Genomic DNA, 48,592 nt, shown 5'->3' with positions numbered 1-48,592 from the left:
GAGCGGGCCCGAGGTGAGGCGGCGCAGGCCGACTCCGAGCGGGAACGTCTTGAGGACGACGCGGAAGAGGCCGCCGGCCGTCTCGACGCCGGCCGCGAGGAGGTCGTCAAGGAAAGCGGCGCCTATGCCCGTCGGGTCACCGAGTGGGTTTCGCGCACCCGGACCGCCATCGGGGCCGGCTGCCCGCCGCTGGACGCCGTGCCCACCATGCTCTCCTGTGAGAGCTCCGCCGAAGCTCCGTTCGCGGACCGTACGCTGCCGCCCGACATCGACGGTCAGGCGTGGCAGGCTGCCCGGGCCGTACTGGAGCCGTACGGCGAGGAACTCAACGAGCGTCGCGACGCCTTCGCACTCACCGTCGGCCGGCTCGACGAGGAGCGCGACGGCCTGGCGAGCCGGAAGCGTGACTGGGAAGGGCGTACCGATCCGGAGCCGCCGGTCCCCTACCACCGCAGTGCCGCAAGGACGCCGGGCACCGGAGCACCGTTCTACCGGCTGGTGGACTTCCCGGAGGGTCTGAGCCCTGCGCACCGGGCCGGCCTGGAAGCAGCGCTCCAGGCCAGCGGCATCCTGGACGCATGGGTCGGGGTGGACGGCGCCCTTGTCGATCCCGGAACGCGTGACACCCTGCTGCGTCCCGGCCCTGCCGTACCGGACGGGCCGACCCTCGCCTCGGCGCTGCGCCCAGCACCGCAACCGGGGTGCGGGGTCACGTCCGAGCAGGTGGAGCTCCTGCTGGCGGCCATCGCGCTCGTACCGGCCGAGGAAGCGACCACGCATGACGCCGTGTACTACGACGGAACCTGGCGTCTGGGCGTCCTCAGCGGCCGGTACCACAAGAGCGACGCGGAGTACGTGGGGGCCGCCGTGCGCGCCGAGACCCGGCGGCGCCTCCTCGCCGAGTTGGAGGAGCAGCTCACCCAGACGGAGCAGCGGTTGACCGATGCCCGTCACGAACTCACCGAGGCCGACGCCCCGCGCCGGGCCCTCAAGCTGGCGGAGCAGGACTTTCCTCGGGCGCGGGGTCTTGCCGACGCCTGGAGCAGGACCGAGTCGGATGAGAGGAGACTGCGTGACGTGACGGCCAAGGCCACCCTCGCGGCGCGGCGCGCCGAGGAAGCCCGCGCCCTCGCCGTAGCCGCACGCGCCGAGACAGAAGCCACCGCCACCGCCCACGACCTGCCCAGCGGCCCTGCCGAACTGGAACGCGTGCGCACCGCGCTGGCCGCCCTACGCACCGGCATCGGGCACCTGCGCAGGGCGGTCGGCAGCACGGGTGCGCGGCTCGACACCCATCGCGCCGATGCCGAGCGGTACGAACGTGCCCGAAGGGACCGCGTGGCCGCGGAGGAGAGTCACCTGCTCCGCCTCACCGGGCTGCGTAAGGCGCAACAGGACCTGCGGACCCGTGAGGAGGCGGTCGGGGCGACCGAGGAGGAGATCCTCACCCGTGAGCGGGAGACCAGAGCGCGCATCGCGCACGCCGCCGAGGCCGTTCCGGCCGCGCAGCGGGCCCGCGACGACCTCCACGAACGACGCGTGCGCGCGGAAGAGGCGGAGAAGCGCCTGCGCGAGGAGCTGGCCGACCAGGAGAGGGCGGTCATCGGCACCGGCGCCGCCCTGCGCGGTGCACTCGGCCGGCCGGAGGTGGTGCGCGGCGCCGGGCTGGATCGGTCATCGTTGCCCGAAGGTGTGACGGACGATCCCGGCTCGGACGTCCGCAGCCGTCTGCGCGCGCTGCGAACACTGGCCGACGGCGTGGAACAGGCCCTCGGCCGCCAAAAGGGCGAGGTGTCGGACGGTGCCCTGCTCAACCGACACACCGAGCTCCGCGACCAACTGGCCGGCGGCTACGACGCGCAACTGGACGAACGCGACGGCATCAAGGTGTGCCGCTTGATCGACGACCACGGCTCCCACGACGTCTCGGCCGTGGGCGAGCGGATCGCCGCCTGGGCCGCGGAGGCCCGGGGGCGGCTCACCGAGCGCGAGCGTGAGGTCTTCCAGCGGTTCCTGACCGGGGAGCTGGGCGACCACCTCTCGACCCAGGTCATCACCGCGGCGAACCTGGTCGCAGCCCTCAACGACACCTTGCGCACCGTACGCACCTCTCACGGTCTGGGCGTGGAACTGCTGTGGAAGCTGGACGAGGACGCGGACGCGGACGTGCGGGCGGCCGTGGAGCTCCTGCGCAGTCCGTCGAGCCTGCGCACGCGTGAGCAGACCGAGCAGCTCCGCGGGGTGCTGCAACGGCGGATCGAGGATGCTCGAAGAACTGATCCCGCCGCCGGCTACGCCGCCCATCTACGGACCGCCCTGGACTACCGCGACTGGTTCCGCTTCCATACCTTCGTGGTCGAGGACGCCGCCCCGGGACGCAGGCGGAAGCTGACCAGCCGCACCGGACTCAGCCAGGGTGAGCAGCGGGTTCTCTCCTACCTCGTGCTCTTCGCCGCGGCTGCCGCCCAATTCACCAGCCTTGCCGAGTCGGCACCGCACGCGCCGCGGCTGATCCTGCTCGACGATGCCTTCGCCAAGGTCGACGAGCCCACCCACGGGCGGTTGGGAGGGATTCTCGTCGACCTCGATCTCGACTTCGTCCTCACCAGCGAACGACTCATGGGCAACTGGCCGGAAGTCCCGTCCCTGCACATCTACGAGTGCCTTCGCGATCCGCACGCGCGCGGGGTGGCCACCTTGCACTACACCTGGAACGGCCGGCATCGGCGCCTGGTGTCCGTATGAGCAAGTTGCCATCGGCGACCCGGGACTGGCTGGCCGGCCCCGGGCTCGTCCGGCTCTGGGAGGCGGCACGCAAGCGCCTGGAAGGCAACGGTGTGCAGGCCACCGGGTCCCTCCGGCTCACCTCGGTGGACTCCGAGGAACGCAGGGACCTGTCCCTCGTGTTGGGCAGACTCCTCACCGGCGCCACCGTCACCGTGCACCTCGATGTGCTCGACGAGCGGCTGCGTGCCTCGGCGGCCGGACTCGGGCTCAGAGAGGTCCTGGAGGAGCTCGGTCAGCCGATCACCGACCGCCGTGCCGTCCGGGCTGGCATCGCGGCACAGCGCGAGCGCGTCTGGTCGTCACTCGCCTCGGCGCTGGCCTCCTCGCCACACGCCGGCCAGGAGTGGGCCGACCGGTGGTACGACCAGCTCCGTCGCCACGGTGTGCCAAGGGGAGTGGCGCCGGACACGGCGATACGAACGCTCCAACAGGCGGTCCACGTCCTCACCGTCCTCCTCGGCCCGGAGGGCGGTGGCACCCGAGGCCGAGGAGAACTCGCCGCCACGGCGACCGGGTCCGCACACGGTCTGGACGACGGCACCTGGCTCGCCCGCCTCGTCCAACGCGGCATCGCCCTCGCGCACCGCACCGAATTCCCCGACAACGCAGCAGGCCGGCGCGCACTGTGGCGTCTGGTGTCGGTCACACCGGACGAGGTCTCCAGCACCGTGCTCACCTACGGGCTACGGCCCGTAGGCGGAGGCTGGCGTGAACAGGCGTTGCGGCAGCGAGCCGACCATCACGCCGAAGCCCACCTCACCTCGCGGGACCTGCACGACCTGGCGCTGCGACTACCCGCTGAAACGGTGATCCACATCTGTGAGAACCCGCGCGTGGTGGAGGCCGCGGCGGATGCTGCCTGCGTCCGCGCCCTGGTGTGCACCTCGGGCAGCGCCGCCACGGTGGTCCTCACGCTCCTGGACGCCCTCGCCGCCGCCGGCTGCCGATTCGCGTACCACGGCGACTTCGACTGGCCGGGCATCGCCCTGGCGAACCGGATCATCCACCGGTACGGAGCACGGCCATGGCGCATGGGCGCCGAGGACTACGAGCACCTGGCCGCCAGCACCCAGGCCGCGGGAACCCCCCAGCTACCACTTGACGGCCAGCCCATCGACGCGACCTGGGACCCGGGCCTCGCCCCTGCGATGGCTGCTCTGGGGGTCGCACTCCACGAGGAACTCACCCTCGATCTCCTCGTGGCCGAGCTGTCGGGCCGTACGTAGCCGCGGCGCGGGCCATCCGACGGCCGAACCGGCCACCACCGGGCCTCCGCCCGCCCCCTGCCCCCGCATACCGACCAACCAACCCCGCCCGCTCGCCCCCACCGGGCGGGCGCGCGGGGCGGTCTCCCCATCCCGCCGGCTACATCGTGTTGACGATGAGCCCGATGTGCGTGAAGTAGTTGAGCGCGCCGAAGCCGAGGAACGCGAGGCCGCTGAGGGCCCAGCAGACGCCCACGATCCAGGTGGTGGCCTTGGTGCGGCGGCGCAGCAGGGCGGGGAAGACGAGGGCGCCGACGCCGACGAGTACGTACAGGCTCGACATGAAGCTCGCCTCCAGCATCGGATGGTCGGCGAACTCCCCCGAGATCGGTTCCTCCGGAGGGGCCGCGAAGAGGGTGTACTTCCATCCGGCGGCGGCGATTCCGAGGCAGGCCAGGCCCAGGCCGAAGACGAACACGGAGATGGGCCCGGTGAGGACGGCGGCGGTGCGCTCGCGGTCGGGCTCGGTGTCGAACTGGGTTCCGCGCTTCCAGAGGTAGAAGGAGGCGGCCAGCAGCAGGACGCCGAAGGCGAGGGAGGGTTCCCCGAAGATGATGTTGTCGAAGGGGAAGCCCTGCCCGGCGAGCGGCCAGGTCAGGGTCATGTGGAGACCGGTGGCGAACAGGATGATGCCCAGCACCCCGAAGGCCAGGGCCCAGCTCTCGGAGACGACGGGGTGCCCGTTGACGAGCCGGAACCCGAGGGCGACGATCAGCAGCAGGCCGGCCCCGGCGGCGAGGGACATGATGGTGTTGTAGGTGGGCATGCGCGTCCAGTCGATCTTCAGACCGGTGTCGGCGGCTGCCAGGAGTGTGCTCATGGCCCGAGGAAACCGGTTCAGCAGCCACGCGGACGGCCTGTGGCACGTGTTCGGGCGCGAAGTACCCCGAAGACCCTCGTGGTGTACTCCGATTGGCAGGGTGGGCCGGGGGCGATGGGCGGGTGGCAGGGTGGCTCAGGCAGCGCATCGCGTCGTAGGGCATCGCGTCGGGGCGGGTCATTCACCCCGGGCATTGCTCGAACGCAGGACAACCCGCGCAACGACCATGCCGCATAAGAACGTATTAACCCTTACGCGGCCTGGCCGTTGAGCGGAGCGGCAACCCGGAACCGTACGACCAGACCCGTACGGCCGGACCCGCACGGCCGGACCCGCACGGCCGGACCCGCACGGCTGGACCCGTACGGCCGGACCCGCACGGCCAAGGCAACGCGCGGATATGGCGATCGATACGTGGCAGCCGGCGGGCGGCTGCCCGCCCTTACGCCCCCAGTGGCGGCACCGCCGGGAACCGTCGCCAGGCCGGACATCGCTGCCGATGTCACCGGCCTGGCGCCGTTCGCGACGGTGCGGCGCGCTGGCGAGTCGGGGTTGGTTCCCGCAGTCGGCTTCGCAGGCGTCGCCGACACAGGCTCGATCGTCAGTCGTCGAGACCTTCGACGATGCGGAAGTCGCGCTCGACGCCGTCAGCGAGTGCGGCCAGCGCCTTCTGGTAGGCATCACTCGCATGTGCGGCGACCGCCTGCTCGAAGCTGTCGAACTCGATCAGGATGGTGCGCTCGGCGATGCCGGCGTCGTGGGCGACGACCCGGCTGTCGATGGCGAGCAGCCGCCCGCCCCCGGCCGCGACGGCCGGAGCAGCCAGCTCGTTGTAGGCAGCCAGCTTCTCGGGGTGCACGATGGTGCGGTAGGCGCTGACCCAGTAGCCCTTGGCCACGGTACCTCCTGTGTTGGGGAATTGATGATCAGTATGCGCAGGTCCCTGGTCAGCACGGGGTGGGGACCGGCGGGCCGGCGGAGACTGGGTTGGAGCCGGACGGCTTCGCCCTTCAGTTTCCGGTTCGACTCGACCGGGCCTGGCCCGGCACACCGGTGGAGGCTGTGATCGGACCGGTCTCGGGTGGGCGCCTGGTGGCGAGGGCGAGGCCGGCCACGGCCGTGACCGCCATCGCGACGACACCGACCAGCGCCGCGTTCGTGTACGCGCCGTCGTTCGGGAAGAGGCGGCCCGCGGGAGTGCCGGCGGCCAGCACCAGGCCGCCGCCGGCGCTGCCCAGGGAGTATCCGACGCTGCGTACGACGTAGTTGAAGCTCATCGCGCTGGACGTCTCGCTCTTGGGTGTGACGGCCAGGATGACGCCGGGCATGGCGGCCGAGAAGCTGCCGACACCGAAGCCCAGCACGCCCATGGCCGCGAGCAGTTCGGCCAGGTGGGACCGGGCGGTGGCGAACAGGACGAACCCGCCGCCGACGATGGCGGCGCTACCCGCCAGCAGCAGCGGGCCGTCGATCCGCCTGCGGACCCGCGGCGTGAGCTTGCCGGCGACGAACCCCAGCACGGAGAACGGGATGAGGACGAGCCCCGCCACGAAGGTGGTCAGTCCGAAGCCGTAGCCGGCGCCGTGCGGCGTCTGCGCGTACCGGGTGATGAGCGTGAGCAGGAGGTACATGCCGCTCCCGCCGACGAACATGGCGATGTTCGCCCCGGCGACCGCCGGGTGCCGCACCGCCCGGACGTCGACCAAGGGCGTCTTGGTGCGCAGTTCGGACACGGCCCAGCCGCAGAGCAGGAGTACGGCGGTGACGGCGAGGGCCACCGCCCCCGCGAGGTGCCGGCTCCACAGGCTCCTCTCGCCGGCCAGGAACAGGACGAGGAGCAACCCACCCGCCAGGCCCAGCGCACCGGCCACGTTCACGTGAGCGGAGCGGCCTTCGGGGGCTGTGGGCATGGAGCGCCAGGCTGTCACGAAGGCGACGGCGGTGACGAGCAGGCCGAGCCCGTACGCGGCCCGCAGTCCGCCGAACTCGGCGAGCAGCGCGGCCAGCGGGTAGCCGACGCCGGCCCCGATGATGGAGACCACGGAGATCAGGGCGATGGTGGTCGCGCTGCGCTCCTCGGGCAGGTGGTCGCGGGCCACGCCCATCATCAGCGCCGTGAGACCGAGCCCGACGCCTTGGGCCGCTCTGCCCACGAGCAGCCAGCCGAACGGCAGCGGCAGCACGGTGAGCGTGCCGCCGGCGACGACGGTCGCCAGCGTGGCGAGGATCGCGGCCCGCCGGTACGGACCGGCTCCGAGCCGGCCGAGGACGGGGGTGGCGACGGCGCCGCTGAGCAGGGGGATGGTCAGCGTCCACTGCGCACTGTCGAGGGAAACGTGAAACGTGGTCGCCACGCTGGTGATGAGCGGCGCTCCGAGGCTGGCGACCGCCGCCACGACCAGGGCGATGAAGGTCAGAGCGGGAACCAACAGGGGTGCCTCGACACGTCTCGGGCCAGCGCTTATGGACTGGCCATGAGCCTGGTCCGCGGTCACCGGTCCGCCCCCTGCCGGGCGTGGCCTTCGAGCTCCGCCAGGTGCAGCAGCGCCGGCAGGGCCGCCGTCAGGGTCGCGACCTCGTCACCGGTGAGCTCGTCGACCAACCGCGCGTACGCGTCGACGCCGGCCTGACGTCGCGTCCGAACGTACGCAGCACCGGCCTCGGTCAGACACACCAACGTGACCCGCTTGTCGGACGGGTCCCCCTGCCGCTCGACCAGCCCGGATTCTACGAGCGCCCGAACCAGAACGGTCATCGCAGGCTGGGTGACACCCTCGGCCACCGCCAGATCGGTGATCCGTCGCGGGCCGGTCTTGTCCAGGGTGGCCAAGGTGGCGGCGGACGTCAGGCTGATGTCACGGGGAAGGCGTCTCACGGCCCTGGTGGCCAGACCGTAGAGGGCTGAACCGATGGCATCGGAAGGGCTGGGGGTGGGGTCGCGGTGACTCATAGTTGAAGCATAGCCACTTTATATTCTTTCCTTATGTTCCTTGGGGCAGACTTTGCCGCAGCGGCGATACACGGGGTTGCGGTCTGCGCGGGCGCGGTGGAACGCCTTCGGGGTCGGGGATCGGGTCAGGAGCCGGGAGTACAGGAGCGATCGGCGCGCTGGCCGTACGGGGCCGCGTCCGTCATCGGACACCGCCCCGGACCGAGCGCCGCCTCATGAACGGCGTGTCGCGGGCGCGGCCGATGCCTGCTTCAGCGCCTCGCGCATGGGTCAGCCCCGCTCGTCCTCGCGCAGGCGCACGGGGTTGCCCTGTTGCCCTCGCGGTCCGCGACCGGCTGACACTGATGCGTGGTGACTCAGGGTCGCCTCGGGCGGGAGAGCACCCCTCCGACGCGTGGTTGCTACGGGGTGTCTACGGCCCTCTTGCTGGACGGCACCACCGGGTGGTCGGCCGGCGACAACTCACCCGCACGAGTACACCGACGTGCTGGCGCTCCCGCCGAAGCGATCAGAAGCCAATGTGAGCGGCGATCGACGAGCCACCCACACACGCGCCTGACTGCGCTCACGGCAGTGGCAACGCCACCGCAGGCAGCAGCCCTTCTTCCACATCGCCTCGGTTGACGGTGAAGTCGAAGTGGTCGCCGATCGCCCGGTAAATGGCGGTTGCCCACTCGGTGTCACACATGTCCTGCCATGGCCGCTGCGGCCCGAGCCGCTCGTACACCGCACCAGCGCGCGCAAGCGCCTCATCAAAGGAGGCCAGCATTCCCGAGGCATCCGGCGGAGCGACGGACAGATCTTCCAAGAAACCTCTACCGAACTCGGCCATCCACACACCATGAATCCCCGGCGCTGAATACGCGAGCGTCCCGGGAGCGTGGTGGTGGTTGAGCGTCACGCACACCAACTCCTCTTCCTCATTGGGCACGACCGCGAGGTTGTCGAACTGTGCGAGGAACCAGGTGGCGGCGAGTTCGCCCTCCAGGACGTACGTCCACTCACCGCACGCACCCAACATGCCAACGGAATCCGGATCTAAGGAAGGGCAGGGCATGAACTCCCGGTAGGGCACGGACGCATGGACGGCCTCCTCGTTCGCGCCAAGGCGTAACAACCAATCCTTGGGCCTCGTGCCACGGATCGCCGTCAGGGAAATGCCCGCCCGCCTGCCGGGAACTTCCTGACCTGCCCGGTCTTGGTAGGAGGTGTGCGGACTCGCGGTCAACGTCATCGAGTGCTGATGGGATAGGCCCTGACCTGTGGCTCAGCACCTTTCGCCGCTGTCAGGGCCTATCCTGTTTGCCCGTCAGAAAGTCCCCGAGAATCCCCTCGGACAGCGCGGAAAGTCCCTGAAAAGTGCCTGGGAAATCCCTGGCGAACGAAGGTCTGACCAGGGGCTTCTACCCACATTGGCGTGTATCGGCAGACGCTCGGGCCCCTCCGTCCGCCTCGGCCACTCGGCGAGGCGGGCTGGGCCTCACATCATCGCCATGCGGTCACCCAAGCGCGACAACTGGGCGACTCCCCTGACATAGCGCCCAGTCTCGCGCCCTCAGCCGAGCCCCCGTAGCAGGAACTCGCTGCGCAGGCTGTGGGTCCCCCAGGCATGGAGCATCAGCATCGACAGGACGGGGCCAGCGTCCGCCTCAACAGCGGCAAGCGGTAGCCGACCCGCCCGAGCACCCGCCCCGCACCATTCCCAGGGACGGGCGCGACGTCAGGCGAGCCGCCATCGGACAAGACGCCCTACTCAGCGCCGAGGCCGCCAACCGGACCGCTAGGCGCAGGTGTCGAGCATCTCACGCAGCGCGATCTTCTCCGACGCGGTGATGGAGAGGTCGTAGACGTGCTTGGTGTCCGTCCAGGCCCGGCTGTAGGTGCACCAGTAGCCGGTGGCCGGCGGGCGCCAGGCGTCCGGACTCTTGTCGCCCTTGCTGCGATTGGAGGCGGCGGAGACCGCAATCAACTGAGAGTGGGTCAGGTCGTTGGCGAAGGCGCGACGCTGGGCGGTCGTCCAGGTGTCGGCCCCGGATCGCCAGGCCGCAGCAAGCGGCACGACGTGGTCGATATCGAGGGCCTTGGCGTTGGTGAAGGTCTTGTCATCGTAGAGACTGGTCCAGGTTCCGGCTACCGCCCGGCACCGGTCGTCCTGGACGACGTCCTGGCCATCACGGGCAAGTACGGTCTCGCGGGTGTCGCACTCCCCGGAGATCTTGATCCAGTGCGGGAAGCGCTCTCGTGAGTACCCCTCCATGCTGTGCGGGGCTTCGACGACCAAGTCGTCGAGTTCGGCGCGCACGACGTCGACGGGAGGGGGCTCGGGAAGCTCGCGCCGCTCGGCGACCGTGCTGACGGCCGGGGTAGTGGTTGCGGCGGCGGGGAGAGCTGCGGGTAGGAGGGCCGCGGCGAGCGCGGCCAGGATGGTGGCGCCGCGGCGCCACCCGGTTGCGGTGATCATGGGTTACATCTACCTGTGGCCGGGCCGCGAGGGGCGGTTGGTCACCCTGTCGGCGGCGAGCCCAAAGTGGAGTTGACGCGCGGTGGCGGGCTCGGCGCCCGGTTCGGGCTGGTGGCGCGGCGGCTTGGAGGTAGGTAGTCCAGTCGGTGGTGGCGCAGTGGCGCCAGTGGTGGACCGTGGCAAGGTAGAGGCCGAGCATCGGGCGGAGGGCTGGGCTGAGTCTTCTGGGTGTGCGTCGTCGGGCAGGATGCCGACCGCTTCAGGTTGCGGAGGCCGCGCGGGTCGGGCATGACCTGGGCAGCTTACGAGGGCGGGCCCTGCGTGTCCCTGTCCCCAGTCCGCTCGCTGCAAGGCTGGCCTTCCTACTGGCAGTCTGGCCAGGAAGGCTTGCTCTCCTCCGCGCAGCGTGCTGTAACACTGACCGGTGTCCGACTTCGCCACGCCTACGCTCTGGATCGCCTCCCTGGCGTCAACAGCGGCAACGACACACCCAACCACTCGTGCGTCATCGCCTCTGTCGCCACGTGCAACCGGGTGCCGCTGAGACGAACTGCCCGAGGACAGGTGGCGCACCTCTGCGTGGAGTGCCCGGCCGGCCGATGAAGACGATGGCGATCGCGTGCTCGGTGCTGGCCCGGTACGCCTCGGGCCGTGACTCCGATGCCAGGGGCCGAGATCCCCCCAGGTCCCGCGCCTCCACTGCGGCCAGGGACGACTCACCCGCATCCGCCACTCTGAGGTCAAGGAACCCAGACATCTGGCTTGCCCTGCGATTGGGCTGACTTTTCCCCTCCCTGGGGCATGGGTGGTGTCACTCGGGTGAGGTGCGGGGACCGTGAGGTGGGATCCGGGTACCGATGCTGGGCGACGCCTTCTGACGGTGGGTGACCTTCGAACAGCTCGTGACATCGGGAGACGGCATGGACGTATCAAGCAGAGGAGCGGACGTCGAGGGCGAGCTGTCCGCTCTCAGGGCGGACGCCAAGAGGGACCTCGCGGCGCTGGTGAGTATCCCGTCGGTCTTCTCGGATGCCCAGCATCCGGAGCATGTCCAAAAGGCCGCGCGGACTTGTGCGGACTTGCTGAGCGCGGCAGGTATGGACGTTGAGGTGATCACACCGCCGCAGTCCCCACCCGTGGACGGAGAGGGCAGGAGAGATCCGGCGCCCATCGTCTACGCCTCCTATTTGTGCGGGGACCTGACAGCGCCAACCGTGCTGCTCTACGCGCACTATGACGTGGTACCCGCGACATGGCAGGGGGCGTTCACGCCGGAGGTCGTGGGTGGCCGCATGACGGAGCGGGGAGCGGCTGATGACAAGTCGGGGGTGGTCATGCATCTCACCACCTGCCGCTACCTCCAGAAGCTTCGTGGCCGAGGCTCCCTCCGGGTGAATGTGCGGCTAGTCCTGGAGGGTGAGGAGGAGTCCGGGACGGACACCCTGGCCACGTACATGGAGATGTTCCCCGAACGCTTCAGGGCGGATGTCGTGTCGCTGGCCGACGGCGGGAACATCGCGCTGGGTGCGCCGACGCTGACCACGTCGTTGCGTGGATTCGTTATGGCCGATGTCACGGTCAGAGCCCTTGAAGGGGATGTGCACAACGGGATGTACGGAGGCCCCGTTCCGGACGCCTATCTGGCACTGATCCGATTGCTTGCCACCCTCCATGACGACAAGGGTGATGTGGCGGTGGTCGGGCTGCGACGACCCCCGTGGACGGGTTACACACCAACGGCGGACAGCCTGCGCAAGGACGCCCGGGTGAGGGACGGGGTGCCGTTGATCGGCACCCATCCGCTGGGAGAACTGCTGTACACCGGGCCAGCGGTCAACGTGGTCGGGCTGGAGCGGCTGGTCGAACAGGACGCGCGGTCCGGTGCCGAACCCCTTCCGGTGACCGGCGAGTTCCGCAATGCGCTGTTGGCTGGGGTCAGGGCGCGGCTGTGTTTGAGGATCGGCCCGTCCGATGATCCGGGACATGCATTCGACTGCCTGAAGGAGCATCTACTCCGGGAGGACCTGCGACCGTGGGGGATCACGCCCGAGGTCTCGTACGTCTTCGGCGAGCCGGGATTCCAGCGGGAGCTGACGAGCGGCGACGCTGCTGGTGAGATGGCCGAGTCTGCCCTGCGTACGGCATTTCGGACAGAGAAGGTCTACTGGGCCGGCCAGGGTGCTTCCATCCCCCTGACCCACACCCTCCGCAAGATCAACGAGAAGGCCGACATCCTCGTGTGGGGGTGCCAGGAACCCCTGTCCCATATCCACGCCGACCACGAGAGCGTGGATCTGACCGAGTTGCATGCGATGACCTACGCCCAGGTCCTGCTGATCCTGGGCCTCGCCGGCCAGAACTAGCCGGTTCGCTCCGCCGCGGCCACCGTGCCCAGCCCGTCCGCCATCGTCTGACACACCCCGCCGCCTCAGAGCGGCCCACTCCCCCCTCACACGTTCGTAAGGATCCTCATGCCCCAGCAGCCATCCGCCCTGCGCCGCGAGTACACCGACGCGTTCGCCCTTCTTGGACCCGACTACGATCTGAGCAAAGCCGAGGGGACCAACGACCTCGCCGCGTGGTTCCTCGGCCCCCTCGGCGAGAACGGCAAGGTCTTCAAGGGCCTGATCGACGCTGCCCTCGCCTCCCACCTGGCCGACCGCGCGTCGGTCTATCCTCACGACCCCGTCTACGTCACCGACGCGATGAAGCAGGCCAAGACCTACACCCAGTCGGTCGAGGCGATGCACAAAGCCCTGGAGGAGCTACTAGGTCGGCTGCGCGGATCGGTGCCGCAGTACAGCTACCGACACCAGGGCCACATGCTCTGGGATATGACGCTGCCGGGGCTGGCGGGCTACTTCGCGGGGATGCTCTACAACCAGAACAACGTCGCAGCCGAGGCGTCTCCCGTGACCACGCTGCTGGAGAACGCGGTGGGCAAGAGCCTGTGTCAGCTGATGGGCTATCGCACTGGAACGGCAGATGAAAAGAACGGCACCTACTCGTGGGGCCATATCGCCTGTGACGGCACGGTCGCCAATCTGGAGGCCATGTGGTCGGCCCGGAACCTGAAGTACTACCCGGTCGCCCTCGCCCGTGCCATCGCCAACGAGGATGGCCTGGCCAAGGCCAGGGGCATCGAGATCACCGATGGCAGGGGGCAGCAGCGCAAGCTACTGGGACTGACGGACTGGGCGCTGATCAACCTTCCCGCCGATGTGGTCCTGACGATCCCGGCCGCGCTCAGGAAACTGGTGCCCGATGTTGCGGCGTTGGAGAGGGTCAATGCGTACACGCTCCAGGAGCTCGGTTTCGGCCGGTTCTGCGGGGAAATGCTGGACAAGCAGATCCGCCCGCCCGTCGTGCTCGCCCCGGCCACCATGCACTACTCCTGGCCGAAGGCGGCCTCCATCCTCGGTATCGGCCAGAGCAACCTCCTGTCCGTCCAGGTAGATAGCGACGCCCGCGCCAAGCTCTCCCACCGCGAGGAGATCCTGGCTCGCTGCAAGAAGGAGATGCGGCCCGTCCTCATGGACGTCGCCGTCATCGGCAGTACGGAGCTGAGCTCTGTCGACCCGCTCGACGGCATCGTGAAGCTGCGTGACGCCCACGCCAAGGAGGGCTTCTTCTACCCGGTCCACGCCGACGCGGCCTGGGGCGGCTACTTCGCCTCCCTCCTGCGCGAGGCCAAGGGCCCCCTGACCACCGACAAGGTCGCCCGTGCCGTGTCGACTCCCGACCTGTCGATGAGCGCGTACGTCCAAGCGCAGTACGAAGCCCTGCCCCGGACCGACTCGGTGACCGTCGACCCCCACAAGGCGGGGTTCATCCCCTATCCGGCCGGCGGACTGTGCTACCGCAACCCCGCTCAGCGGGACATGGTGGCCTTCACGCTGCGCTATCTGGTCCACAGCGAGGAGGACCCCAGCGTCGGCATCTACAGCGTCGAGGGCTCCAAGCCCGGTGCCGCAGCGGCGAGCGTCTACCTCAGTCACCAGGTCATCCCGCCCGACCAGCAGGGATACGGCCGGATCCTCGGCCAGTGCCTCTTCAACAGCAAACGGCTCTACGCCGCTATCGTCACCATGAACCACACCACGGCCCTGACCGACGGCAAGCCCGCCTACCGCGTCACCCCCGTCCAGTGGCTCCCCGCCGAGAAGAGCCACGGGGACGTCCAGGAGCAGATCAAGCAGATCCACGACCTGATCGTCACCAAGACCAACGCGGCGATCGTCGCCTCGCCCGAGGCCACGAAGCTCATGGCGGAACTCGGCTCGGACCAGGTCATCATCGGCTACGCCTTCAACCCCTACATCAACGGCACCCTCAACACCGATCCAGCAGTGGCGAACAAACTCAATCAGGCGATCTACGACAAGCTCAGTGTCAAGCCCGCGCAGGCCGCCGCGCGAGACCCCCAGAACTTCGCACCACCCGAGCTGGTCCTCATGGCGTCCAGCTTCACCGAGCAGACCTACGGCCGGGACTTCGTGACCAGCTTCGCCGACCGTATGGGGCTGGCCCTCCCCGACGAGGCCAGCCTGGAGAGCATCCCGGACCTCAGTTATCTCCTCTCCACCACCATGGACCCCTGGATGAGCGACACCTCCCAGGGCGACTTCACCCCGCAGGTGGTCAAGCACCTTGACGCGACCGTACGGGAAGCCATCACCCGCCTCTGAAACTCGACGGCCCTGCCGCCGTTGAGGCCCCACCACAGCAGCGGCAACAGCTCGCCCTCCCTCCTGCGAAAGAGGCACGACATGAGCCCCGGCCCCTTCCCCCCTGCCGACCGGTCGACGCCCTACGGCTCCTGGCGCTCCCCGATCGACGCCACCCTCGCAGCCGGTCACAGCGCCACCCCTAGCTGGCCCGCCTACGTCGGCACCGACGAGATCTGGTGGACCGAGGCCCGCCCCGAGTTGGATGGACGCACCATCTTGATGCGGCGCGACAAACACGGAAAGACCCAGGAGGTCCTTCCATCGCGCGACATCAAATGGAACATCCGCAGCCGCGTCATCGAATACGGAGGCCGGGCCTGGCTGGCCATCCCCGGCACCGGAAACACATCCCCGACCGCCGTCTTCACCCACTACGACGACCAGCGCCTCTACGCCTACACACTCGGCGAGCCAGCCCCCAGGCCGCTCACTCCAGCCACCACGGCACCGGAATCCCTGCGCTACCTGCTGCCCACGCCCTCGCCCGACGGCACCGCAGTCTGGTGCTTGCGCGAACATCTCCCAGACGAGACGAAACCCACCCAAGTCCAGCGTTCCCTCGTCGAGATCCCCTTGGACGGCTCAGCCGCCACCAGCCACACCGCGGTGGACACCCTGTTCGCCGACCCGCGCCAGCACTTCCTGTCCGGCCCGGTCCTCTCACCCGACAAGACCAGCGTCGCCTGGTTCAGCTGGAACCACCCCGACATGCCCTGGGACCACACCGATCTGCATGTCGCGTCGATCGTCCCAGGCAAGAAACTCCAACCCGTCACCATCCTGACAGGCTCCTCCGTCGTCCAGGTGGAGTGGACCGACGCCACCACCCTCGTGGTCGTGAGCGACTATCTCAAGGCTTCCACCAGCGACCACGGACGCTGGTGGAAGCTTCACACCCTCACCCGGAAGAACGACACTTGGAGCACCCCCGAACCACTGCCCGGCCAACCGGAGGAAGCCGAGTTCGGCGGCCCCCTGTGGGGCCTCGGCTTCCGCTGGTGCGCCCCTCTACCCGACGGCCAGATCGCGACCCTGTACGGCAAGGGCGCCCAGCGCCTCGGCATCCTCCAACCTCGTACGCGAGGCCTGACGCCACTGGCGGGCGACTACACCGACTGGACCGGATCGCTCGACACCCGAGGCGACCACGTCCTCGGCATCGCCGGCAGCTACGACAAGGCCGACGCCGTGATCGAAGTACCCCTCGACGGCGGCGCACCACGTCAGATCAGCGAAAGCCCGAACTACGCGGAAATCGCAGCCTATCTACCCCAACCCCTCGATCCCCCGCTGACCTTCACCAACCGGAACCGCCAGCCGATCTACGCCACCGTCTACCCACCCCGACACCCCCACCCCCCGGTACCTCCGCCCGGAACCCACCCTCCGTACATCCTGTTCGTGCACGGCGGCCCCAGCGCACGCGCCAGCCGCAGCCTGGACCTGACCATCGCCTACTTCACCAGCCGCGGCATCGGCGTCGCCCAGGTCGACTACGGCGGCTCCACCGGATACGGCCGCGCATACCGCAACCGTCTCCAGACGCAGTGGGGCGTAGCCGATATCCAGGACTGCGAGGACCTCGCCCTCGCCCTGGTCGAGAAAGGTCTGGCGAGCCGCAAGCACCTGGCGATCCGGGGCGGCAGCGCGGGCGGGTTCACCAGTGCCATCGCCCTCACCTCCCACGGCAGCAGCCACGACCAGGTGTTCCAGGCCGCCACCGTGATGTATCCCGTCCTCGACCTCCTCGCCTTCGCCACGGGAACCACCCACGACTTCGAGTCCCGCTACGTCAGCCGCCTCGTCGGAGACCCCGTCAAGAACAAACAGACCTATCTCCAACGTTCGCCAACGGAGAACACGAAGAACATCAGAGTCCCGTTCGTGATCCTCCAAGGGCTCCAAGACCCCGTCTGCCCACCCGCCCAGTGCTACGAGATGCTTACCAAGATGATGAAAGACCGCCCCACCACCGACACCCCAGGCCACGCGTATGTCGGCTTCTCCGGCGAGACCCACGGATTCCGCAAACAGGAGAACATCATCACCGCCCTGGAAGCAGAACTCGCGCTCTACGCAACAGCGTTCGCCTTCCACGCCTACAAAGACGCGCCTGCGCGAACGTGAGCACTGCACCAACCCACCGGGTTGAGGCGCAGGCCAAACCGGGACCGCTTGGCCGTGGCTCCCGTATCGTGCGGTGGGCCTGCCGCACTCCGTGATGTATCGCGGTGCGGGGAAATCAGAGTCCCGGACGGGCGGTCCTGGGCTTCCCCGAACGGGAACGGCCCTGGTCCAGCAAGCGGGCGACGTGCTGACCGAACTGGTCCGAGTCGCCAGCTACCTGGCCGGGCGGGCAGGCCCCGAGCCGTCCTCGCGGGCCGAGCGCGCCCAGGTGGCGCTGAAACGCTCAGGCTCCGGTTCCGGCAACCACACGGTCTCAATCCCTGCGACCCCCGCATCGCCCGCGTCCAACCCGGCCGCCACACGCCGTTGCCGTTGCCGTTGCCGTTGACGCAGCCATTGCCTGCCACCGGGCGCGTCATGATGACTTGCCCTACTCCGGCGGCGCCCGATCGCCGCACGCCCTCGCTCTGGGATGCCAGGCTTGGACCCGCCTTCGAAGTTGAACGTATACGAGTTCCCCGTTGCCACCGGTTACCTGCTCCGCTCCAGCCCGGCCGCTTCAACCCCAAGGGTTGCCACACCTTCACAAGCTCGCCAGGGCCCGGCCTACGACGCCTGCGATACCTGGACGCCGATGACGAGGGTGAGCATGACTGGACGCCAGCAGCCGCCTGAGGCTGTGGCCTGCCGCGTCGGCGCCGGAGACGACCCTCCAGGCACCGACACGACAGGGGCGGGTTGGGGCTCCCACGAGACCGTCACCGAAGCGGAGTCGCGTGAGCCGACGCCCGTTCTAGTCCGCGGTGGGGAACCCGCAGTCACTGCCCATACACATCTGAATGGGCATGATGTCCACGCTGTGGTTGTACCAGTCGTCCGCGGCGGCGCTGCCCGCCCCAGCGACGAGGCAGGTCAGAGTCAGGGCAGCGGTGGCGAGGGCGGCTCGGAGTTTCATGGCTCTCCCAGATTCGATGTGGAACACGTTGGGCAAATCATGACATTACGGGTATTTCTTCAAGCCAGTGACGCGCCCCGGCAGACCGGAATGGTCAATCGACAGTGAAGGCACCCTGATGCCGCAGGTCAGGAAGGTGGTCCCCGTACGCGCGGAGTTGGCCCGCCTTCCCTGCGCAAAGGGGGCGCAGGGGTGGCCGATCTGATGTTGACGTCCGTGGACCTGGTCTCGTCCGCCACCGCGAATCGCCCGCCGGCGGCGACGCACGGGCCCCATCAATGGCCTCAGGTCGCCCGTCCCCAACCTCAGGGCACGTCACGACGTGCCTCTTGCGCGCGCAGGGCCTGGACGGCGGCGTCCAGGCCCTGTAAGTCGACTCACAGCCCGACCGGGGTGTGAGCCCCCTCGGCCGTGGGACCGAGCAGGCCCGTCACTTCACCCCTGGCGGGCGTCGTGCAGGCCAGGGGTGAATGCGACTGAGGCAGTCGCTAGTTCCCGAGGTTCTGCAACCCGGTGTTGCCCTTGGTGTTGGGGATGTAGACCTCCGGGAACAGTGGGTCCTGCGTCCCGTCCGCCCGCTCGATCCTCGCCTTGATGGTGACCCCGTGGGGAATGGTGCTGTCGCTCTGCCGGTACATGGGCGTCACCTCGTAGAACACCGCGTCGTTCGGTCCGATGAGGTTGTCGTCGGGCACCGTCTTTTGGACTATGCCCTCGTAGCTCCTCATGCTGGGTGTTCCGGTGTTCATCCCATGCTGCCAGCATGGGACGAGATTGGCCGGTCCGCTGCCTGTCGTTCCACCCTTTCCGCCAAGGATGTTGGCGATCAGATGGCACCGGGCGAGTCCCGTTTGGGCTGGCGTGCCGCCGGCGGTCACTTTGGCGTCCTCCCAGCCGGTTATGTCTCCCTCCGCATGGCTTCCGTCACCCAGGGATTTGCCCAGGCATGCCTGGGATGCGGCCGGGCGATAACCGGGTGGGCCCAGCGGGTCAGTGGTCTTGTTGATGTGCGGGACCGGTTCGGTGGTGTTCTTGATCCAGCCGTTCCCGGAAGGCCGGGCGCCGGTCGTCTCGCTCGTGAGGCAGGCGGCTTGCGGTCCGGCGGTCGACGTGGTGACCTCGACCTGGAACTTGTCGTCTTCGAGGACTCGCTGGCTCGCGTACTCCGCTAGGACCTGTTGTTCAGCGGCTTCGAGGTCGGCCGCCGGGACGTGGGCACGTACGCAAGGGTTTGCCGTACCGCCCGCCACCCGGTAGGTGCGCCATCCGCCGGAGACGTAGTGGGGAACGATCTCGGCGCACTGTGCGCCATCGGTTCCTCCCTCACTGGCGACCGCGAAGGGAAACTGCGCGCAGCTATCGTCCGCGCCAAGGTCTGCCCAGGCTTCGAAAGGCTTGGAACTCGCGTTTCCGCACGTCCGGTCCTTGCGTTCGGCCCGGTTGGCCGTGGCGCGGGTCAGTGGCTTGTTCCGACCCCAGCCGTCTGCGAGGTTGTCCTGAGCCCACAGGTAGCTGGCTGCTGCGGCCCCCGCGCTGGGTATCGGTGAGTCCGGTCCGTTCCGCTGGGCGCTCAATTTGATGACGGGCATGGCCCCGGCCACGACACAGCCGGACTTGGGTGTGCCGACGTCAGGCGTGCCCGGGTCGGCGTCACAGCGAATCTTCTCCGGGTTCTGCCATGAGGCGTGCGGGTCGGTGGGCGTGGTGCCGGGGGCGATCACAAACAGCCTGTATGAGGTGGTGAAGTCGACCCGCTCGCGGTCGGCCGGGGCGGAGGTGTACGAAACGGTGCCGCTGACGGTCTTGCCGGGGATCAGGTCTCCCTTCTTCCCGGTCCACGGCAGTTTCGTGACGGGTGTGCAGCCGTCCGTGCAGGCGTGCCGGAACTTCACGTTGAGGGTCGTGACGAGATCGGTCGCCTGGGTCATGGTGACCCTGATCTGCTCCTCCCATTCCGTCTTGTCGGCAGAAAGAGCAGCGCTGGTCGTGACGCTCAGTGTTCCGGTGCCGACGGTGGTGCCGTTGGCGTCCTTGAGCGTGTACAGCACGGTCAGCCCGAACAGGCAGTACCCGAGACGGGAGAATCGCCATTGTCCCGGGATCGTGGAACAACTGCCCGAGTCGGCGGCAGCCGCCCTAGGCGGGTTGGTGCTCGTGGTGACACAGCCCTCGACGGCGCCTGCCCGGAACTCGCGGGAGCCCACGCGCGTGGGTGTGCACTGCTCCTTCGAAGCCGCTGTGAAGGGGCGGGTCTTGATCGCGGAGCCGGCCAGGCTGTTGGGGTCGGTTCTGTTGGCCTGGAGCGCCGGTCTCTCTCCCGTGGTGGTGTCAGGTGTCTGAGCCGCCGCTGACCGGGGCGCAGTGTCGGGACTGTCCGCGGCGGCTATGCCGGTGCTGGTGAGGCTCAGGACGAGGAGGAGGGCGGGAAGCAGCCGCCTGGTGAGTCGTGAGGTGGACCGTGGCGTTCGGCTGGGTCGTGGCACGGAGCAGTTCTCCTGCGGGTGGTGGGGGTGCGCCCTGCGGCGCGGGGGCGTTGACGTGGGCACCACCGCCACCGCCACCACCGCCACCCGGATGGGGTGGAGCAGGGCGGGGCGGTGGGGCCGGTGCGTGCCGGACCCGAAGGGCATACCGCCGGCGGGCGTGCCTTCCTTGTCCGGTTGGTGGGTGACGGGAAGGGGTCGGCAACGGTGCGGGTGGGGCGGTCGTCAACGGCGGCGGGTGGGCTGCGGTGCGGCCATACCGCGGTACTCCGTAGGCGGGTTCGTCGCCGGCGCCCCCGGACGAGCCGCAACCGGGCGGCCCGCCCGTTGACGATGCCTCGGCGGGCTACCCGGATACGGGGCGCCTGGCCCGGTGCAGACGGCCGCCAGCGGGTGGGTCATCGGTGGCGGTCTCGACCCGCGCCGCGCAAGCCAGCCCGAACACCCCACCGGCGGGGCCGCGTTCCCCGCAGCCGTGTACGCGCCCGCTCACCCCGGGACCCGCCTGGTGAAGGTGGCCGACACCGTGGCCGTCACCCCAGGGAGGCCAGTTTCTTGGTGACCGACGAGGCGATCCCTCCGCCCACCTTGACCACCTTGTCGACCGCTTTGCCCGGTGAGACCTTGGGCACCACGGTGGTCAGACCTCGCACGGTGAGGTGCATCGCGAGCCTGGAAGCGCTGGAGACGAACTCGTCGCTGGTGAACCCGTGCTCGAACCCCGTGAGGATGGTGCTGAGCCCGCCGGTCGCTATCGACACGGTGTTCAGTACGTGCGAGACCGACGCCAGGGGACGGAATACGGGGATCAGGGAGGCCGCTCGGAGGGCGATCGACACCTTGGCCGCACTGTCGCTGATGGCGTAGAAGGTGTCGGCCCACCGGCCGGCGGTTCCCTGCCCCGGCTCCTGGCCGCCGGGGCCGATGCCCGTGCCGGGAGGAGGGTTGACCTGGTCATTCCCCGGGGTGTCGGCAGGGACGCGCTGCTTCTCCCGGTTCTCCTTGGCCTCCGCCTCTGCCTTCTGCGCGGCTTCGGCCACCTCGGCCTGCCGCTTGGTCACGGCGATCTGACGGGCTTCGGTGGCCGCCGCGGCTGCCTGTGCCGCGTTCTGGCCGGCGGCTATCGCGGACTGCCGGGCGTTCGTGGCGGCTGCCCGCGCGCTGTTGGACGAGGCCACAGCCTGTTGGGAAGCGTCGATGGCCCTGTTCGCCGCGTAGTTCGCGTTGCGCACGGCGCTGTGTGCGGTGCGTACCGCGGCCTTGGCGGTGTCCGCCGACGCTCGGGCGTCGGCGGCGGACCTGTCGGCCGTGTCGGCGTGCTCGCGCGCCTCCAGGGCGTATCCGGCCGCCTTGTCCGCGGACGCCTGCGCCTTGCCGGCCCATTCGGCTGCCTCGGCGGCGGCCTGGCGTGCCTGCGCCGCGGCTTGTGACGCCCGGGCCGCGTCTCGCTGTGCTTCCTGGGCGATCTTCGCTGCTCCGGCGATCGCGGCGCGGATGGCGGCGACGTGGCTGGCGGAGTCGTAGTCGAGTTGGGCGGTCTCGTACTGCACGACCTCGATGAACCGCCGCCGCATCCAGGTGGGACCTTCCATCGCCACCTGTGCGTGTGCCTTGGTGTAGGGGGCGGCGGTGGCGATGATGCGTCCGGTGGCGACCGCGTCGTCCTCGCGGACCGCTTCGGCCAGGTCGCGGTCGAAGAAGTCCTGGAGGGCCTTGGCCGTGTTGGCGTTGAGTGCGTTGTTCGCCGCCGTCTTCACGGCCGTGCCGGGTTTGGTGTTCAGGATGCGGAAGATGTTGATGCGGTTGTCGGACTCCTTCGCCCCGATCACACCCGAGGTGATGAAGTCTCCGATCGCGCGGGAGTCGTTGCTCTCCAGGGCCTTGCGCGCGGCTTCCGCGACGTCGGGGTCGGCTATCTGGGCGATGTAGAGGGCGGTTTCCCGGTCGTCCTGGCCCTGCGCGATGGCCCGGTCCAGGTCGATCCAGGAGAGGACGTCGTCCTCGCCTGCGGCCAGGGCGAACTGTGCGGCCTCCCGGGTCCAGGCGCCCGGCGCGTTCAGGAGTCCGGCCGCCGCTTTGCGTCCCAGTTGCACTGCCGTCGTCAGGTCATCGTCGTTCAGCGCCTGCTCGGCCTTGGCAATCGTCTCTTTGAGGGCCTTGTCGATCAGGTCGGCCTGGGTGTGCTTGTCCCGGTAGGCTTCCAGCTCTGCGGCCTCGATGCGCGCCAGTTCCCGGGCCTCCTCCAGGCCCTGCTTCTTGTCCGCCTCCAAGCTGGCCAGTTCCGCCTCGCGGGCGGCCCGCTCCACCGTGATCGCCTTCTCAACCGTCGCGGTGGCGATGTCGGCGGCCTTCACCGCCTCGGCCGCGTGGGCGGTGGACCTGTTCGCGTAGTCGAGGGCCTCGCCTGCGTGCCGCACTGCCTCCTCGGCCGCGCCCGCCGCCTTTTCCGCGTGGTCGGCCGCCGAGTTGGCGGCGTCGCGCGAGGCGCGCGCCGCGGTCGCCGCGGTGTTGGCCAAGGCTTGGGCGGTAGAGGCGGCGTTGGTGGCCTGGTTCGCCGCGGTCGCCGCGATCTCCGCCTGGTGTCGCGCCTCGGCCGCGTCCTTCTCGGCCTTGCCGGCGGCCACCGCGGCCTGGGCCGAGGCGTGCGCCGCTGCTGAGGCGTTGCGGGCGGCGGAGGCGGCGCTGAGGCCGGCGTCGGCCGCCTGGGAGGAGGCAACCGCCGCGTGGTCGGCCGCCGTTGCCGCCGACCGCGCCTGGGCCGCCGCGTTGCGCGCCTCGATCGCGGCGTCCTTCGCCGCGTTGGTGTGTGCGGCGTCCTTGGACGCGGCGATCGCGGCGTTGTACGCGCGGGAAGCGGCGGCCCCGGCCGTGGGGGGGGGGGGGGGGGGGGGGGGGGGGGGGGCCGGGGGGCGGCGGCGGGGGGGGGCCGGGGGGGGGGGGGGGGGGGGGGGCGCGGGGGGTGGTGTCGGGGGGGGCGGGGGGGCCCCGGGCCGGCGCGGCGGCCTGGGCGGCGGCGGTCGCGGCCCAGGAGGCCCGGCGCGAGGCGGCCACGGCGGCGTGGGACGCCTTGATGGCGGTTCGGGCCGCGTTCGCAGCGCCTTCGGCGGCCTCGGTCGCCTTGCGCGCCGCCGCACCGGACCGCTGGACGTCCTCCTTGGCCAGCTCGGCTTCGGCCGCCGCCTTCTCGGCCGCCTCCTTCGCCTTCTCGGCCGAACTCTTGGCGCGCTCGGCCGCCTCGACCGCGAGGTCGGTCTGGTTGCGCGCGTGCCGCCCCTCCCGCTCGACCACCGCGACGAGCTCTTCGATCGTGGATGCTTCCTGGTCACGGGCTCGGGCGAGGTGCTGGCCCGTGTCGAGGTACCACTGCACGTCCTCGGCCGTACCGCTGAGGGCCCGGTCGGCGTACTTGCGGACCTCCGGGCCCGCGGTGCGCATGGAGCTGATGATCTCGACCCTGGCGTCCTCCGCGCGTGCCGCGAACTGACCAGACGTCAGATAGTCCTCCAGGGCCTTGCGGGTGTTGGCGTCCAGGGCTGCCGAGCCCTCCCGTTTGACCGCAAGGCCCGCGTTCTTCATCACGGCGAGCGTGGTGACGCGCAGGTCCTCCAGGATGGCCGAGCGGAAGCCGTCCTTGACGAATGTCGCTATCGCGCCGTCACCTTGGCTGAGGGCCAGGCCGGCCTCGCGGCGCGTGCCCGTGCCGCCGTGGGCCAGGTAGGTCAGGACCGCGACGCGGCTGTCCTCCACGGTCAAGCGCGGCAACTGCTCGGCGAGGAAAGTGGAGATGGCGGCATCGTCACCAGTGAGCGCGTCGGTGGCGGCTTGCTTGACCGCCCGCCCACCGAGCGCCCATGCCTTGACCACCTTCGCGCGCTCGGTGTCCGGAAGCGCGAACGGATCGACCGGCTGATCCTCGGACCCGGCGGCCCGGGCCGGGAGGGAGAAGGCCCAGGGGGAGGAACTTGCGGCCGTGACGGCGGCCAGAGCGCCGACGAGGCGACGCCGGCTCCAGAAGGTTGTCTGCATGCGAATACCGTTCACGTCGGGCCTGCCGATGAGCAGGCCGGTGGTTGACCGTTACGGCGGGAAGTCCATGTCGTGCCATTCGCGGCAGCGTGTCGGCACCGCGTGCTGCACGGGTGCGGCAAGTGGTCTTCCCTGCCCTGCGCTTCCCTGAGGAAGACGCACAGGCTTCATGCGAGAAATAGGGAGTGTTCTATTCCGAACTAACCCCGAGCGAAGCGATGTGAGACGGAATTCTCACACATGCACACGCGCCACCGGAAGAGTCGGCTTCCACCATTAAACAGGCCTGACGCTTCCGCTTGCATTCACAAGTTCTTCATGTTTCGACGCCGCATTTAGGCACACCAGGAAGTCACGTATGCAACATATAGCCCTCAAGCCCCCCGCGACATGCGCAGAGTGCACCAAATAAGAAGAATGGACATCCCATAAATACGGCGGGGCCTATACGGAACCATCACAGTCGCCAATGACAATGACCGAGAAATGTCAAGGCCCCTTGCGCGCGTTTTTCGGCTCAGAATGGCCGATAACTGTATCGAGGCGGAAACCAGGTGACTGAAGGATGAGGCCACTCGTCGTGCGCCGTCGAGGCCGTAACCTCCGGGTTTGCCGGAGTGTGCCCCGCAACCGGTGGCCGGAGAGCAACTACCGAAAGGTTCGCAATGCATCTGTCACGATGGATATTCTCCGGCTCGATCGCATGCGTGGCGGTTCTCGGCGTGAGCGCGGGAATGGTGGGAATGAGCAGTGCGGCTCCTGGAGACACTCCCGCCCAACCCCCCTTGGCCGTAGAGGACTTCAGCTACCCGAACGCGGACAAGATCTTCGCCGAAGAGGGCATCCGCCTCAAGAGTGGCGATGGCCACATCACGCTGACCACGTGCGACAGCGAGTCCGGATTGATCGAAGTGTGGGCCCGAAGCCGCCCGCGCGACAGGTACTGCTTCAAGGTGACCGGGGACAGGGGGTATCTGAGCCTGGACCTCCCGTCCGTATTCGGCGTCAAGGGAAACAGCTACAACACCGAGGTGAACATGACCGTGGCCGGAACGACGAAGTCCTTCGACATTGAGAAGAACATCTGGACTCCGGTCGGGGAGATAGGCGACGACCAGGGACGCCCGCACACACTGGTGGAGATCATCAGCGTGAAGTAGGCGCCGCCGAAGGCGGATCGGCATGCCCGCCCGCTCGGTGATCCATCCGCCGTGCGCCCCTTCGGCGCTCAAACCACGATGTGCCCGCGGGCCCTGACAGCCCGCTTCCCACAGGCGCGCCCGCACGGCACCTGCGACATGCGGCGGTGACACACCCTCGCTCCTGCTGGCATGGGATACCCGGCGACCACCCCACACGCAACCCCGGCCCGCTCGCCCCCCGACAGTCCGCAACCAGCGGCTTGACGGAGCGGCTTGACGGAGCGGACTGAAGACACCGGAACCAGTCGCCGACGCCGCCCCCGGGAACGGGGGCGCCCCTCCCCAGCCCTCTCGTCGCCCCTCTTGGCCACGCCAATGCGCCGCTCGCGTACAGGGCGCACCCACCACCGTCTGCTCGACCCGCCCCGCGGAAGGAAATCATGCTCGCACCCCGCTCACGTTCGGCGCGTACCACCGGTGTCCTGGTCTCCGTCGCCGCCGTTTCCACCGGCATGATCGGGTCTACTCCGGCCCGGGCGGTGACCGGCCCCGACGCCGCTGCCGGCGCGTACACGTCCGTGGCACAGCTGAACATCGGCGACCGACCCAGCCCGCGCGCCTGCACCGCGGTCCTCGTGGACGAACGGTGGCTGGCCACTGCCGCGAGTTGTTTCGCCACCACCCCCGGCGAGCAGGTACCCGCGGGCAAGCCGGCGGTGAAGAGCACGGCCACCCTCAGCGACGGTCGGATCATCGAGGTCGTCGAACTCCTGCCCCGTACCGACAGGGACCTGACCCTCGCCCGGCTCGCCACTCCCGCCACCGCGATCGCGAGCGTCAAGCGCGCCACCACGGCCACCGACGCCGGCGCCACCCTCACGGCAGCCGGGTTCGGACGCACCCGGGCCGAATGGGTCCCGGGCAAGCTGCACACCGGGGCGTTCACGGTCGACTCCACCGAAGCCACCACGCTGGCCATCACCGGCAAGGGCACCGACGCCCTCTGCAAGGGGGACACCGGCGGGCCGCTGGTGAACGCCTCTGGTGAGCTCGTCGCCATCAACAGCCGCTCCTGGCAGGGTGGTTGCCTCGGCACACCCGTCACTGAGACCCGCACCGGCGCCGTCTCCGTACGGATCGACGACCTCGATGACTGGATACAGCAGGCCCGCGCCCTGACACCCGGCTGGAAGGCCGAAACCCTCGTCCAAGCGGGAAACACCCTCTACCAGGGGATTCGGCTCGCGGACGGCTCCTGGACCGGATTCACCGACGTCCAGGCCAGGCTGGGAGACATCGGCGGCGTACGCACAGCCGCTGCCGCAGGCATCGACGGTGACACACATGTGGTGGTAGTGGGGAACGACGGCCGCATCCGCCACGCCCGGCGCACCGCAGACGGCAGGTGGGGCGGTTACGGGGACGTGGGAGCCGTCGCCGGAGTCCTCCGCAACGTCACGCAGGTATCCACCGTCTCCATCGGCGGCGACCTGCACGTCGTCGCGGTCGCGGACGCCAGGCTCTTCCACGCAGTACGGCACGCCAACGGCGATTGGACGGGATTCGGCGACGTCACTTCGGTCCTCGGCTCCCCGGGCACCATCACCTCCGTCGCCACCGCCAGTGCGGGAGGCCGTCTGCACATCGCCGCCGTCAGCGGGGGCAAGGCTTTCCACGCCTCCCGCGGCAGCGACGGCAACTGGGCTGGCTGGGGTGACATCGGGCAGGTCGCGGGCCCGATCGCTCCCCTCACGTCCGTGACCATGGCCGGCGTCGGGGACAACGTCCACTTCATCATCGCCACCGACCAGGGCGCTCGCCAACACCACGCGATCCGCTTTGGAGACGGGACCTGGCAGCCCTTCCGGGAACTGTCCGGCCTCCTCGGCAACGTCCAGACCACCTCACTCGGCGCGGCCTCTGTCGCCGGAGAACTCCAACTCGCCGTGCTCACCCCCGACAACCGCCTCCTGCACACCGTTCGCCACGCCGACGGCAACTGGGCTCCGCCCCTCCCGGTCGCCACCCGGGGCATCACTGGCACCTTCGGCTCCATCGCCATCACCGGCACCCTCTGAAGCCTCTCGGTCCGGTCTCCGCGGCGCCACGAGCACCGCGGAGCCCGGCTCTCTGGGAAGCGGCCCGCCACAGGGCGGCACCACTTGACACCTTCTTGGGTGGAACGGGGAAGAGGTCCCCACGTCCGGGACCGGCGGCTGCGCCGAAGCAGTAGCTGTACGTGCCGCAACCGGCCGAAGAGGTTAAGGCGAGCATTCAGCAGGCGGTTTACGGCCCTGGCGGCCCGCTCCTCACCGTCGCCGGCATGTGCCCGCGGTACGACGACCGCGTTGACTCAGCCCCTGTCCCGGCCCGCCTCACCCGGCCCTCAGGACGGACGGGCGCAAAGCCCCCGCAACAAAGGTCCGGTGGGCGAGACGGGGCGTTGACCGTTGTGGAATGCGTCGCTACGTTCGAGCGCATGTCCACGTCAGCCTTGCTCACCACGCGCGGTCACATCGACCTGCTGCGGGTGATCTCCGCCGCCTGTTGCCGCGACTGCTGACAGCTCGTCGCCCCGGGCGCTCGCACTCGTCCGCCCTCTCGCGCTGACCTGCACTCCGGCCCCCGCCCGGCCCGGTCCGGTTGAGTTCGATTCAGCCTGATCAACCGACTCCATCCGATCAGCTTGTTCGATCCGTTGAGGTCGTTCGACGCGTTCAGCCCGTTCGGTCCGTACGGATTCTTGAAGCTGTTCGTCTTGGGGCTGTTCGTCTTGGGGCTGTTCGTCTTGGGGCTGTTGGCCGTTCGGTGGTCGGGGCGGTCTCCCCGACGCCCGCCCTCCGGTGCCGTGCCACCCGCGCATCGTCACGCCGCGGCGCCAGCCGCATCCGCACCGGGCGCGGTCACCAACCCCGCACGCTGCTCCCCACCGCCTCCTCGCCTCCCCCCCCCCCGCTCGCCCGGTCCTTCCCTCCGCATGTCGTGTCGTGCGTACGGGGTCGGCCGGGCCCACCCACTTCCGTGGAGCCCCCATGTCTCCGGTCCTGGAACCGGTTGTTCCGTTGTCCGCTCGTCGGCGGTCCGTGCCGCGCTGGTTGCGTCGCACCACCGGTCCGCTCGTCCTCCTCGTCCTGTGGCAGGTGTCCAGTGCCACCGGAACGCTCAGCCCTGACACGCTGGCCTCGCCCGGCACCATCGCCCGTACCGCCGCCGACATGATCGGGGACGGCACCTTGCCCGACGCCATGGCGGTGTCCGTACAGCGGGTGCTCGTCGGGTTGTTGTTCGGTGGGGTGGTCGGGGTTGCGCTCGCGCTGTTGTCCGGGTTGTCGCGGCTGGGTGAGGACCTGATCGACGCCACCGTGCAGATGCTGCGCAGCATCCCCTGGGTCGGGATGATTCCGCTCTTCATCATCTGGCTGGGCATCGGTGAGGCCCCGAAGATCGCACTGATAGCCCTCGGCGTCGCCTTCCACCTCTACCTCAACGTCTACGCGGGCATCCGCGGCGTGGATGCCCAGCTCATCGAGGCCGGCACCGCGCTCGGGCTCGGACGGTGGGGGCTCGTGCGGCACGTGGTGTTGCCGGGCGCGCTGCCCGGGGCGATGACCGGGTTGCGGTACTCGCTGGCCACCGCCTGGTTGGCGCTGGTCTTCGGCGAGACGATCAACGCCGATGAAGGGATCGGCTTCCTGCTCAACCGGGCCCGCGAGTTCTTCCAGACCGATGTGATCGTGGTCTGCCTGCTCGTCTACGCGGTCCTCGGGTTGCTCGCCGACTTCATCGTTCGCACTCTGGAAAGGCTGTTGCTGCAATGGCGACCGACGTTCACGGGCGCATAAGCCCGGTGGAGAAGGTGACCGAGGGCGGGCCTGCGGCCACTGCCGTACCACCGGTCACCGCTCCGACCGCTCCGCCGGCCGCCGCCCCGGCCGACACCCGAGCCAGCGCACGGGATGACGCCGGAGTTGACACAGGGGACGACGTGGCCGTCCGGGTCGCCGGGCTCAGCCGGTCCTTCGACGGCCGCCGGGTGATCAATGACCTTCAACTCACCGTACGAGCCGGCGAGTTCGTCGCCCTGCTCGGGCGCAGCGGCTGCGGGAAGTCGACGTTGCTGCGGGTGCTCGCCGGGCTCGACCGGGAGATCGATGGGCAGGTGTGGGTGCCGAAACAGCGGGCCGTCGCCTTCCAGGCGCCGCGGCTGATGCCCTGGAAGCGGGTGTGGCGCAATGTGCTGCTCGGCCTGCCGGGGCGGCCGAACCGGGCCACCGCGGAACGGGCGCTCGCCGAGGTGGGACTCGCCGAGCGGGCCGGCGCCTGGCCCAAGACGCTCTCCGGCGGTGAGGCCCAACGTGCCTCGCTGGCACGGGCATTGGTACGCGAACCGGACCTGTTGCTGCTCGACGAGCCGTTCGGCGCGCTGGACGCGCTGACCCGGATCACGGCGCAGCGGCTGGTGGCCGACGTCTGGCAGCGGCGCGGCTGCGCGGTGTTGCTGGTGACGCACGACGTGGACGAGGCGCTGTTGCTGGCCGATCGGGTGCTGGTGATGGACCGCGGTGTGATCGCGTACGAGACGCCGGTGGCACTGGACCGGCCGCGTGACATCGGCGATCCGGCGTTCGCCGCGCTCCGTACCGAACTGCTCGACCGGCTCGGGGTCGCCACCCCGGCCTCCGGTCCCGTAACCCGGAAGGACGGTTGAGCCGGTGGAGCCGTCACCCACCTCGTACGCCCCACACCCGACGTCCCCGCGGAACGCACCGAGCGCACCGAACGCGCAGAGCGCCGCAAGGCACACCCGCGCCGCACCACCCACCCCTCCGCGACCCACCGTCATCCACCTCCCAGAAGGGGAACCGCTGCGATGAGAGCGCGCACGACCACGGCCCTCTCGGCCCTGCTGCTTCCGTTGGCCCTGTTGGCGGCCGGCTGCTCGGGGACCTCGTCCGCCAACAGTTCGGGGGGTGGCGGCAACACCGACGGAAAGGGGTCGGTGACGCTGAACGTCGGTGACCAGAAGGGGGGTTCGGAGGCGGTGTTGCGGGCCGCCGGGGAGCTGGACGACCTGCCGTACAAGATCCGGTGGTCCACCTTCACGTCGGGGCCGCCGCTCCTTGAGGCCGTGAACGCCAAGGCGGTCGACATCGGGGCGGTGGGCAACACCCCGCCGGTGTTCGCCGGCGCCGCGAAATCCAAGATCAAGATCGTGGCGGCCACGCACGGCACCTCGTACGGCGAGGCCATCGTGGTCAAGACGGGCTCCGACCTGCGTACCGTCAGCGATCTGAAGGGCAAGTCGGTCGCGGTGGCCCAGGGCAGTTCGGCGCACTACCAGTTGACCTCGTCGCTGGCCAAGGCCGGTCTGTCCCTCAACGACGTGCAGGTCTCGCTGCTCCAGCCGGCCGACGCGCTGGCCGCGTTCACCCGGGGCAAGGTGGACGCCTGGGCGATCTGGGACCCGTACACCTCACAGGCACTGCGGCACGCCGACGCCCGGGTACTGACCACCGGGCAGGGGGTGGTCAACGGGCTCAGCTTCCAGGTCGCGGCGCCGACCGCGCTCGCGGACGACGCCAAGTCCAAGGTGATCGGCGACTACCTGCGGCGGTTGCGGAGGGCCCAGGACTGGGTCTTCAAGCACCCTGAGGAGTGGGCGAAGGTGTGGTCGAAGGAGACCGGGCTGCCGTACGAGACGGCGCTCGACTCGGTGCGGCGCACGCACGGCACCCGGGTGCCGGTGGCCGTGGACGACCGGGCGGTCGCCTCCGAGCAGCAGATCGCCGACACCTTCGCCGACCTGGGGCTGACCCCGCGCAGGTTCTCCTTCGCCGACCTGGTGGACACCCGGTTCAACGGCGACCTGCCGCCCTCAAGCACCGCACCGCGTTCCTACCGAGAGGGCCGTTGATGTCCGTCCACCTGCACTGGTTCCTGCCCACCGGCGGCGACGGCCGCACCCTGGTGGACCGGCACGCCTATACCGACGGCGGCGTGCGGCGCGCCCCGATCGCGCCGGTCAGCGGGGTGCGCGCGCCCGACGTCGACTATCTGACGCAGATCGCCAAGGCCGCCGAACTCCTGGGCTTCGAGGCCGTGTTGACGCCCACCGGCACCTGGTGCGAGGACGCCTGGCTGACGACGGTCGCCCTGGCCCAGCACACCGAGCGGCTGAAGTTCCTGGTGGCCTTCCGGCCCGGGGTGATCTCGCCGGTGCTGGCCGCGCAGATGGCGGCCACCTATCAGCGGATCACCCGCGGCCGGCTGCTGCTGAACGTGGTGACCGGCGGGGACGGGGTGGAGCAGCGCAGGTTCGGCGACCACCTGGACCACGACCAGCGGTACGCGCGGACGGCCGAGTTCCTTTCGGTGGTCCGCGGTGTCTGGGGCGGGCAGCCGTACGACTTCGCCGGTGAGCACTTCCGCATCGAGGGTGGGTTGACCGCGCTGCCGCCCGACCCGCTGCCGCAGGTCTTCTTCGGTGGCTCCTCGGCGGCTGCCGGGCCGGTGGCGGCCCGGCACGCGGACGTCTATCTGACCTGGGGCGAGCCGCCGGCGCAGGTACGCGAGAAGGTCGAGTGGATCAGGGGGTTGGCCGCCGCCGAGGGACGTACGGTGCGGTTCGGCATCCGGCTGCACACCATCTCGCGGGACTCGGCCAAGGAGGCGTGGACCACCGCCGAACGGCTGCTCGACGACCTGGACGCGGACACGGTGGCCGCCGCGCAGCAGGCGCTGGGGCGCAGCGAGTCGGTGGGCCAGCAGCGGATGCTCGCGCTGCACGGCGGTTCGCGGGACGGGCTGGAGATCGCACCCAACCTGTGGGCGGGCGTCGGCCTGGTGCGCGGCGGCGCCGGTACCGCCCTGGTGGGCAGCCATGCACAGGTCGCCGATCGGATCGAGGAGTACCACGCACTGGGCATCGACCACTTCGTGCTGTCGGGCTACCCGCATCTGGAGGAGGTCTACTGGTTCGGTGAGGGTGTGCGCCCCGAGCTCGCGGCGCGCGGGTTGCTCGCGCCGGTGGCGGGCCCGGGCGCCCCGCCGACCACCAACGGCCACCCGGCGTCCGCGCCGGGCGGCGGCGCACCGCTGCTGATTGCCGGGGGGCGGTGAGGGGCAGCGGTGCCCCCGTCCGGCCCCGCCCGCGCGAGCGGGGCCGGACGGGCTCTCCCGACGACCGAGGGCCGACGACCGAGGGCTGACGGCTGGCCTCTGACGGCCGACGGCCGGTTGGTCCCGGCCGCCCGGGTCCGGGCGGCCCAGGCCCCGCGACCCCGGTGCCGCGCGCTCCCGCCGCCGGGTCGGACACCACCGGGCTCGACACCGCCAAGCGCGACACCACCGGGTGGGAAGAGATCGCACCCCACCCCGGTTAGTAGAAACGTGAACGATATTGCGGCGACGGTGCAGGATCGGACGGTACGGCCGGGGCGGCCGGTGGATGCGGCGGCGCGGCAGGTGGGAACGGCCGCCCAGCCGGCAGCTACGGCTGCGCGGCCCGCGGCAAGCTCGCCCGCCACGCCCGCGGCAGGCCGCCAAGCGGGGCCGCGCCGCGTCGACGTCGTGGTCATCGGCGCTGGTCAGGCCGGTCTTTCCAGCGCGTACCACCTGCGCCGGCGCGGCTATCTGCCCGGGGACGGGTTCGTGGTGCTCGACCACTCCCCCGCGCCCGGCGGCGCCTGGCAGTTCCGCTGGCCGACCCTGACGTACGGCAAGGTGCACGGCATGCACGCGCTGCCCGGCAAGGAGTTGGTCGGGGCCGACCCGGAGCGGCCCTCGTCCGAGGTCATCGGGGCGTACTTCGCGGACTACGAGCGGTCCTTCGCACTGCCGGTGCACCGTCCCGTGGACGTGGCCGCGGTGCGGGCGGGCGAAGGGGACCGGCTGCTGGTGCAGACGTCGGCCGGGGACTGGTCGGCGCGGGCCGTGATCAATGCGACCGGCACCTGGGACCGCCCGTTCTGGCCCAGCTATCCGGGGCAGCAGACGTTCACCGGCCGACAACTGCACACGGCGCAGTACCCGGGGCCCGCGCCGTTCACCGGCCAGCGGGTGGTCGTGGTCGGCGGCGGCACCTCGGCCGTGCAGCACCTCCTGGAGATCGCCGAGGTCGCGGCGGCCACCACCTGGGTCACCCGGCGCCCGCCGGTGTTCCGTACCGGCCCCTTCAGCCCCGAGGTGGGACGGGCCGCAGTGGCCCGGGTCGAGGAGCGGGTGCGGCAGGGGCTGCCGCCGCGCAGCGTGGTGTCGGTGACCGGGTTGCCGATGACGGAGGCGATGGAGCGGGCCCGCGCGGCGGGCGTGCTGGAGCGGCTGCCGATGTTCGACCGCCTCACCCCCGACGGGGTGGCCTGGGACGACGGCCGCACGGTCGCGGCCGACGTGGTGCTGTGGGCGACCGGCTTCCGCCCCGTCATCGACCACCTGGCCCCGCTGCGGCTGCGCGAGGAGGGCGGCGGCATCGCCCTGGACGGCACCCGCGCCGTCCGCGACGCACGGGTGCACCTGGTCGGGTACGGCCCGTCGGCGAGCACCATCGGCGCCAACCGGGCCGGCGGCGCGGCGGTCCGGGAGATCCACCAGTTGCTCGGGCAGCCGTCGCCGGCCAGCGTCTGAGCCGGACCGGGCCGGCCCCTGGCGCCCCGCCGACCGGGGGAACGCGACGGGCCGGGTCGGGTGCCGTGTGGCCGGGTCGTCCTTCCCAGGCCCGCGCGGCTGGGGCAGGATGGCGCGTGGTGGATCACCGCGGGCGGCGCTCGGTGCAGCCGGCCGGTGTGTCAGGCCGGGGCCGCGCGGGCCCGCCGGGACCGAGCGGGCCGGAAGGAGCACCGTGCGTGTCGCCCTCTTCGTCACCTGTGTCAACGACACCCTCTATCCGCGCACCGGGCAGGCCGTCGTCACCCTCCTCAGACGGCTGGGGGTCGCCGTCGACTTCCCCGCCGCGCAGACCTGTTGCGGCCAGCCGCAGTACAACACCGGGTACCGGCACGAGACGGAGCCGCTGCTGCGCCGCTTCGCCGACGCCTTCCGGGGTTACGACCACATCGTGACGCCGTCGGGTTCCTGCGCCGCCATGGTGCGGGACAACTACCCGCGGCTGGGAGCCGGGGCGGTGGCGGAGGGACGGGGCGGCGCGTTGGCCGAGGCGGCGGCCGAGGTGGTGCCGCGGACGCTCGAACTGACGGAGTTCCTGGTGGACGTCCTCAAGGTGACCGACGTCGGCGCGTACTACCCGCACACCGTCACCTACCACCCCACCTGCCACGGGCTGCGGATGCTGCGGCTCGGTGAGCGTCCGCACGCCCTGTTGCGGCAGGTGCGCGGGTTGGAGTTGGTGGAGTTGGCCGGGGCGGACGAGTGTTGCGGGTTCGGCGGCACGTTCGCCGTCAAGAACCCCGCCGTATCCGCCGCCATGGGCGCCGACAAGGCCCGCGCCATCACCGCGACCGGGGCCGAAGCGGTGTGCACCGTCGACAACTCCTGTCAGTTGCATATCGGCGGCACCCTGGCCCGGCAGGGCTCCCCGGTGCGGCCCGTGCACCTCGCGGAGATCCTGGCCAGCACGGAAGGAGACGTGTGGTGAGCAGGGCGGACGCACAGCGGGGGGCCGGGGACACGGCGGCCCGCACGGTGCCGGGCGCGGCCGGCGCCGCGCCGACGTTCCCGGGCCCGGCGCCCACCTTCCCGGCCGCGGCCGAGCAGTCGACGCGCAACGCCACCCTGCGGCAGAACCTGCGGCACGCGACCCACACCATCCGCGCCAAGCGCGCCGCGGCCGTCGGCGAACTCTCCGACTGGGCCGAGCTGCGCACCGCGGGCGCGGCCATCAAGGACCACACCCTGCACCATCTGGACCACTACCTGGAGCAGGCGGAGGCCGCGGTCACGGCGGCCGGCGGCCAGGTGCACTGGGCGGCCGACGCCGCCGAGGCCCATGCGATCGTCACCCGGCTGGTGCGGGAGACCGGCGAGCGCGAGGTGGTGAAGGTCAAGTCGATGGCCACCCAGGAGATCGGGCTGAACGAGGCGCTGGCCGCGGCCGGCATCACCGCGTACGAGACGGACCTGGCCGAGCTGATCGTGCAGCTCGGGGACGACCTGCCCTCGCACATCCTGGTGCCGGCCATCCACCGCAACCGGGCCGAGATCCGCGACGTCTTCCGGGACCGGATGGGGCGCGCGGGCCGCCCGGCGCCCGCGGACCTGACCGACGATCCGGCCGAGTTGGCCGAGGCGGCGCGGCTGCACCTGCGGGAGAAGTTCCTGACCGCAAAGGTGGCCGTCTCCGGCGCCAACTTCCTGGTCGCCGAGACCGGCACGCTGGTCGTCGTCGAGTCCGAGGGCAACGGCCGGATGTGCCTCACCCTGCCCGAGACGCTGATCTCCGTCGTCGGCATCGAGAAGGTCATCCCCCGCTGGCAGGACCTGGAGGTATTCCTGCAACTGCTGCCCCGGTCCTCGACCGCCGAGCGGATGAACCCGTACACCTCGACGTGGACCGGCACCACCGAAGGGGACGGCCCGGCCGCCTTCCACCTGGTGCTGCTCGACAACGGCCGCACCGACGCGCTCGCCGACCGGGTGGGGCGCCAGGCCCTGCGCTGCATCCGCTGCTCGGCCTGTCTCAACGTGTGCCCCGTCTACGAGCGGGCCGGCGGCCACGCCTACGGTTCGGCCTATCCCGGCCCGATCGGCGCCATCCTCACCCCCCAACTGCGCGGCACGGTGAGCGCGCTCGACGCGTCCCTGCCGTACGCCTCGTCGCTGTGCGGTGCCTGTTACGAGGTGTGCCCGGTCGCCATCGACATTCCCGAGGTGCTGGTCAGGCTCAGGGAACGGGTGGTGGAGGGCGGCGAGGTGACGGTGCGCGGCACCCGGGCCGTGATCCGGCCGGCCCGCGGCCACGCCGCCGAGCGGGCCGCGATGCGCGCCGCGCGCTGGGCCTTCGACCACCCCGGTGCGCTCCGCGTCGGACAGCGGCTGCTCGCGCGCACCCGGCGGCTGCACCCCAGCCGGTTGCCGGGCCCCGGGCGCGCCTGGACCCGCAGCCGCGAACTGCCACAGGTGCCACCCGAATCCTTCCGCGACTGGTGGCAGCGCACGCAGGGCCCGGACACAGCCCCCGGTGCAGGGCCGGACGCAGGGGCAGACCAGGGGAGGACGTCATGACCGGCGACGGCGGTACGGACAGCAGGGCGCGGGTCCTGGGCCGGGTGCGCCGAGCACTGACCGACAGCCGAACTGCCCTAGATGCGGCAGGACTTGAGAGGTCGAACCGAGTCGCCCCGCCCACGGGTGGCACACCGGCGACGAACACCCCACCGACAGCCGGCCCCGCGATCGACACACCCACGGCTGGCACACCCACCTCGGACACACCCACGGGGATCACGCCCACCGGCGACACACCCACGACTGGCCCACCCACGACTGACGCACCCGCTACCGGAACACCCACAACTGGCACCCCCACAGGCATCGCGCCTGCGACCGACACACCCACCCCTGCCACACCCACCGCCGACAAACCCGCAGCCGACACACCCTCACCTGGCGCACCGGACCCGACCGCCGTGGCCCGCACCTACCTGCGCGTCCACGGCCAACGCACGGCTGCCGAGCGGGTCGCGCTGCTCGCCGAGCACCTGGCGGACTACCGGGCCCGGGTGCACCACACCGACGGCGCCGGGTTGCCCGCCGTCATCGCAGGGTTGCTCGCCGGGCGCGGCGCGCGCAGCGTCGCGGTGCCCGACGGCCTGCCGGCGGACTGGCTGTCGGCGACGGACGCCCGCCGCGTCCCGGACGCACCCGACCTGTCGGCGGGCGCGCTGGACTCGGTGGACAGCGTCGTCACCGGCTGCGCGCTGGCCATCGCCGAGACCGGCACCCTCGTCCTGGACACCGGGCCCGGCCCGGGCCGACGCCGACTCACCCTGGTGCCCGACCACCACGTGTGCGTCGTACGGGTGCCGGAGCAGGTGGTGGATTCGCTGCCGCAGGCCATGGAACTCCTTTCCCCGCTGAGGCCGTTGACCTGGATCTCCGGCCCTTCGGCCACCAGCGACATCGAACTCAGCCGGGTGGAGGGGGTGCACGGACCGCGCACCCTGGACGTGGTTCTGCTGGCGACCGGAGCAACCCACGACACCGACTGACCCAGGCCCTCCCCGTACGACACCATCGCCCGGAAGCGACGTACGGAGAGGGCTCGGTCGGCAGGGGTGCGGACCGGGGTGGTCGCGGGTCAGGCCGTGTCGGCGAGTACCGCCTCGATGGCCGACGCCCACCCCAACAGCCGTTCGTCGGCGCCGAACGGTGCCACGCACTGGAGGCCGAGCGGCAGCCCGGGCGGCAGGCTGCCGGCGGGCACCGTGAGCGCCGGCAGCCCCGCGTACGACCAGGGCAGGCACATCACCGAATTGCCGGTGGTGGCGAGGCCGTGGGGTGCCGTGCCGGTCGCGGCCGGGGTGATCCACAGGTCGATCTCTTCGTCCGCCATGGTGCCGAGCACCCGATCGCGGAAGGCGCGCTGGTATGCGCGGGCGGCGGTGTAGTCCGCCTCGCTGACCTCGTGGCCCTGTCGGATGGCGGCGACCGTCTGGGGCCTGTACAGCTCTCCGAAGCGGGGGAACCAGTCGGCGTGCGTACGCGCCACCTCGTACCGGTTGACCAGGAACTGCTGGGCGTAGACGGTGTCGAAGTCCGGCAGCAGCCGCGGCACGTCGCGCACCGGGTACCCGGCCCGCCGCAGCCGCTCGACCTGCGCGTCGAACGCCGCGCGGGCGGCCTCGTCGGCGCGCTCCAGATAGGGGCCCGTGGGCACGCCGAGCACGGGCAGCGCACGGCCGGCGCCGGCGGTGGCCCGCTCCGGCTGCCAGTCGTCACAGAGCACCGCGGCGGTACGGAGCACGCCGGCGACGTCGGCGGCGAAGATGCCGAGCGTGTCCAGGCTGGGCGCGTTGGCGATCACGCCGTCCACCGGGATGCGGCCGTAGCCGGGCTTGAAGCCGACCACGCCGCAGTAGGCGGCCGGGCGGATCATCGAGCCCACCGTCTGGGTGCCGATCGCCAGCGGCACCAGGCCGGCGGCGACGGCCGCGGCCGAACCGCTGCTCGAACCACCCGGCGTGTGGTCCAGGTGGTGCGGGTTGCGCGTCGGGCCGGGGGCGGTGACCGCGAACTCGGCGGTCACCGTCTTGCCCGCGATCAGCGCACCGGCCGCCCGCAGCCGAGTGACCACCGTCGCCTGCGGCCCCGTCAACTCGGCGGCCGGCACGGCCGATCCGCCCCCGGTGGCCAACCCGTCGGCGTGCACGATGTCCTTGATCCCCACCGGCACGCCGTACAGCGCGGGCCGGGTGGCGGGCTCGGGCCAGCGGGCGCGGGTCGCCGCGACTTCGGCCCACAACCGCCCGCGCCGATCGGGTTCGTCGACGAACGCCCGTATCCGACCGTCGAGCGCGTCGATCTGCTCACAGGTCTCACCGATCTGGGCGAGCAGGTCCCACCTGCCCGACCGGAGCGCCTCGGCCTCGACCTCGACCTCAAGCGGCCGGCGCCCGATCAACTCTTCACTGTCTGCCATGGCCGACAGGTTAGCCACCGCGCGCTGCGACACCGGGTCGGAGTGCGGCCCGTGCCACAGGTGACGGGCCCGACCTCAACCCGTCACCCCACACCGGTACGAGCCCCCGAAGCACCCCGCCCACAGCACCGTACGAACAACCCACCGGACCGACCCGCCCCACCCACACGGGCCCCGCCCCACCCACCGGCGTCACCCTTCGGCGAACAACCCCAGCAGGTCGGGCCGGCCGAAGACCTGGGCTGCTTCGACGGCCGACGGCGTTCCGGCGGCGGGGTCGGCGCCGTGCTGGACGAGGAGGCGCACCACCTCGTCCTCGCCCTTGAAGACCGCGCCGGCCAGCGGGGTCTGGCCCCGGTCGTTGGCCCCGTCCGCGTCGGCGCCCCGGGTCAGCAGGGCCTCGACCGCCCGCGCGTGGCCGTGGTAGGCGGCGAGCATGAGGAGCGCATCGCCCCGGTCGTTGGTGAGGTTGACGGGGACTCCGGCGTCCACGTAGGCCGCCAGTGTGTCCGTGTCGCCGTGCCGGGCCAGGTCGAAGACCTTGCCTGCCAGTTGCAGCACCTCGGGGTCGTGCGCCGGCTCCGCGTCAGCCGGTGGGGCCGGCTGTCCCAGCGCGCCGTCGGGTGCCGCCACTTGGGCGGCGCCCGGCGCGTCCGTCGCGCCGCCCTCGCGCCCGACCGCGCCCCCGCCCGACCGCTCTCCGGGTCCGCCGTGTTCACCGTGTTCGCTCATGGAAACCGTCCTCCGCTCAGGTCCACCGGGCCCGCCCCGGTCCGGGGTGGGCCGCCGATCACCGCGCCGGACACACCCGACCGCATCCGCGCCGTCCCCCCACCCTACGGACGGATCACCTTCGACATGCGGGGTGATTTGCCCGATAAATCACCCATTCGCAACTTTCCCCCTTTCGTGCTTTCTGTGAGTCTTAAGCCACATACGGTGATCGCCCCCACCCCCCAGGAGGCCCATCATGATCCTGTCCATCTCCGGTGTCGTTCTGCTCGGCGTGATCGTCTTTCTCTTCTTCCGCAAGGACGGCCTGAAGGCGTCGCACGCCATCGTCTGCGCCCTGTTCGGCTTCTACCTGGCGGGCACCGCCATCGCCCCCAGCATCCAGGCGGGCAGTGCCAGCCTCGCCGACCTGCTGGGTGACATCAGGATCTGACCGCCCACCAGCCCGGGAGACCGTCGTGGCCCGCCCACTCCGCCCCCTCGTCCGCACCTCCAAGGGCCGCCTCGCACGGGGCCGCGCACTCGTGCGCACGGCGGCCCGCGGCGCCACCGACGTCCTCCACCCGGTCCTGTACCTGCTGCGCGGCGGGCGCGCCCTCACCGCCATCGGCCGCCAGCGCTGGGCCCAGACCCCCAAGGAGCGGCGCGGCCCCGCCGTGCTCCTGCTGGCGGCCGGCGCCCTGCTGGGCTGCCGCGCGCCGTACGGGCCGCTGTTGGCGCTGCTGACCCTGATGGCCGCGGCGGCCTGGGCGGGTCGGGCCGGGGCGGCGGCCCCCCCGCCGCCCACCACCGACGAGGCCGAGCGGCTGCGCACCCTCTACGCGGCGCTGGTCCCGCACTTCGGCGCGGCCGGCGCACCCGAGCCGCTGTACGCGTACGACGGGGAGTGGCAGCGGGCGTTCGAGGAGTACCGCTTCGCACCCGACGGACGCCCGGTCCACCTGGCCCTGCGCTACCCCGCCTACTTCGCCGACGGCGACGCCACGGCGCGCGGCCAGGTCGAGTGGCTGCTCGCCGCGAAGTGCGGGCGGGGCCGGGAGTACCGCTTCGACTGGGACGAGGAGGCCGGCCGGCTCACCCTGCACGCCCTGCCCGCACTGCCCACCACCCGTTGCGCCCAGCGCTTCGTCACCGCGCCCGGCGAGCGGGTGCTCGGCTTCACCGACCCGGAGGCCGTCTCCCGCACCCTGCCGGTGGTCGACCTGGCCGGCCGACCCGCCGGCGACGCGTCCCCGGTGTTGTGGCGCACCGGCCCCAGGTCCACCGAACCGCATCTGCTCGCGCTCGGCGGGCCGGGCAGCGGCACCACCACCCTGCTGCGCTCGCTGCTGCTCCAGGCGCTGCCGGAGGCCGACGTCCTGGTCGTGGACGCGGCGGGCAGCGGTGGGTACGGGTGGTTGCACGGCCGCAGCGGCGTCCTCGCGGTGGAGAGCGACCCGACGGGTGCCCGGGCCGCGCTGGAGTGGGTGGCGCACGAGACCGAGCGGCGGCTCATGCGGGCCCACGAGGCGCGGCGGCTGGGGCGGCAGGCCCCGGGCGACGTGCTCCGGCCGCTGTGGATCGTGGTGGACCGGCCGTCGGCACTCGGCCGGCCGGCCACCGACGGCCGACCGGGCGCGGCGGAGTTGCTGCGCGTCCCGCTGCGGCACGGCAGGCCCGCCCGTCTGACGCTCGCCATCGCCGAACAGCCGGGCGCGCTGGCCGCCCTCGGCCCCGACGTGCTGGCCCACACCCGCGCCCGGGTGGTGCTCGGCCCGCTCTCGCCGCAGGTGGTGCACCGCGGGCTGGGGGCGCCGCAACCCACGTCGCCGATGCCCGCGGTGCCTCCAGGGCGCGGCTTCGCCCGCCTCGGCGACGGCCCCGTACAGCGTCTCCAGGTGCCCGCCACGCCCGACCCGTACGACGAGGCGACCAGCGAGGACGAGCGGCGGGCGGTACTCGCCCTGCTGCCCGGCGGCGGCCAGACAGGAACGCCGACCGAGGCGGTGCCCGGCCACGGTGCACCGTCGGCCGGGCCGACTCCCGGCGCCGGAGAACGGGCCGCCGGCCAGCGCCCGGCCACCGCGCACTGACCAACCGCCGCGCACTGACCGGCCACCGCGGCCGAGCAGCGGACACGCACCAAGCGGCCAACGCCGCGAAGGCCCGCTACGCCACGAACAGCCGCGGCACCTCGGCCTCGGCCCCGTCCGCCACCAGGCGGGCCGCTGCCGCGAGCCGGGTGGCGGCCTCCTCGGCCACCGCGCCGCGCACCGTGAACGGCAGCCGTACATAGCCCTCGAAGGCCCCGTCGATGCCGAACCGCGGACCCGAGGGGACCCGCACGCCGAGCCGCTCCCCCGCCTGTGCGATGCGGGAGCCGGAGAGCCCGCCGGTGCGCACCCACAGCGTCAGGCCGCCGCGGGGCACGGTGAACTCCCAGTCGGGCAGGTGCCGTTGCACCGCGGCCACCAGGGCGTCCCGGTTCTCCAACGCGCTGGCCCGGCGCAGCGCCACCGCCTCCTCCCAGCCGCCGTTGCCCAGCAGCCAGTTCACCGCGAGCTGGTCGATCACGGGGGTGCCGAGGTCAGCGTAGGCGCGGGCGGCGACCAGGCTGCGGATGACATCGGGGGTGGCCCGTACCCAACCGATGCGCAGCCCGCCCCAGAACGCCTTGCTGGCACTGCCCAGGGTGATCACGGAGCTGCCGGCCGGGTCGTAGGAGCACACCGGCGCCGGCATCGACGCACCAGGTTCCAGCGGCAGGTCGGTCATGGTCTCGTCGACGACGAGCACGGTGCCGGCCGAGCGGGCCGCGGCCACCAGTTCGCGGCGCTGGTCGTCGGGGGCGAGCGCGCCGGTGGGGTTGTGGAAGTCGGCGACGACGTAGGCCATGCGGGGCGCCGCGTCCCGCAGCACCTGCCGCCAGCCGGCGATGTCCCATCCCCGCAGCCCCTCGGCCATGGCCACCGGCACCAGTCGGGTGCCCGCCTCGCGCATGAGTTGCAGGACGTTCGCGTACGAGGGCGACTCGACGGCTACCCGTTCGCCGGGCCTGACCATCAACCGACAGATGGCGGCGACCGCCCCCATGGCGCCGGTGGTGACCATGATCTGTTCGGGCCTGGTGGGGATGGAGCGCGCGCTGTAGCGGTCGGCCAGCGCCTGGCGTAGCGCGGGCAGCCCGGCCGGGTAGTCGCCGTGGGTGTGGGCGTACGGCGGCAGGGCCTCCATGGCGCCGGCGACGGCGCGGGTGAGCCACGGCTCGGGCGCCGGCAGCGCCGCGCAGCCCAGGTCGATGACCGAACCGGTCGCCTCGGGCGGCAGCGGTTCCAGGCCGCGGGTGGGCAACGGGTTGCCGGCCGGGACCGCGGTCCAACTGCCCGAACCGCGGCGGGAGGCGAGGAACCCCTCACCGCGCAGCGCCTCGTAGGCGGCAGCGACGGTGGTCCGGCTCACGGCCAGGGCGGCGGCCAACTCGCGCTCGGCCGGCACCCGGGCGGCGACCGGCACCCGGCCCTCCAGGATCAGCAGCCGGATGCCGTCGGCCAGCGCCCGGTAGGCGGACACCCGGCGCCCCGGGGGCGCGGGCACGGCGTCCGTGGCACGCTGCGAACCGAGCAGCCGGGCCAATTGCGGGGCTCCCACCGCAGAGGTCCACTCACTCATGATCTCCAGTCCACCTTCCCGAGATTGGCACTGGAAGTGGCCTACTCCCGGGCCACAGGGTGGCACGAGACGGGCCACTGCCACCAGCCGGCCCCGGTACACGGGCCGCTGCCCGCCACCCGGGGGCACCTGGCCGGCGGGCGCCGGCCCGCCCGGGCGCGCCCACGGCGACGCCCGTTGGACGCCATCACACGAAGGAGCAGACCGTGCCGATACCAAGGGGGGCCCACCTCGTCCGCCGTCTCACGCAGTTGTACGTGGGCCTGACGCTGTACGGCCTCAGCATGGGCCTACAACTGCGGGCGGGGCTCGGGCTCGATCCGTGGGACGTCTTCCACCAGGGGGTGGCGGAGCACGTCGGGCTGTCCATCGGCACCGTGACGATCCTGGCCGGGGCCGCGGTGCTGGCGCTGTGGATTCCGCTCCGCCAGCGCCCGGGGCTCGGCACGATCTCCAACGTCGTGGTGATCGGCCTGGTGATGGACGCCACCCTGGCGCTCACGCCCGAGCCGAGCCCGCTGGCGGTGCGCATTCCGCTGTTGCTGTTCGCCATCGTGCTCAACGGCGCGGCCACCGGCCTCTACATCGCCGCCCGGTTCGGCCCCGGGCCGCGCGACGGCCTGATGACGGGCCTGCACCGGCGCACCGGCCGCTCGATCCGCCTGGTGCGCACCGGCATCGAGGTGGTCGTGCTCGGCACCGGCTTCGCCCTCGGCGGCGCGGTGGGCGTGGGAACGGCGCTGTACGCGGTTTCGATCGGCCCGCTGTCGCAGTTCTTCCTGAGGTTCTTCGCCATCGCCGATCTGGAGCAGGCCCAGCGCGGCGTCGTCGCGGGCAGTTCGGGCCAGCCGCACGGGACGGCCGAGGAGGGCGCCGGCACCGAATCCGAGCAGCCGGCGCGGCGGCCGGCACCGCAGCCGAGCGAGTAGCCACCGCCGGCCTCGCGCCGGGCCGTGGCCACCGGCGACGGGGTGCGGCGGCCTGGATGCGGCGGACTCAGGGGCGGGGCGACGCGTGACGAAGCGGAACGAAGGCCGATCGCGAACGCAACCTTCAAGCGACTTGCCGCGTCCAGGAATACGAGCAGGGCGCACTAGGGTACGAAAGAGCTAGGTCCGCGATCGAAGAACACCACTTTTTGACCGTAGAGTGGACCGGATTTAGAGCAGACGCATGAGGGCGAGTAGTGTACGCCCTCGACCCACTAGGCGGACCGTTACTGCGCGCTAAAGAACGGCAAACGCTGGGTGACATCTACTGTCAGATGTGACAAACCGGGCGCCGGTGGGTAGAACAACGGGGCGGCACGACGGGCGACGCATGTCCCTCTACGGGAATCTTCACCGCCGACCGGACGTTGAACGGATGACGACGACAGCGACACCTGTCCTGTGGGCGACAAAGCCCGGGAGGCACGATTCATGAGTGAGCGAGCTCTCCGCGGCACGCGACTCGTGGTGACCAGCTACGAGACCGACCGCGGCATCGATCTGGCCCCGCGCCAGGCGGTGGAGTACGCATGCCAGAACGGACATCGATTTGAGATGCCCTTCTCGGTAGAGGCGGAGATTCCGCCGGAGTGGGAGTGCAAGGCGTGCGGCGCCCAGGCGCTCCTGGTGGACGGCGATGGGCCTGAGGAGAAGAAGGGCAAGCCTGCGCGCACGCACTGGGACATGCTCATGGAGCGACGCACCCGCGAGGAGTTGGAGGAGGTGCTGGCCGAGCGGCTGGCCGTCCTGCGCTCCGGCGCCATGAACATCGCCGTGCATCCGCGGGACAACCGCAAGTCCGCCTGACGGACGCGTTAACGCCGGGCCCGCCCGGTGACACAGCAGCACATCGAGGGCCGGGGTCACTGTTCCGCAGTGACCCCGCCCCTCGTGCGTCTCGATATCCCCGCGTGCGGCTCGTTCCCCGCCGCGTCCGCGTCTGCTGGGCCCGCGTCTGCCCCACGCCCGCGAGGTCCGCGTCTGTCGGACCGCGCCCGGCCCGGCCCACGAACCGCGCATGGCCTCCTGCCCGACCAGCGGCCCGCGCACCGTCCGGGCGCCGGGCTCCGAACGCCCCGCCGGCTGGCCCTTCCGCCCGCCCGCACCGGTCGCGGTCTCCGTACCGCGCGAAACCGTTCGGCACGCCCGTACGCCAGTGCCGACGTGCATCAGGCCCGCCCCACCCTGCCCCAGACCCAGCCCAGACCTAGACCGGACTCAGACCCGGCCCAGGACCGGTGGCCCCCACCGCCCCGCACGGCGAACAGCACGGAAGCAGGCGCCGGCAGAGGCGGAGGCCAGAGCGAGCGCGGCCTCGGATTCAGCGGGGCAGCGGGGGGTCCTGGTGTCCCGGGTTCCGGTCTTCGGGCTCGCCGCCCTGCGTCGGCGGCACATCGTCGCGGATGACCTCGCCCTGGACGACCTTGCCGTCCCCGGAGAAGCTCGGGCCGCCCCGGCTCGCCTGTTGGAACGCCTCGCCCAGGGAACTCGTCGCGTACCCCATGCGGCGCGAGAGGCCGCGCTCGGCCCGGCGGCTGAGCAGCGACCGGGTCGGCGGGAAGAGGCAGACCAGCGCCAGCGCGTCGGAGACCAGGCCCGGCAGCATCAGCAGCAGTCCGCCGAGCATGACCAGGCCGTTGCCGAGGCCGGCCGTCGGGTCGTCGTTCGCGGGGCCTGCGCCGGGGCGCAGCCCGGTGGTCAGCGACTGCCAGGCCCGGCGCCCCGCCCGCTTGATCACATAGCCGCCCAGCACGGCGCCGGCCACCAGCAGCGCCAGCACCGTCAGGGCGCTCGTGGCCTCAGCGACCACCACCAGCAGCCAGATCTCCAGGACCAGCCAGGCGGCGACGGACAGCGGTACGAACCGACGGAAGCGCGAGCGTCGCCCGGGCGGCTGGGGGATGTGCGATGCGCCGAAGCTCATGTCTCCAGTGTGCCTGTTCTAGGTGTGCTTGCGGCCGGTGATCCGGTCGACCCGGGAACCCACGCCCCAGGCCGTGACCCGCCACAGTGCCTCGACGAGGATGTCGCGGCTCATCTTGCTGTCGCCGAGCTCGCGGTCGACGAAGGTGATCGGCACCTCCACCACGTGGAAGCCGGCCTTCACCGCGCGCCAGGCCAGGTCCACCTGGAAGCAGTAGCCCTGCGAGGCCACCGCGTCCATGCCGAGGCCCTCCAGGGTCTCCTTGCGGAAGGCCCGGAAGCCACCGGTGACGTCGCGGATCGGCACGTCGAGCAGCAGCCGTGAGTACGTGCTGCCGCCGCGGGAGATGTACTCGCGGAACTTGGGCCAGTTCACCACGCGACCGCCGGGCACCCAGCGGGAGCCGAGGACGAGGTCGGCACCGCCCAGTGCGGTCAGCAGCCGGGGCAGCTCCTCGGGCTGGTGGGAGCCGTCCGCGTCCATCTCGACGAGCACGCCGTAGTCGTGCTCGATGCCCCAGCGGAAACCGGCGAGGTAGGCGGCGCCGAGCCCCTCCTTGCCCTTGCGGTGCAGCACGTGCACCTGCTCGTCGGCGGCGACGAGCTCATCGGCGATCTTGCCGGTGCCGTCGGGGCTGTTGTCGTCGGCGATGAGCACGTGCGCATCGGGGACGGCCTTGCGCACCCGGTCGACGATCAGCTTGATGTTCTCCGCCTCGTTGTAGGTCGGAATGATCACCAGCGTCGTACCGAGCGGACCGTACTTCCTCCCCTGAGTCTCGCCACGCGCAACGTCTACGCCGTCGTTCACTGCATCCCCTTCTCGTCCGTACGTCCTCGCCGGCCCACCATGATCGCAGCGGCGCAGGACAGAACTCCCACCATAGCGAGCACCCACTCGGGCACAGCGCCGAGCCGGTCGGCGACGGTGGTGTCATCGCGCAGGGGAATTCGCGCGCTGAGCACGTCCTGGGTGAATTCCTTGGTGCGCTGTTCAATGGTCCCATCGGGGGCGACCACAGCGCTAATCCCGCTGGGGGCCGCGGTGACCACGGCCCGCCCGTGCTCGATGGCCCGCAGCTTGGACATCACCAACTGCTGCTCGGGCTGGCCGGTGCGGCCGTAGGTGGCGTTGTTCGTCTGGATCACCAGGGCGCGGGCACCGGCCTTGACGGTGTCGCGCACGATCGCGTCGTAGGCGACCTCGAAGCAGATCACGTCGCCCAGCTTGGCCGGGCCGACCTGCATGACCCCGGAGTGGTCGCCGGGGTAGAAGTCGCGCGGGACCCGGTCGAGCCGCGAGATGACCTTGCTGAGCTGCTCGCGGAAGGGCACGTACTCGCCGAACGGCACCGGGTGCTGCTTGGTGTACGAGGCGCCGGGGCCGGTCTCGGGGTCCCAGACGATGCCCTGGTTCTCCACGTACCCGACCTTGGTCGGATGGTCGACCAGGGCACCCACCAGGACGGGCACGCCGATCGTCTTCACCGCGAGGTCGATGCGGGCGTACGCCTCGCGGTGCTTGTACGGGTCGAGGTCGGAGGCGTTTTCCGGCCAGATCACCAGGTCGGGCTTGGGCGCACGGCCCGCCTTCACGTCCTCGGCCAGCCGCAGGGTCGCATTGACGTGGTTGTTGAGGATCTTCATCGGGCGGCCCAGGAAGTCCATGCCGGGCTTTTGCACATTGCCCTGCACCACGGCGATGTTCACGTGGTCGTCCGCGTCGGTGGGCACCGGCACCAGCAGCCCGACCAGCGTCACCGCCGCGGCCAGCGCGGCCGACTCCACCACGGGCAGCAGGCCGCGCAGCGCCCCGGGGGCGTTCCCCGCGCCGCGCGCAGCCGCTCCGGCGCCCCGGGACGCCAGGGCGCCGGTCGCGCCGGTGGTCGCCGCTGGCGCACCGCCGCCGTCCGTGGCCCGCGGCTCCTGCGCTGCGGCTGCGGCGTCCCCGGCGGCCGTGTCG

Annotated in this window: 35 protein-coding genes; 19 read left to right on the top strand and 16 right to left on the bottom strand. The window is 71.1% G+C overall.

The features are described 5' to 3' along the window. Window positions 1-2,745 (top strand): TIGR02680 family protein (locus AAHZ94_RS01035; protein WP_349989888.1); only part of this gene is annotated, 2,745 nt, incomplete at its 5' end. Beyond that, window positions 2,742-4,013 carry a TIGR02679 family protein gene (locus tag AAHZ94_RS01030; RefSeq protein WP_349989887.1) on the top strand — a complete coding sequence of 424 codons (1,272 nt, stop codon included), beginning with the start codon at window positions 2,742-2,744 and terminating at the stop codon, window positions 4,011-4,013. The genes AAHZ94_RS01035 and AAHZ94_RS01030, both read left to right, overlap by 4 nt. A gap of 139 nt (window positions 4,014-4,152) precedes the next feature. On the opposite strand, the gene AAHZ94_RS01025 is transcribed toward AAHZ94_RS01030, so the two are convergent. The 6 genes from AAHZ94_RS01025 to AAHZ94_RS01000 all read right to left on the bottom strand — a co-directional run bounded on the left by AAHZ94_RS01025 (window position 4,153) and on the right by AAHZ94_RS01000 (window position 10,283). Beyond that, on the bottom strand, window positions 4,153-4,872 hold the full coding sequence (locus AAHZ94_RS01025) for a DUF981 domain-containing protein (RefSeq protein WP_349989886.1): 720 nt from the start codon (window positions 4,870-4,872) through the stop codon (window positions 4,153-4,155). Window positions 4,873-5,473: 601 nt separating this feature from the next. Continuing rightward, window positions 5,474-5,770, bottom strand: coding sequence for a DUF1330 domain-containing protein (locus tag AAHZ94_RS01020; RefSeq protein WP_349989885.1), 297 nt, complete (start codon window positions 5,768-5,770; stop codon window positions 5,474-5,476). Between the two features lie 112 nt (window positions 5,771-5,882). Then, window positions 5,883-7,301: an MFS transporter gene (locus AAHZ94_RS01015; RefSeq protein WP_502964552.1), complete on the bottom strand. Its 1,419-nt coding sequence runs from the start codon at window positions 7,299-7,301 to the stop codon at window positions 5,883-5,885. Between the two features lie 62 nt (window positions 7,302-7,363). Further along, the gene (locus tag AAHZ94_RS01010; RefSeq protein ID WP_349989884.1) at window positions 7,364-7,822 is read right to left on the bottom strand and encodes a MarR family winged helix-turn-helix transcriptional regulator; all 459 of its coding nucleotides are present in this window, start codon (window positions 7,820-7,822) and stop codon (window positions 7,364-7,366) included. 565 nt (window positions 7,823-8,387) lie between these two features. Further along, complete coding sequence (locus AAHZ94_RS01005; RefSeq protein ID WP_349989883.1) at window positions 8,388-9,056, bottom strand: hypothetical protein; 669 nt, start codon at window positions 9,054-9,056, stop codon at window positions 8,388-8,390. Window positions 9,057-9,602: 546 nt separating this feature from the next. Next, a complete protein-coding gene (locus tag AAHZ94_RS01000) occupies window positions 9,603-10,283 on the bottom strand; it encodes an HNH endonuclease family protein (RefSeq protein ID WP_349989882.1) in 681 nt (226 codons plus the stop codon). 884 nt (window positions 10,284-11,167) lie between these two features. Here AAHZ94_RS01000 and AAHZ94_RS00995 point away from each other — a divergent pair. The 3 genes from AAHZ94_RS00995 to AAHZ94_RS00985 all read left to right on the top strand — a co-directional run bounded on the left by AAHZ94_RS00995 (window position 11,168) and on the right by AAHZ94_RS00985 (window position 17,140). Then, window positions 11,168-12,646 carry a M20/M25/M40 family metallo-hydrolase gene (locus AAHZ94_RS00995; protein WP_349989881.1) on the top strand — a complete coding sequence of 493 codons (1,479 nt, stop codon included), beginning with the start codon at window positions 11,168-11,170 and terminating at the stop codon, window positions 12,644-12,646. A 108-nt stretch (window positions 12,647-12,754) separates the two neighbouring features. After that, window positions 12,755-14,971, top strand: coding sequence for a pyridoxal phosphate-dependent decarboxylase family protein (locus AAHZ94_RS00990; protein WP_349989880.1), 2,217 nt, complete (start codon window positions 12,755-12,757; stop codon window positions 14,969-14,971). Between the two features lie 81 nt (window positions 14,972-15,052). Continuing rightward, the gene (locus tag AAHZ94_RS00985; protein WP_349989879.1) at window positions 15,053-17,140 is read left to right on the top strand and encodes a prolyl oligopeptidase family serine peptidase; all 2,088 of its coding nucleotides are present in this window, start codon (window positions 15,053-15,055) and stop codon (window positions 17,138-17,140) included. A gap of 793 nt (window positions 17,141-17,933) precedes the next feature. Here AAHZ94_RS00985 and AAHZ94_RS00980 read toward each other — a convergent pair. The 4 genes from AAHZ94_RS00980 to AAHZ94_RS00965 form a co-directional block, all read right to left on the bottom strand. After that, entirely contained in the window at window positions 17,934-18,095 is a 162-nt protein-coding gene (locus tag AAHZ94_RS00980) for a hypothetical protein (protein WP_349989878.1), read from the bottom strand. A gap of 488 nt (window positions 18,096-18,583) precedes the next feature. Next, window positions 18,584-20,143: a DNA/RNA non-specific endonuclease gene (locus AAHZ94_RS00975; RefSeq protein WP_349989877.1), complete on the bottom strand. Its 1,560-nt coding sequence runs from the start codon at window positions 20,141-20,143 to the stop codon at window positions 18,584-18,586. A gap of 968 nt (window positions 20,144-21,111) precedes the next feature. Further along, window positions 21,112-22,407: a hypothetical protein gene (locus AAHZ94_RS00970; protein WP_502964554.1), complete on the bottom strand. Its 1,296-nt coding sequence runs from the start codon at window positions 22,405-22,407 to the stop codon at window positions 21,112-21,114. A 490-nt stretch (window positions 22,408-22,897) separates the two neighbouring features. After that, window positions 22,898-24,604 (bottom strand): ALF repeat-containing protein, encoded by a 1,707-nt coding sequence (locus AAHZ94_RS00965; RefSeq protein ID WP_349989876.1) that lies wholly within the window; start codon window positions 24,602-24,604, stop codon window positions 22,898-22,900. Between the two features lie 665 nt (window positions 24,605-25,269). On the opposite strand from AAHZ94_RS00965, the gene AAHZ94_RS00960 reads away from it, so the two are divergent. The 10 genes from AAHZ94_RS00960 to AAHZ94_RS00915 all read left to right on the top strand — a co-directional run bounded on the left by AAHZ94_RS00960 (window position 25,270) and on the right by AAHZ94_RS00915 (window position 37,907). Beyond that, window positions 25,270-25,764 carry a hypothetical protein gene (locus tag AAHZ94_RS00960; protein ID WP_349989875.1) on the top strand — a complete coding sequence of 165 codons (495 nt, stop codon included), beginning with the start codon at window positions 25,270-25,272 and terminating at the stop codon, window positions 25,762-25,764. A gap of 422 nt (window positions 25,765-26,186) precedes the next feature. Beyond that, on the top strand, window positions 26,187-27,824 hold the full coding sequence (locus tag AAHZ94_RS00955; protein WP_349989874.1) for a trypsin-like serine protease: 1,638 nt from the start codon (window positions 26,187-26,189) through the stop codon (window positions 27,822-27,824). Window positions 27,825-28,778: 954 nt separating this feature from the next. Next, window positions 28,779-29,588: an ABC transporter permease gene (locus AAHZ94_RS00950; protein WP_349989873.1), complete on the top strand. Its 810-nt coding sequence runs from the start codon at window positions 28,779-28,781 to the stop codon at window positions 29,586-29,588. Next, complete coding sequence (locus tag AAHZ94_RS00945) at window positions 29,561-30,454, top strand: ABC transporter ATP-binding protein (protein ID WP_349989872.1); 894 nt, start codon at window positions 29,561-29,563, stop codon at window positions 30,452-30,454. Before AAHZ94_RS00950 ends, AAHZ94_RS00945 begins: the two co-directional genes overlap by 28 nt. Before the next feature lie 162 nt (window positions 30,455-30,616). Beyond that, window positions 30,617-31,660, top strand: a complete 1,044-nt coding sequence (locus tag AAHZ94_RS00940; protein ID WP_349989871.1) for an ABC transporter substrate-binding protein — start codon at window positions 30,617-30,619, stop codon at window positions 31,658-31,660. Beyond that, on the top strand, window positions 31,660-32,865 hold the full coding sequence (locus tag AAHZ94_RS00935; RefSeq protein ID WP_349989870.1) for an LLM class flavin-dependent oxidoreductase: 1,206 nt from the start codon (window positions 31,660-31,662) through the stop codon (window positions 32,863-32,865). The genes AAHZ94_RS00940 and AAHZ94_RS00935 overlap by 1 nt, the downstream gene beginning before the upstream one ends. 450 nt (window positions 32,866-33,315) lie before the next feature. Beyond that, window positions 33,316-34,368: an NAD(P)-binding domain-containing protein gene (locus AAHZ94_RS00930; RefSeq protein ID WP_349989892.1), complete on the top strand. Its 1,053-nt coding sequence runs from the start codon at window positions 33,316-33,318 to the stop codon at window positions 34,366-34,368. Between the two features lie 214 nt (window positions 34,369-34,582). Next, window positions 34,583-35,335 (top strand): (Fe-S)-binding protein, encoded by a 753-nt coding sequence (locus tag AAHZ94_RS00925; RefSeq protein ID WP_349989869.1) that lies wholly within the window; start codon window positions 34,583-34,585, stop codon window positions 35,333-35,335. 47 nt (window positions 35,336-35,382) lie between these two features. Continuing rightward, window positions 35,383-36,921 carry a lactate utilization protein B gene (locus AAHZ94_RS00920; protein WP_349989891.1) on the top strand — a complete coding sequence of 513 codons (1,539 nt, stop codon included), beginning with the start codon at window positions 35,383-35,385 and terminating at the stop codon, window positions 36,919-36,921. A gap of 404 nt (window positions 36,922-37,325) precedes the next feature. Next, entirely contained in the window at window positions 37,326-37,907 is a 582-nt protein-coding gene (locus AAHZ94_RS00915; RefSeq protein ID WP_349989868.1) for a LutC/YkgG family protein, read from the top strand. 89 nt (window positions 37,908-37,996) lie between these two features. Here AAHZ94_RS00915 and AAHZ94_RS00910 read toward each other — a convergent pair whose 3' ends face one another. Further along, window positions 37,997-39,337 (bottom strand): amidase, encoded by a 1,341-nt coding sequence (locus AAHZ94_RS00910; RefSeq protein WP_349989867.1) that lies wholly within the window; start codon window positions 39,335-39,337, stop codon window positions 37,997-37,999. 192 nt (window positions 39,338-39,529) lie between these two features. Further along, complete coding sequence (locus AAHZ94_RS00905; protein ID WP_502964553.1) at window positions 39,530-39,970, bottom strand: ankyrin repeat domain-containing protein; 441 nt, start codon at window positions 39,968-39,970, stop codon at window positions 39,530-39,532. 337 nt (window positions 39,971-40,307) lie between these two features. On the opposite strand from AAHZ94_RS00905, the gene AAHZ94_RS00900 reads away from it, so the two are divergent. Together AAHZ94_RS00900 and AAHZ94_RS00895 are read left to right on the top strand one after the other, a co-directional pair. Next, window positions 40,308-40,502, top strand: a complete 195-nt coding sequence (locus tag AAHZ94_RS00900; RefSeq protein ID WP_349989866.1) for a hypothetical protein — start codon at window positions 40,308-40,310, stop codon at window positions 40,500-40,502. Between the two features lie 25 nt (window positions 40,503-40,527). Then, on the top strand, window positions 40,528-42,141 hold the full coding sequence (locus AAHZ94_RS00895; protein ID WP_349989865.1) for a hypothetical protein: 1,614 nt from the start codon (window positions 40,528-40,530) through the stop codon (window positions 42,139-42,141). 76 nt (window positions 42,142-42,217) lie between these two features. Here AAHZ94_RS00895 and AAHZ94_RS00890 read toward each other — a convergent pair whose 3' ends face one another. Further along, window positions 42,218-43,717, bottom strand: coding sequence for an SCO1417 family PLP biosynthesis transcription factor (locus tag AAHZ94_RS00890; protein WP_349989864.1), 1,500 nt, complete (start codon window positions 43,715-43,717; stop codon window positions 42,218-42,220). Window positions 43,718-44,001: 284 nt separating this feature from the next. Between AAHZ94_RS00890 and yczE the strand changes: the two genes are divergently transcribed. Then, window positions 44,002-44,646 (top strand): membrane protein YczE, encoded by a 645-nt coding sequence (yczE, locus tag AAHZ94_RS00885; RefSeq protein WP_349989889.1) that lies wholly within the window; start codon window positions 44,002-44,004, stop codon window positions 44,644-44,646. A 492-nt stretch (window positions 44,647-45,138) separates the two neighbouring features. Further along, window positions 45,139-45,513: an RNA polymerase-binding protein RbpA gene (locus AAHZ94_RS00880; RefSeq protein ID WP_349989863.1), complete on the top strand. Its 375-nt coding sequence runs from the start codon at window positions 45,139-45,141 to the stop codon at window positions 45,511-45,513. A gap of 514 nt (window positions 45,514-46,027) precedes the next feature. Here the strand turns inward: AAHZ94_RS00880 and fxsA are convergent. The 3 genes from fxsA to lnt all read right to left on the bottom strand — a co-directional run. Then, the gene (gene fxsA / locus AAHZ94_RS00875) at window positions 46,028-46,630 is read right to left on the bottom strand and encodes an FxsA family membrane protein (RefSeq protein WP_349989862.1); all 603 of its coding nucleotides are present in this window, start codon (window positions 46,628-46,630) and stop codon (window positions 46,028-46,030) included. Window positions 46,631-46,648: 18 nt separating this feature from the next. After that, window positions 46,649-47,440: a polyprenol monophosphomannose synthase gene (locus AAHZ94_RS00870; protein ID WP_349989861.1), complete on the bottom strand. Its 792-nt coding sequence runs from the start codon at window positions 47,438-47,440 to the stop codon at window positions 46,649-46,651. Continuing rightward, window positions 47,437-48,592, bottom strand: a 1,156-nt coding sequence (gene lnt, locus AAHZ94_RS00865; protein WP_349989860.1) for an apolipoprotein N-acyltransferase, incomplete at its 5' end; no start/stop codon positions are given. The genes lnt and AAHZ94_RS00870, both read right to left, overlap by 4 nt.

This window comes from Streptomyces sp. HSW2009, from assembly GCF_040240285.1.
Taxonomy (GTDB): domain Bacteria; phylum Actinomycetota; class Actinomycetes; order Streptomycetales; family Streptomycetaceae; genus Streptomyces.
This window is presented reverse-complemented; position numbering and strand designations above follow the sequence as displayed.

Coding starts and splice junctions, on each gene's coding strand:
- AAHZ94_RS00890 (WP_349989864.1), bottom strand. CDS start 43,717: ATGAGTGAGTGGACCTCTGCGGTGGGAGCCCCGCAATTGGCCCGGCTG.
- AAHZ94_RS01025 (WP_349989886.1), bottom strand. CDS start 4,872: ATGAGCACACTCCTGGCAGCCGCCGACACCGGTCTGAAGATCGACTGG.
- AAHZ94_RS00990 (WP_349989880.1), top strand. CDS start 12,755: ATGCCCCAGCAGCCATCCGCCCTGCGCCGCGAGTACACCGACGCGTTC.
- AAHZ94_RS00910 (WP_349989867.1), bottom strand. CDS start 39,337: ATGGCAGACAGTGAAGAGTTGATCGGGCGCCGGCCGCTTGAGGTCGAG.
- AAHZ94_RS01005 (WP_349989883.1), bottom strand. CDS start 9,056: ATGACGTTGACCGCGAGTCCGCACACCTCCTACCAAGACCGGGCAGGT.
- AAHZ94_RS00900 (WP_349989866.1), top strand. CDS start 40,308: ATGATCCTGTCCATCTCCGGTGTCGTTCTGCTCGGCGTGATCGTCTTT.
- AAHZ94_RS01010 (WP_349989884.1), bottom strand. CDS start 7,822: ATGAGTCACCGCGACCCCACCCCCAGCCCTTCCGATGCCATCGGTTCA.
- AAHZ94_RS00955 (WP_349989874.1), top strand. CDS start 26,187: ATGCTCGCACCCCGCTCACGTTCGGCGCGTACCACCGGTGTCCTGGTC.
- AAHZ94_RS00985 (WP_349989879.1), top strand. CDS start 15,053: ATGAGCCCCGGCCCCTTCCCCCCTGCCGACCGGTCGACGCCCTACGGC.
- AAHZ94_RS00945 (WP_349989872.1), top strand. CDS start 29,561: ATGGCGACCGACGTTCACGGGCGCATAAGCCCGGTGGAGAAGGTGACC.
- AAHZ94_RS00950 (WP_349989873.1), top strand. CDS start 28,779: ATGTCTCCGGTCCTGGAACCGGTTGTTCCGTTGTCCGCTCGTCGGCGG.
- AAHZ94_RS00880 (WP_349989863.1), top strand. CDS start 45,139: ATGAGTGAGCGAGCTCTCCGCGGCACGCGACTCGTGGTGACCAGCTAC.
- AAHZ94_RS01000 (WP_349989882.1), bottom strand. CDS start 10,283: ATGATCACCGCAACCGGGTGGCGCCGCGGCGCCACCATCCTGGCCGCG.
- yczE (WP_349989889.1), top strand. CDS start 44,002: ATGGGCCTACAACTGCGGGCGGGGCTCGGGCTCGATCCGTGGGACGTC.
- AAHZ94_RS00935 (WP_349989870.1), top strand. CDS start 31,660: ATGTCCGTCCACCTGCACTGGTTCCTGCCCACCGGCGGCGACGGCCGC.
- fxsA (WP_349989862.1), bottom strand. CDS start 46,630: ATGAGCTTCGGCGCATCGCACATCCCCCAGCCGCCCGGGCGACGCTCG.
- AAHZ94_RS00940 (WP_349989871.1), top strand. CDS start 30,617: ATGAGAGCGCGCACGACCACGGCCCTCTCGGCCCTGCTGCTTCCGTTG.
- AAHZ94_RS01030 (WP_349989887.1), top strand. CDS start 2,742: ATGAGCAAGTTGCCATCGGCGACCCGGGACTGGCTGGCCGGCCCCGGG.
- AAHZ94_RS00965 (WP_349989876.1), bottom strand. CDS start 24,604: ATGCAGACAACCTTCTGGAGCCGGCGTCGCCTCGTCGGCGCTCTGGCC.
- AAHZ94_RS00980 (WP_349989878.1), bottom strand. CDS start 18,095: ATGAAACTCCGAGCCGCCCTCGCCACCGCTGCCCTGACTCTGACCTGC.
- AAHZ94_RS00960 (WP_349989875.1), top strand. CDS start 25,270: ATGCATCTGTCACGATGGATATTCTCCGGCTCGATCGCATGCGTGGCG.